General features: G+C 62.6%; 59 protein-coding genes (2 of these 59 only partly in view). 21 read left to right on the plus strand and 38 right to left on the minus strand.

From position 1 onward, the window contains the following. On the minus strand, window positions 1–331 hold the 5' portion of the coding sequence (locus tag AB7D48_RS01610) for a diacylglycerol/lipid kinase family protein (protein ID WP_427975490.1). Its footprint begins 542 nt before the window's first position; the window shows 331 of its 873 coding nt (coding positions 1–331); the start codon lies at window positions 329–331; its stop codon lies off the left edge, out of view. A 169-nt stretch (window positions 332–500) separates the two neighbouring features. Here AB7D48_RS01610 and AB7D48_RS01615 point away from each other — a divergent pair, with 169 nt between their 5' ends. Together AB7D48_RS01615 and AB7D48_RS01620 are read left to right on the plus strand one after the other, a co-directional pair. Beyond that, the gene (locus AB7D48_RS01615) at window positions 501–1,403 is read left to right on the plus strand and encodes a UDP-2,3-diacylglucosamine diphosphatase (RefSeq protein WP_427975492.1); all 903 of its coding nucleotides are present in this window, start codon (window positions 501–503) and stop codon (window positions 1,401–1,403) included. Further along, window positions 1,381–2,445, plus strand: a complete 1,065-nt coding sequence (locus AB7D48_RS01620) for a glycosyltransferase family 4 protein (protein WP_427975493.1) — start codon at window positions 1,381–1,383, stop codon at window positions 2,443–2,445. The genes AB7D48_RS01615 and AB7D48_RS01620 overlap by 23 nt, the downstream gene beginning before the upstream one ends. An 8-nt stretch (window positions 2,446–2,453) precedes the next feature. Here AB7D48_RS01620 and AB7D48_RS01625 read toward each other — a convergent pair whose 3' ends face one another. The 6 genes from AB7D48_RS01625 to zapE form a co-directional block, all read right to left on the minus strand. Continuing rightward, complete coding sequence (locus AB7D48_RS01625; RefSeq protein ID WP_427975494.1) at window positions 2,454–2,612, minus strand: hypothetical protein; 159 nt, start codon at window positions 2,610–2,612, stop codon at window positions 2,454–2,456. Between the two features lie 2 nt (window positions 2,613–2,614). Further along, complete coding sequence (odhB, locus tag AB7D48_RS01630) at window positions 2,615–3,829, minus strand: 2-oxoglutarate dehydrogenase complex dihydrolipoyllysine-residue succinyltransferase (protein WP_427975495.1); 1,215 nt, start codon at window positions 3,827–3,829, stop codon at window positions 2,615–2,617. 32 nt (window positions 3,830–3,861) lie between these two features. Then, window positions 3,862–6,723 (minus strand): 2-oxoglutarate dehydrogenase E1 component, encoded by a 2,862-nt coding sequence (locus tag AB7D48_RS01635; protein WP_427975497.1) that lies wholly within the window; start codon window positions 6,721–6,723, stop codon window positions 3,862–3,864. Window positions 6,724–6,957: 234 nt separating this feature from the next. After that, entirely contained in the window at window positions 6,958–7,833 is an 876-nt protein-coding gene (sucD, locus tag AB7D48_RS01640; RefSeq protein ID WP_427975499.1) for a succinate--CoA ligase subunit alpha, read from the minus strand. Further along, on the minus strand, window positions 7,833–9,029 hold the full coding sequence (sucC, locus tag AB7D48_RS01645; RefSeq protein ID WP_427975500.1) for an ADP-forming succinate--CoA ligase subunit beta: 1,197 nt from the start codon (window positions 9,027–9,029) through the stop codon (window positions 7,833–7,835). The genes sucD and sucC overlap by 1 nt, the downstream gene beginning before the upstream one ends. 205 nt (window positions 9,030–9,234) lie before the next feature. Continuing rightward, a complete protein-coding gene (gene zapE / locus AB7D48_RS01650) occupies window positions 9,235–10,350 on the minus strand; it encodes a cell division protein ZapE (protein ID WP_427975501.1) in 1,116 nt (371 codons plus the stop codon). Between the two features lie 162 nt (window positions 10,351–10,512). Here zapE and AB7D48_RS01655 point away from each other — a divergent pair, with 162 nt between their 5' ends. Next, window positions 10,513–11,148 (plus strand): 2OG-Fe(II) oxygenase, encoded by a 636-nt coding sequence (locus tag AB7D48_RS01655; RefSeq protein WP_427975503.1) that lies wholly within the window; start codon window positions 10,513–10,515, stop codon window positions 11,146–11,148. Between the two features lie 33 nt (window positions 11,149–11,181). Here AB7D48_RS01655 and AB7D48_RS01660 read toward each other — a convergent pair whose 3' ends face one another. Genes AB7D48_RS01660 through AB7D48_RS01705 form a run of 10 tightly spaced genes read right to left on the minus strand, consistent with a single transcriptional unit; the run spans window position 11,182 to window position 17,470 of the window. Further along, the gene (locus tag AB7D48_RS01660) at window positions 11,182–11,781 is read right to left on the minus strand and encodes a CvpA family protein (RefSeq protein WP_427975504.1); all 600 of its coding nucleotides are present in this window, start codon (window positions 11,779–11,781) and stop codon (window positions 11,182–11,184) included. Further along, a complete protein-coding gene (gene radA, locus AB7D48_RS01665) occupies window positions 11,778–13,196 on the minus strand; it encodes a DNA repair protein RadA (RefSeq protein WP_427975506.1) in 1,419 nt (472 codons plus the stop codon). The genes AB7D48_RS01660 and radA overlap by 4 nt, the downstream gene beginning before the upstream one ends. Before the next feature lie 2 nt (window positions 13,197–13,198). Continuing rightward, window positions 13,199–14,236, minus strand: a complete 1,038-nt coding sequence (locus AB7D48_RS01670; protein WP_427975507.1) for a hypothetical protein — start codon at window positions 14,234–14,236, stop codon at window positions 13,199–13,201. Window positions 14,237–14,294: 58 nt separating this feature from the next. After that, window positions 14,295–14,810, minus strand: coding sequence for an adenine phosphoribosyltransferase (locus AB7D48_RS01675; protein WP_427975509.1), 516 nt, complete (start codon window positions 14,808–14,810; stop codon window positions 14,295–14,297). A 10-nt stretch (window positions 14,811–14,820) separates the two neighbouring features. Beyond that, the gene (locus tag AB7D48_RS01680; protein WP_427975511.1) at window positions 14,821–15,306 is read right to left on the minus strand and encodes a molybdenum cofactor biosynthesis protein MoaE; all 486 of its coding nucleotides are present in this window, start codon (window positions 15,304–15,306) and stop codon (window positions 14,821–14,823) included. A 5-nt stretch (window positions 15,307–15,311) separates the two neighbouring features. Continuing rightward, complete coding sequence (moaD, locus tag AB7D48_RS01685) at window positions 15,312–15,563, minus strand: molybdopterin converting factor subunit 1 (RefSeq protein ID WP_427975512.1); 252 nt, start codon at window positions 15,561–15,563, stop codon at window positions 15,312–15,314. 8 nt (window positions 15,564–15,571) lie between these two features. After that, entirely contained in the window at window positions 15,572–15,982 is a 411-nt protein-coding gene (locus AB7D48_RS01690; RefSeq protein ID WP_427975514.1) for a hypothetical protein, read from the minus strand. Between the two features lie 13 nt (window positions 15,983–15,995). Next, complete coding sequence (gene mobB / locus AB7D48_RS01695) at window positions 15,996–16,493, minus strand: molybdopterin-guanine dinucleotide biosynthesis protein B (protein ID WP_427975515.1); 498 nt, start codon at window positions 16,491–16,493, stop codon at window positions 15,996–15,998. Window positions 16,494–16,499: 6 nt separating this feature from the next. Further along, window positions 16,500–17,084 carry a CDP-diacylglycerol--glycerol-3-phosphate 3-phosphatidyltransferase gene (gene pgsA / locus AB7D48_RS01700; RefSeq protein WP_427975661.1) on the minus strand — a complete coding sequence of 195 codons (585 nt, stop codon included), beginning with the start codon at window positions 17,082–17,084 and terminating at the stop codon, window positions 16,500–16,502. 11 nt (window positions 17,085–17,095) lie between these two features. Then, the gene (locus AB7D48_RS01705) at window positions 17,096–17,470 is read right to left on the minus strand and encodes a winged helix-turn-helix domain-containing protein (RefSeq protein ID WP_427975517.1); all 375 of its coding nucleotides are present in this window, start codon (window positions 17,468–17,470) and stop codon (window positions 17,096–17,098) included. Between the two features lie 79 nt (window positions 17,471–17,549). On the opposite strand from AB7D48_RS01705, the gene AB7D48_RS01710 reads away from it, so the two are divergent. From AB7D48_RS01710 to AB7D48_RS01720, 3 genes are read left to right on the plus strand one after another with little or no spacing between them, the layout of a single operon-like run. Further along, window positions 17,550–18,458, plus strand: coding sequence for an extracellular solute-binding protein (locus tag AB7D48_RS01710; RefSeq protein ID WP_427975518.1), 909 nt, complete (start codon window positions 17,550–17,552; stop codon window positions 18,456–18,458). 2 nt (window positions 18,459–18,460) lie between these two features. After that, the gene (locus tag AB7D48_RS01715) at window positions 18,461–19,198 is read left to right on the plus strand and encodes a molybdate ABC transporter permease subunit (RefSeq protein ID WP_427975519.1); all 738 of its coding nucleotides are present in this window, start codon (window positions 18,461–18,463) and stop codon (window positions 19,196–19,198) included. Beyond that, entirely contained in the window at window positions 19,168–20,097 is a 930-nt protein-coding gene (locus tag AB7D48_RS01720) for an ABC transporter ATP-binding protein (RefSeq protein ID WP_427975520.1), read from the plus strand. Before AB7D48_RS01715 ends, AB7D48_RS01720 begins: the two co-directional genes overlap by 31 nt. Window positions 20,098–20,133: 36 nt before the next feature. Here the strand turns inward: AB7D48_RS01720 and AB7D48_RS01725 are convergent, their stop codons facing one another. Together AB7D48_RS01725 and AB7D48_RS01730 are read right to left on the minus strand one after the other, a co-directional pair. Then, window positions 20,134–20,736 carry a ribonuclease HII gene (locus tag AB7D48_RS01725; RefSeq protein ID WP_427975522.1) on the minus strand — a complete coding sequence of 201 codons (603 nt, stop codon included), beginning with the start codon at window positions 20,734–20,736 and terminating at the stop codon, window positions 20,134–20,136. Further along, entirely contained in the window at window positions 20,729–21,226 is a 498-nt protein-coding gene (locus tag AB7D48_RS01730) for a nucleoside deaminase (RefSeq protein ID WP_427975523.1), read from the minus strand. Before AB7D48_RS01730 ends, AB7D48_RS01725 begins: the two co-directional genes overlap by 8 nt. Here AB7D48_RS01730 and AB7D48_RS01735 point away from each other — a divergent pair. The 3 genes from AB7D48_RS01735 to rsmD are packed head-to-tail and all read left to right on the plus strand — an operon-like array spanning window position 21,225 to window position 23,207. Beyond that, complete coding sequence (locus AB7D48_RS01735) at window positions 21,225–21,935, plus strand: gamma-glutamyl-gamma-aminobutyrate hydrolase family protein (RefSeq protein WP_427975525.1); 711 nt, start codon at window positions 21,225–21,227, stop codon at window positions 21,933–21,935. The two genes, AB7D48_RS01730 and AB7D48_RS01735, sit on opposite strands and share 2 nt — an antisense overlap. Next, a complete protein-coding gene (locus AB7D48_RS01740; RefSeq protein ID WP_427975527.1) occupies window positions 21,928–22,668 on the plus strand; it encodes a pseudouridine synthase in 741 nt (246 codons plus the stop codon). The genes AB7D48_RS01735 and AB7D48_RS01740 overlap by 8 nt, the downstream gene beginning before the upstream one ends. Further along, window positions 22,665–23,207, plus strand: a complete 543-nt coding sequence (gene rsmD, locus AB7D48_RS01745; RefSeq protein WP_427975528.1) for a 16S rRNA (guanine(966)-N(2))-methyltransferase RsmD — start codon at window positions 22,665–22,667, stop codon at window positions 23,205–23,207. The genes AB7D48_RS01740 and rsmD overlap by 4 nt, the downstream gene beginning before the upstream one ends. A 131-nt stretch (window positions 23,208–23,338) precedes the next feature. Here the strand turns inward: rsmD and AB7D48_RS01750 are convergent, their stop codons facing one another. Then, entirely contained in the window at window positions 23,339–24,046 is a 708-nt protein-coding gene (locus AB7D48_RS01750; RefSeq protein WP_427975530.1) for a Crp/Fnr family transcriptional regulator, read from the minus strand. Between the two features lie 138 nt (window positions 24,047–24,184). Between AB7D48_RS01750 and AB7D48_RS01755 the strand changes: the two genes are divergently transcribed. After that, window positions 24,185–24,352 (plus strand): hypothetical protein, encoded by a 168-nt coding sequence (locus AB7D48_RS01755; RefSeq protein WP_427975532.1) that lies wholly within the window; start codon window positions 24,185–24,187, stop codon window positions 24,350–24,352. On the opposite strand, the gene AB7D48_RS01760 is transcribed toward AB7D48_RS01755, so the two are convergent. From AB7D48_RS01760 to AB7D48_RS01775, 4 genes are all read right to left on the minus strand, one after another. Beyond that, window positions 24,346–25,692 (minus strand): glutamine synthetase family protein, encoded by a 1,347-nt coding sequence (locus AB7D48_RS01760; RefSeq protein ID WP_427975534.1) that lies wholly within the window; start codon window positions 25,690–25,692, stop codon window positions 24,346–24,348. The genes AB7D48_RS01755 and AB7D48_RS01760 overlap by 7 nt on opposite strands. 57 nt (window positions 25,693–25,749) lie before the next feature. Further along, window positions 25,750–26,325, minus strand: coding sequence for a hypothetical protein (locus AB7D48_RS01765; RefSeq protein ID WP_427975536.1), 576 nt, complete (start codon window positions 26,323–26,325; stop codon window positions 25,750–25,752). Next, window positions 26,325–27,041: a type 1 glutamine amidotransferase gene (locus AB7D48_RS01770; RefSeq protein WP_427975538.1), complete on the minus strand. Its 717-nt coding sequence runs from the start codon at window positions 27,039–27,041 to the stop codon at window positions 26,325–26,327. The genes AB7D48_RS01765 and AB7D48_RS01770 overlap by 1 nt, the downstream gene beginning before the upstream one ends. 120 nt (window positions 27,042–27,161) lie before the next feature. Then, window positions 27,162–28,763 (minus strand): APC family permease, encoded by a 1,602-nt coding sequence (locus AB7D48_RS01775; protein ID WP_427975540.1) that lies wholly within the window; start codon window positions 28,761–28,763, stop codon window positions 27,162–27,164. 185 nt (window positions 28,764–28,948) lie between these two features. Between AB7D48_RS01775 and mutL the strand changes: the two genes are divergently transcribed. After that, a complete protein-coding gene (gene mutL, locus AB7D48_RS01780) occupies window positions 28,949–30,712 on the plus strand; it encodes a DNA mismatch repair endonuclease MutL (protein ID WP_427975542.1) in 1,764 nt (587 codons plus the stop codon). On the opposite strand, the gene AB7D48_RS01785 is transcribed toward mutL, so the two are convergent. Then, window positions 30,709–31,350, minus strand: a complete 642-nt coding sequence (locus AB7D48_RS01785; RefSeq protein WP_427975544.1) for a pyridoxamine 5'-phosphate oxidase family protein — start codon at window positions 31,348–31,350, stop codon at window positions 30,709–30,711. The genes mutL and AB7D48_RS01785 overlap by 4 nt on opposite strands. Window positions 31,351–31,493: 143 nt before the next feature. Between AB7D48_RS01785 and AB7D48_RS01790 the strand changes: the two genes are divergently transcribed. Next, a complete protein-coding gene (locus tag AB7D48_RS01790; RefSeq protein WP_427975546.1) occupies window positions 31,494–31,925 on the plus strand; it encodes a ketosteroid isomerase-related protein in 432 nt (143 codons plus the stop codon). Between the two features lie 95 nt (window positions 31,926–32,020). Here AB7D48_RS01790 and AB7D48_RS01795 read toward each other — a convergent pair whose 3' ends face one another. The 3 genes from AB7D48_RS01795 to AB7D48_RS01805 form a co-directional block, all read right to left on the minus strand. Continuing rightward, on the minus strand, window positions 32,021–33,187 hold the full coding sequence (locus AB7D48_RS01795; RefSeq protein WP_427975547.1) for an outer membrane beta-barrel protein: 1,167 nt from the start codon (window positions 33,185–33,187) through the stop codon (window positions 32,021–32,023). Window positions 33,188–33,484: 297 nt separating this feature from the next. Beyond that, the gene (gene purF, locus AB7D48_RS01800; RefSeq protein ID WP_427975549.1) at window positions 33,485–34,936 is read right to left on the minus strand and encodes an amidophosphoribosyltransferase; all 1,452 of its coding nucleotides are present in this window, start codon (window positions 34,934–34,936) and stop codon (window positions 33,485–33,487) included. 96 nt (window positions 34,937–35,032) lie between these two features. Beyond that, on the minus strand, window positions 35,033–36,352 hold the full coding sequence (locus AB7D48_RS01805; protein WP_427975551.1) for an aspartate aminotransferase family protein: 1,320 nt from the start codon (window positions 36,350–36,352) through the stop codon (window positions 35,033–35,035). A gap of 252 nt (window positions 36,353–36,604) precedes the next feature. Between AB7D48_RS01805 and lptF the strand changes: the two genes are divergently transcribed. From lptF to AB7D48_RS01835, 6 genes are all read left to right on the plus strand, one after another. Further along, complete coding sequence (gene lptF, locus AB7D48_RS01810; protein WP_427975552.1) at window positions 36,605–37,711, plus strand: LPS export ABC transporter permease LptF; 1,107 nt, start codon at window positions 36,605–36,607, stop codon at window positions 37,709–37,711. Then, window positions 37,708–38,820, plus strand: coding sequence for an LPS export ABC transporter permease LptG (lptG, locus tag AB7D48_RS01815; protein ID WP_427975554.1), 1,113 nt, complete (start codon window positions 37,708–37,710; stop codon window positions 38,818–38,820). The genes lptF and lptG overlap by 4 nt, the downstream gene beginning before the upstream one ends. A 3-nt stretch (window positions 38,821–38,823) precedes the next feature. Next, the gene (locus AB7D48_RS01820; RefSeq protein WP_427975556.1) at window positions 38,824–41,043 is read left to right on the plus strand and encodes an LPS-assembly protein LptD; all 2,220 of its coding nucleotides are present in this window, start codon (window positions 38,824–38,826) and stop codon (window positions 41,041–41,043) included. Further along, a complete protein-coding gene (locus AB7D48_RS01825; RefSeq protein ID WP_427975558.1) occupies window positions 41,040–42,338 on the plus strand; it encodes a peptidylprolyl isomerase in 1,299 nt (432 codons plus the stop codon). Before AB7D48_RS01820 ends, AB7D48_RS01825 begins: the two co-directional genes overlap by 4 nt. 7 nt (window positions 42,339–42,345) lie before the next feature. After that, entirely contained in the window at window positions 42,346–42,924 is a 579-nt protein-coding gene (locus AB7D48_RS01830) for a YqaA family protein (RefSeq protein WP_427975560.1), read from the plus strand. A 136-nt stretch (window positions 42,925–43,060) separates the two neighbouring features. Further along, on the plus strand, window positions 43,061–43,822 hold the full coding sequence (locus tag AB7D48_RS01835; RefSeq protein ID WP_427975562.1) for a DeoR/GlpR family DNA-binding transcription regulator: 762 nt from the start codon (window positions 43,061–43,063) through the stop codon (window positions 43,820–43,822). Here the strand turns inward: AB7D48_RS01835 and AB7D48_RS01840 are convergent, their stop codons facing one another. Next, the gene (locus tag AB7D48_RS01840; RefSeq protein ID WP_427975564.1) at window positions 43,823–45,691 is read right to left on the minus strand and encodes an ABC-F family ATP-binding cassette domain-containing protein; all 1,869 of its coding nucleotides are present in this window, start codon (window positions 45,689–45,691) and stop codon (window positions 43,823–43,825) included. 89 nt (window positions 45,692–45,780) lie between these two features. Between AB7D48_RS01840 and ndk the strand changes: the two genes are divergently transcribed. Beyond that, entirely contained in the window at window positions 45,781–46,203 is a 423-nt protein-coding gene (ndk, locus tag AB7D48_RS01845; RefSeq protein WP_427975566.1) for a nucleoside-diphosphate kinase, read from the plus strand. Between the two features lie 67 nt (window positions 46,204–46,270). On the opposite strand, the gene AB7D48_RS01850 is transcribed toward ndk, so the two are convergent. The 5 genes from AB7D48_RS01850 to AB7D48_RS01870 all read right to left on the minus strand — a co-directional run bounded on the left by AB7D48_RS01850 (window position 46,271) and on the right by AB7D48_RS01870 (window position 51,449). After that, window positions 46,271–47,038, minus strand: coding sequence for an SDR family NAD(P)-dependent oxidoreductase (locus AB7D48_RS01850; protein ID WP_427975568.1), 768 nt, complete (start codon window positions 47,036–47,038; stop codon window positions 46,271–46,273). Window positions 47,039–47,102: 64 nt separating this feature from the next. Continuing rightward, complete coding sequence (locus AB7D48_RS01855) at window positions 47,103–47,447, minus strand: hypothetical protein (RefSeq protein ID WP_427975570.1); 345 nt, start codon at window positions 47,445–47,447, stop codon at window positions 47,103–47,105. 9 nt (window positions 47,448–47,456) lie between these two features. Next, window positions 47,457–48,845 carry an FGGY family carbohydrate kinase gene (locus tag AB7D48_RS01860; protein WP_427975572.1) on the minus strand — a complete coding sequence of 463 codons (1,389 nt, stop codon included), beginning with the start codon at window positions 48,843–48,845 and terminating at the stop codon, window positions 47,457–47,459. Further along, window positions 48,842–50,053, minus strand: coding sequence for an NAD(P)/FAD-dependent oxidoreductase (locus AB7D48_RS01865; protein WP_427975574.1), 1,212 nt, complete (start codon window positions 50,051–50,053; stop codon window positions 48,842–48,844). Before AB7D48_RS01865 ends, AB7D48_RS01860 begins: the two co-directional genes overlap by 4 nt. Next, window positions 50,046–51,449 carry an NAD(P)/FAD-dependent oxidoreductase gene (locus AB7D48_RS01870; RefSeq protein WP_427975576.1) on the minus strand — a complete coding sequence of 468 codons (1,404 nt, stop codon included), beginning with the start codon at window positions 51,447–51,449 and terminating at the stop codon, window positions 50,046–50,048. Before AB7D48_RS01870 ends, AB7D48_RS01865 begins: the two co-directional genes overlap by 8 nt. A gap of 125 nt (window positions 51,450–51,574) precedes the next feature. Between AB7D48_RS01870 and AB7D48_RS01875 the strand changes: the two genes are divergently transcribed. After that, entirely contained in the window at window positions 51,575–52,066 is a 492-nt protein-coding gene (locus AB7D48_RS01875; RefSeq protein WP_427975578.1) for an Lrp/AsnC family transcriptional regulator, read from the plus strand. After that, window positions 52,059–52,976, plus strand: a complete 918-nt coding sequence (locus tag AB7D48_RS01880) for a cytochrome c oxidase assembly protein (protein ID WP_427975580.1) — start codon at window positions 52,059–52,061, stop codon at window positions 52,974–52,976. The genes AB7D48_RS01875 and AB7D48_RS01880 overlap by 8 nt, the downstream gene beginning before the upstream one ends. A gap of 4 nt (window positions 52,977–52,980) precedes the next feature. Here AB7D48_RS01880 and AB7D48_RS01885 read toward each other — a convergent pair whose 3' ends face one another. The 4 genes in view from AB7D48_RS01885 to AB7D48_RS01900 are tightly spaced (each overlapping or abutting the next) and all read right to left on the minus strand, a layout consistent with a single transcriptional unit that may run on beyond the window. Further along, entirely contained in the window at window positions 52,981–53,595 is a 615-nt protein-coding gene (locus tag AB7D48_RS01885; protein WP_427975582.1) for an ABC-type transport auxiliary lipoprotein family protein, read from the minus strand. Next, on the minus strand, window positions 53,596–54,594 hold the full coding sequence (locus AB7D48_RS01890; RefSeq protein WP_427975584.1) for an MlaD family protein: 999 nt from the start codon (window positions 54,592–54,594) through the stop codon (window positions 53,596–53,598). Then, window positions 54,594–55,328 (minus strand): ABC transporter ATP-binding protein, encoded by a 735-nt coding sequence (locus AB7D48_RS01895; RefSeq protein ID WP_427975586.1) that lies wholly within the window; start codon window positions 55,326–55,328, stop codon window positions 54,594–54,596. Before AB7D48_RS01895 ends, AB7D48_RS01890 begins: the two co-directional genes overlap by 1 nt. After that, window positions 55,325–55,388: the 3' portion of an ABC transporter permease gene (locus AB7D48_RS01900; protein ID WP_427975588.1), read on the minus strand. It continues 1,019 nt past the right edge of the window; 64 of the gene's 1,083 nt are visible here — the last part of the coding sequence; the start codon falls outside the window, past its right edge; the stop codon is at window positions 55,325–55,327. Before AB7D48_RS01900 ends, AB7D48_RS01895 begins: the two co-directional genes overlap by 4 nt.

The raw sequence follows: 55,388 nt of genomic DNA on the forward strand, positions 1-55,388 counted from the left end.
TATAGGCCAGCGTGTTGGCAATGGCGCGGGGCGCGGTGGAGAGCCGGTATTCCTTGGCCAAGACATTCGCCGTGCCAAGCGGAATAATGCCCAACGCCGTCTGCGAACCGATCAGCCCGTTCGCGGCCTCGGCGATCGTGCCATCCCCGCCAGCGGCGACGATCATGAACGCCCCTTCCCGCGCCGCCTGGCGTGCCAATTCGGTGGCATGGCCGGCATGCTGGGTCTCCGCCACCTCGACCTTCACGCCGTTCTCGATCAGCAGATCGAGCACCCGCCATAGCGCCACCGCCCGCCGGCGACCAGCTACCGGATTGAAAATAATCAGCATTCACGCATACTCCGGCAAATGGCGGTAAATTTCGAGCATAAATCATCAAGATGACAGCATCATGTCATCGCAATGACATCGAAATGACAACAGGATTTTAAAAATCCATTGATTCCGTCACTGAACATTCACTTTCAGCGGCGCCTCGCGACGGCTTATTGCAACCTCCATGAACGCATTCAGCCAGCCTCTTCCGGCGCAGACGGCTTACCGCAGCGTCTTCATCTCCGACGTGCATCTGGGCACACGCGGCTGCAGGGCGGAGTTCCTCGCGGATTTCCTCCGGCATAATCATTGCGAAAACCTGTTCCTGGTCGGGGACATCATCGATGGCTGGCGCCTCAAGCGGTCCTGGTTCTGGGACAGGCATCACGACGAGGTTCTGCGACTCGTGCTCAAGATCGCGCGCTCAGGCGGCAATGTTGTCTACGTGCCCGGCAATCACGACGAGATGCTGCGCAAATATATCAGTCTCGGCATCGAGATCTGCGGCGTGAAACTGCAGATGGAGGCCGAGCACACCACCGCGGATGGCAAGCGCCTGCTCATCACCCACGGCGATAGTTTCGACAGCGTGGTGCGCCATGCGCGGATCCTGGCCTTGCTGGGCGACTGGGCCTACACCGCCGCGCTCGGGCTGAACCGCTATTTCAACATCGCGCGCGCCAAGCTGGGCTACCCGTACTGGTCACTGTCCGCCTGGTTGAAATTGCAGGTGAAGGAAGCGGTGAAGGCGATCGACCGGTTTGAAACCGCGCTGGCCGAGGATGCGAAATCCCGTGGGTTCGACGGCGTTGTCTGCGGTCATATCCACCATGCCGAAATGCGCCCGGTCAACGGCGTGATGTATCTGAACGACGGCGACTGGGTGGAAAGCTGCACCGCCCTCGTCGAACATTTCGACGGCAGGCTGGAACTCGTGGATTGGGCCGCGAGACGGCAGCTTTCCATGCTCGCCCGCCCGGCGGCAAAGCTGAATCCGGCGCAATCCACCGTCCTGCAGACCATGGCCGGCGACTTCACCAACGCGGCGCACAACAACACCGACCATGCTGTATCGGCGGGAGTCTGATCCTCTGACTGCCTTTGCCGGCTTGTCACGCATCCTGATCGTTTCCGACGCCTGGGAGCCGCAAGTGAATGGCGTGGTGCGGACCTTGCGCACCGTCACCGACGAGATGCGCGCCATGGGCAAGACCGTCGAGGTGGTGGGACCAGACCGGTTCAGCACCATCCCCATGCCATCCTACCCGGAAATCCGCCTGGCGCTTTTCCCCCGGCGCAAGCTAACGAAACTCATCGAGGAGTTTCAGCCAGACGCCTTGCATGTGGCCACGGAAGGGCCGCTGGGCATGGCGGCCCGCGCTTATGCGAAGACACAAGGGCTGCATTTCACCACCGCTTTTCATACGCGGTTCGCGGAATATCTGGAAGCACGCACATTTATTCCCGCCCGTCTCACCTATGCCTGGCTGCGGCGTTTCCATGGCGCGAGCGCGGGGATAATGGTGGCCACGCAATCATTGCGAGATGAGCTGGCGGGGCGCGGGTTCAAACATCTCCGCCCCTGGTCACGCGGCGTGGATCTGGAGGCGTTCAACCCCGAACCGCGTGAGGATTGGGCCTTGCCGCGCCCGATTTTCGCTTATGTCGGCCGGGTGGCGGTCGAAAAAAATTTGCGGGCGTTTCTGGCTCTCGACTTACCCGGTTCCAAATTGGTTGTTGGCGACGGTCCACAGCGCAAGACGCTCGAAAGAGAGTTTCCCGGCGTGCAATTCGCCGGGGCGCGGCACGGCGCGGCCCTGGCCGCCGCCTATGCCGGAGCGGATGTGTTCGTTTTTCCCTCCAAAACCGATACGTTCGGGCTGGTGGTGCTGGAAGCGCTAGCCTCTGGCCTACCGGTCGCGGCCTATCCCGTGACGGGGCCGAAAGATATTCTGGGTGAAGCGCCCGTGCCCGTCGGTGCGTTGGATGAGGATTTACGCACAGCCTGCCTGAAGGCGCTGGAAGTCAACAGCGTGAACTGCCGCCCCTATGCGGAACAATATTCCTGGCGTGCCTGCGCCGAACGTTTCATGGATAATCTGGTGCCAATGCGCGAAACCGCGCGATAGCGCTTCATTCAAATGCCGAAGCCTTGATATTGCCACAAAGCAACAACAAAACCCTCAAGCCATTTCATGCGGGGTTGGGGCGGATCGTCAGAGCCTCTTTTCACAATCACCGGTTCAGAAAAACGGTTTCTTCCATTAAAAAAGGCCCCTTGCGGGGCCTTTTCCATGATCAAATCGCCAGCAGCAGGCGGCGGGGATCCTCGATGCTTTCCTTCACGCGAACCAGGAAGGAAACCGCCTCGCGGCCATCGACAATACGGTGATCGTAGGACAGCGCCAGATACATCATCGGACGGATTTCGATCTTGCCATCCACCACCACCGGGCGGTCCTGGATCTTGTGCATGCCAAGAATACCCGATTGCGGCGGATTGATGATCGGCGTGCTCATCAGCGAGCCATACACACCGCCATTGGTGATGGAGAAGGACCCGCCGGACAGTTCATCCAGCTTCAGCGTGCCTTCCTTGGCGCGCTTGGCGAAACCGGCGATCTCGGCTTCGATCTCGGCGATCGACTTGGTTTCCGCATCGCGGATCACCGGCACCACCAGACCATTCGCGCCGCCGACGGCGATGCCCATGTTCACGAAGTTCTTGTAGACAATCTCGTCACCGTCGATCTCGGCATTCACCGCCGGGAACTCGGCCAGCGCCGCGCACACCGCCTTCACGAAGAAGCCGTTGAAGCCCAGGCGGATGCCCTTGTGCTTCTTCTCGAAAGTGTCGCGATAAGACGCGCGCAAGCCCATCACCGCGCTCATATCCACCTCGTTGAAGGTGGTGAGCATGGCGGCGGTGTTCTGCGCTTCCTTCAGCCGGTTGGCGATGGTCTTACGCAGGCGGGTCATCTTCACCCGCTCCTCGCGCACATCGGCGGCGCGCGGAGCCTTCGCGGCCGGAGCGGCGGGGGCGGCGGCCGGCTTGTTCACGAAGGCCAGCACGTCGCCCTTGGAGATGCGGCCATCCTTGGCGGTGCCGGTCACTTCGGCGGGGTTCACGTTCTTCTCGGCCATCATCTTGGCGGCGGCGGGCAGGGCGCCCACGCCAGGACGGGCCACCGGGCCGGGTGCTTCCTGCTGCGCGTTCACGCCGGTCTTCGGTGCGTCCACCTCGGCGGCTTCCTTCTTCGGCGTCACGGCGGCGCCGTTCGCGTCCACGCGGCCCAGCAGATCGCCCGGCTGCACCTCGGCTCCCTCTTCGGCGGCGATCTCGGCGATCACGCCAGCTTCCGGCGCGTTCACCTCAACGGTGACCTTGTCCGTCTCCAGCTCGACGATGGGCTCGTCCGCGGCAACGGCCTCGCCTACCTTTTTGATCCAGCGGGCGATGGTGGCGGAGGCAACACTCTCGCCAAGCGTGGGAACCTTGATATCGGCCGACATGGAAACTCCTGCTTTTCTCGTGATGGGAGGGGTTAAACGGTAAGCGCTTCGTTGACCAGAGCCGCCTGCTCGGCGGCAAACGTCTTGGCCAGACCGCTGGCAGGCGAAGCCGCCGCCTTACGCCCGACATAACGGGGACGCTTGGCTTCATTGCCCAGGCAACCGAGCGCTGTTTCGATCCGGCGGTCCACGAAATTCCAACCGCCGTTATTCTCCGGCTCCTCCTGGCACCACACGATCTCGGCGTTCTTATAGCCTTCGATGGCCGCCTTCAGCGCCTTGGCCGGGAAAGGATAGAACTGCTCCAACCGCACGATGGCGACATCCTTGATGCCCCGCTCGCGACGCTCGGCCAGCAAATCGTAATAGACCTTGCCAGAGCAGATCACCACGCGCTTCACCTTGCCGGGCGCCACCAGCTCGTCGGTCTCGGGAATGACGAACTTGAAGCTAGTGCCCTCGGCGAAATCGGCCAGCGGCGAGACGCACAATTTGTGACGCAGCAGGGATTTCGGCGTCATCAGGATCAGCGGTTTGCGGTAATTGCGCTTCATCTGGCGACGCAGCGCATGGTAGTAGTTCGCCGGTGTCGAAATATTGCCGACGATGATATTGTTCTCGGCGCAAAGCTGTAGATAGCGTTCCAGACGGGCGGAGGAATGCTCCGGCCCCTGCCCTTCCTGGCCATGGGGCAACAGCATCACCAGCCCGGACATGCGCAGCCATTTCGTCTCGCCGGCGGCAATGAACTGATCGATGATCACCTGCGCGCCATTGGCGAAATCGCCGAACTGCGCTTCCCACAACACCAGGGTCGAGGGGTCGGCCACGGTATACCCATACTCAAACCCCAGCACGCCGGCCTCGGAGAGCAGGGAGTTGAAGATCTCGATGCGCGCCTGAGTATCGGCGATGTTGTTCAGCGGCAGATATTCGTTCTGATTGGTCTGGTCGACCAGCACGGCATGGCGCTGGGAGAAGGTGCCGCGTTGCACATCCTCGCCGGAGAGGCGCACACGATGGCCATCGAGCTGCAACGTCCCGAAGGCCAGCGCCTCGCCAGTCGCCCAGTCCAGCCCCTCGCCAGACTCGAACATCTGCTTCTTGGCGTCGAGCTGGCGCGCGATCTTGGGGTTGAGGTCGAAATTCTGCGGCGGGGTGTAGAGCGCCTTGCCGACCTCTCGCAGCTGCGCCAACGGGGCGGCGGTCACGCCATCCTGCTGTTCGGCATCGGCGCCGGCCTGCTTCAAGCCGGCCCAATGGCCTTCCAGCCAGTCCGCCTTGTTGACCTTATAATCCTTGGCGCCTTCATAGGCGGCTTCCAGCTCCTTGCCATATTCATCGGTCAGGGCCTTTGCTTCCGCCGCCGAGACAGAGCCTTCCTTTGCCAACTTGTCGGCATATAGAGCGCGGGTGGTCTTCAGCGCCTTGATCGCCTTATACATGATCGGCTGGGTGAAGGCCGGCTCGTCATTCTCGTTATGACCATGGCGGCGGTAACAGACGAGATCGATCACCACATCGGTCGAGAATTCGCAACGGAACTCGGCGGCAAGCTGCGCGGCGAACACCACGGCCTCTGGATTGTCGCCGTTCACATGCAGAATCGGCGCCTGCACGGATTTGGCGACATCGGTGCAATACATACCCGAGAAGGCATGGGCCGGCACGGTGGTGAAACCGATCTGGTTGTTGACGACCAGATGGATCGACCCGCCGGTGCGGTACCCAATGAGCTGGCTCATCGCCAGCGTCTCATACACCAGCCCCTGACCGGCGAAGGCGGCATCGCCATGCATCTGAATGGCCATGGCGGACTTGCGGGTGGTATCGCCCACCATGTCCAAGCGGGCGCGGATCTTGCCGACCACCACCGGGTCCACCGCTTCCAGATGGGAGGGGTTGGGCTGCAAGGAGAGATGGAGCTGGTTGCCGTTGATCACCAGATCGGTCGAGGTGCCGAGATGGTATTTCACGTCGCCGGAGCCCTGCACGTCGTCCGGCTTGAAGGAGCCGCCGCCGAACTCGGAGAACAAAGCCACCAGCGGTTTCTTGACGATATTGACCAGGGTGTTGAGGCGGCCACGATGGGGCATGCCGATCGCGATCTCGCGCACGCCCTTGCCAGCGGCGACTTCAATGATGGCATGCAAGGCGGGAATGGTGCTCTCTCCGCCCTCAAGCCCGAAACGCTTGGTGCCGACAAAGCGCTTCTGGCAGAAGGTCTCGAAGGAATCGGCCTCGGTCAACTGCTTGAGGATCCGGGTCTTGCCCTTCTTGTCATAGGCGGTGAGCCAGGGCGCGCCTTCGACACGGCGTTGAATCCAGCTTTTCTGCGCCGGATCCTGGATGTGCATGAACTCGACGCCGATCTCGCCGCAATAGCTCTTGCGCAAGGCCGCCATCACGTCTTTCAGCGTGGCGGTCTCGAAACCCAACACACCGTCCAGGAAGATGGGGCGGTCCATGTCAGCAGGCTCGGTGAACCCATAGCTGGCGGGATCCAGCTCGGAATGATAGGCCCTGCCCTTCAGCCCCAGCGGGTCGAGCTGCGCGTCCAGATGGCCGCGAACACGGTAAGCGCGGATCATCATCAGGGCGCGGATGGAATCCAGCGTGGCGGCACGGGTCTCGGCGGGGGCCGCCACGGCGGCCTTGGCCTGTTTGGGCGCGGCCTCGGCGCTGACCGTCTCGAACACCGAGGGGCGCGGCGCCCAGGAGGCGCCCGTGGCATCGGTGAAAATGGCGCGGGTGTCGTCGTCCAACGCCGCGAACAGGGCCGCGAAGTCAGGGTCGACAGAACCAGGCGCTTCCACCCATTTCGCATAAAGCTGCGCGATAAACTGGGCGTTCGCCCCATTCATCGCCGTCGCAATCACGTCCACACCGGCCATAACCAATCCTCTCCTAAACGGGACACCCGCCCAGCGCACGGCGACGCAAAAGCTTCCGGAACATGCGCCGTGCAGTACCTTCCTTGCGGGGCATATAAGCCACCACCGTTATTGTACCGTTACCCGCAACACCAGGGCAGGGTTGCTGAACGCGCATGGTTCATGCGGTTCTGCCTTTCCCTGGGCCATGGGCCAAAAAAATCCCCATGGCGTGACCGCCATGGGGCAAAAGAATCAGGCGTTCAGCGCCTTCAGCATTGTGCTGCCCAGCGAGGCTGGGCTGTCCGCCACGAAGATACCCGCTTCCTTCATGGCAGCGATCTTCGCCTGGGCGGTGTCCTTGCCGCCGGAGATCACGGCGCCGGCATGGCCCATGCGGCGGCCCGGAGGGGCCGTGGCACCGGCGATGAAGCCCACGACCGGCTTCTTGATCTTGTGCCTGGCCAGGAATTCCGCGCCGTCGATCTCGGAGGGGCCGCCGATCTCGCCGATCATGATGATCGCCTGGGTCTCATCGTCATGCAGGAACATATCCAGCACCTCAATGAAATCGGTGCCCTTCACCGGGTCGCCGCCAATACCGACACAGGTGGATTGGCCAAGCCCGGCGGCGGTGGTCTGCGCCACGGCCTCGTATGTGAGGGTACCGGAACGCGAGACGATCCCAATGGAACCGCGCTTGTGAATATGGCCCGGCATGATGCCGATCTTGCACTCATCCGGGGTGATCACGCCGGGGCAGTTCGGGCCCACCAGACGGGACTTGGAACCGGACAGCGCGCGCTTGACCTTCACCATGTCCAGCACCGGAATGCCCTCGGTGATGCAGACGATCAGCTCAACGCCCGCATCGATGGCTTCCAGAATGGAATCCGCCGCGAACGGCGGCGGCACATAAATGGCGGAGGCATTGGCGCCGGTCTTGACCACCGCTTCCTCAACCGTGTTGAACACGGGCAGGTCCAGATGGGTCTGTCCCCCCTTGCCCGGCGTCACGCCGCCGACGACCTTGGTCCCGTAGGCCAGCGCCTGCTCGGAATGGAAAGTGCCCTGGGCGCCGGTGAAACCCTGGGTGATAACCTTGGTTTCCTTATTGACGAGAACGGCCATTACGCAGCTTCCTTCACGGCTTTGACGATCTTTTCGGCCGCATCGGCCAGGTTGTCGGCGGGGATGATGGCGAGACCGGATTTGGAAAGAATATCCTTGCCGAGCTGCACGTTGGTGCCTTCGAGGCGCACCACCAGCGGGACGGAGAGCGACACTTCGCGCGCCGCCGCGATCACGCCCTCGGCGATGACGTCGCAGCGCATGATGCCGCCAAAGATATTGACCAGAATACCCTCGACATTCGGGTCGGAGAGGATGATCTTGAACGCCGCCGTCACGCGCTCCTTGGTGGCGCCACCGCCGACATCCAGGAAGTTCGCCGGCTCGGCGCCATAGAGCTTGATGATGTCCATGGTCGCCATGGCCAGGCCAGCGCCGTTCACCATGCAGCCGATATTGCCATCGAGCGCGACATAGGAGAGCGAGTATTTGTTGGCTTCCAGCTCTTTCGGGTCTTCCTCGCCCTCGTCGCGGAGCTTCTCGATTTCGGGATGCCGGTACAGGGCGTTGTCATCGAAGGAGACCTTGGCATCCAGGGCATAAATCTCGCCCGAACCGGTCACGACCAGCGGATTGATCTCGATGATCGCCGCGTCCAGCGCCGTGTAGGCATTATACATGGCGGTCAGGAATTTGGTGAAGGTGCCGACCTGCTTGCCCTCAAGGCCGAGGCCGAAGGCCAGCTTGCGGGCATGGAAGCCGGAAATGCCGGAGGCCGGATCAACCGGAGCGCGCAGGATCTTCTCCGGGTTATGCTCGGCGACTTCCTCGATCTCCATGCCGCCCTCGGTGGAGGCCATGATCACGATCTCGGAAACGGAACGGTCGATCAACAAGGAGAGATAGAGTTCGCGCTTGATGTCGCAGCCCGCTTCCACATAGACGCGGCGGACCAGACGACCGGCGGCGCCGGTTTGCTTGGTGATCAGCGTGTGGCCGATCATCGCCGCGGCGGCATCGCGCACTTCGTCCAGGCTCTTGGCCAGACGCACGCCACCCTTGCCATTCGGGTCGTCCTTGAATTTGCCCGCCCCGCGGCCACCCGCATGGATCTGGGATTTCACGACATAGACGGGCCCGGGAAGCTTCTTGGCGGCATCCACCGCTTCCTCGGGCGTCCAGGCCACATAGCCGTCCAGAACCGCGACGCCATAGGCCTTCAGCAGTTCCTTGCCCTGATATTCATGTATGTTCATGTGGAGTTAGCCTACCTGTCTTTAAAGGTTACAAAGGGGCGTCCGCCGGGGTGCTAGCCTATATCCCCCTCCCCGGCAAGCAAGATTGTGCATCACAAAAGACCCCAAGGGGCCCAAAACATCCTTTCATTGCATGTCGACGCCAGCACCGCCGGCATCGCCCCGAAATGCCACGCGCCCTCCCACTTGCGCGCGGCATCGGGCGTCAGGTCAGATGCGGCAGAGCGAGATAGGCCTCGCTCTGCATCTCTTCGAGCCGGGAGGCCGTCCGCTCGAAAATCGAGGCCCCTTCGCCCGACCGGTAGAGATCGTCCGGATAGGCGGCGGCGGAAGCGTAAAGCTTGCATCGGTGCTCATAAAGCGCATCGATCAGGGTGACGAAGCGCCGCGCCTCGTCGAAATTATCCGGTGAAAGGCGCGGAATCGCATCGATCAGCACCGTGTGGTAATGTGTGGCGACGGCCAGATAATCGCCCGGCCCGAGCGGCACCTTGCACAACGCATCGAAATCGAACCGCGCCACGCCATTGGCGGCCAGGGGCACGGTCAGGCTGCGCCCCTGGATCAGCAATGTTTCGGAGTGGGGCTCGTGCCCGTCCGTCAAATGCGCGAACACACGGTCGATGGCGGCATCGGCCCGGCTATCGGCCGGCACCACCCAGGCCTTCAGCCCATGTTCGCGCCCGCGCCGGTAATCCTGAGCCGCATCCAACACCAGCACGTCCAGATGCTTCTTCAGAAGGTCAATGAAGGGCAGAAAGGCATCCCGCCCAGGTTTACCCTTGTAAAGATTGTCCGGCAGCGTGTTCGACGTGGCCACCACCACCACCTGCCGGGCGAACAAAGCCTCGAACAGCCGGCCCAGGATCATCGCGTCCACGATGTCATGCACCTGGAATTCATCGAAACAAAGCAGCGCCGCCTCGTTCGCGATCATGTCCGCCAGCGGCGGAATGGGATCGGCGATGTCGGGATGCTCACGCTTGATCTTGTGGAAGCGCTTATGCGCCTGCTGCATGAAGTCATGAAAATGAATGCGCCGCTTGCGGGGTACATCCGCCGCCTCGAAAAACAGATCCATCAGCATGGATTTGCCCCGCCCAACCTCGCCGACGATATAAAGCCCGTTCGGATGGTCCTGCACCTCGTCCACCGGCTTGCGACGCAGCATGCGGGCGAACCAGCCATTGGGTGGCTGCCTGGGGTTGGGATTATAGCCTCGCAGCTTGGCCCAGAGATCCTGCAAATGCTCCGCCGCCACGGCCTGGGCTGGGTCATGGCGCAACAGCCCCGCCGCGATGCGCGCGCGGTAAGCGGGCATGACACCCGGTTCTGATTTTATCGACTTGGACATGCGCGGCGGATACTGCCCGCCCTGGTGCGCCGCAGCAAGCCACCCCAGCGCATGGCGGGTTGCATGGCCCCGGCGAAGCGCCTACCTCTTGGGCACAACACCAGATTTTACCCAGCAGGGATACAACCCATGGATGTCGCGGATTTCAGCGCGCTCGACGCGGCCCCGGTTTCTGCCGAGCCCTTTCCCCATATCCTGCTGGAGCGCTTCATCAAACCCGAAGCGCTGCAATCCGTGGTTGCGGACCTGCCGCCCATGAAGGGGCGCGGTAGTTTTCCCATCGAGGCGCTGAAATTGGGCCCGGCGGCAAAAGCCGCCATCGCGGCCCTGGAAGGCGCGCAATTCCGCGCCATCGTGGCGGCGAAATTCGGGCTGGATCTGACGAACGCGCCATTGATGACGACGATACGCGGCAATTCCGGTGAACAGGACGGGCGGATCCATACCGATTCCTCGGCCAAGCGCGTCACCATCCTGCTCTATCTCAACCCCGGCACGGGCGAGGCCTGGGCCCGGCACGCAGGTTGTTTACGGCTGCTGCGGGATGGGGAAAATCTGGAAAATTTCGCCCGGGAAGTGCCGCCGGTGGATGGCACCCTGCTTATTTTTCCCAACGGCCCCACCACCTGGCATGGCCATAAGCAATTCATCGGCCAGCGTTATGTGGTGCAGATGAACTACATGACCACCAGTGCCAAGGCAAAGGCTGAAATGCGTCGCCACCACCTCTCCGCCTTCATCAAGCGCCTGACCAAGGCCGCTTAAGGCACGTCGTACCGGCGCATGGAGAATGTCGGCCTAAAGCTGTTTGTCGCTGCCGGCTGACGGGCTTTGCAGCGCGCTGCCAGCCACGGGCTGTTGCATCAACTTGCCCGCCGAGGGGGGTTGCGGGCTGGGCAGCGACTGAATCTTTGGCTGATACGGCTTGGGCAGCAGGCCGGCGATCCAGTTGGCACCTTGAAAGGCGATGGGCAAAAGCCGGGCATTGACGACCGGTGTGGGCCAGACGCTGGCGGGTTCGGCCAGGCCCAGCGCGATATAGGCGAGAAAGACGATAACCGCGCCACGGGCCACGCCGAACACGATCCCCAGCGAATGATCCAGACCCGACAGGGCGGAATCGCGCACCAGCCCGCCGATCAAGGCGCTGACCAGGCTCAACACGATCAGCACGACCAGGAACACCGCCGCCATCGCGCCATAAATGGCGAAATGCGCCAGCCCCTTGGGCAACAATGACAGGATATAGGGCTCCACTGGACCGTAAAACCGCATGGCCGCCAGAAACGCGCCGATCCAGGCGCCCACGCCCAGCACTTCGCGTACAAAACCACGCACCATCGAAAACAGGGCGGACAGCGCCACGACCCCCAGCACCACCGCGTCAACCCAAGTCATTCGGCCCCCTTTTTCTTGATGCCGGGTTTCTGCCCCGTCGCGATGATCCCCACTAGGTCCGTTAGATGCCCAATTTCAATCAGCGAAAGCGATTTCGGCACATTGAGCTTGGCCGCCCCCCCGGCCACGCGCTTCGGCCCGGCGGCCCGGGAGAAACCGAGCTTCGCCCCTTCCTTGAGCCGTAATTCGGTTTGCGCCACCTGCCTGACCTCGCCGGACAAGCCGATTTCACCGAAAAACACCATTTCCGGGTCTGTCGGCACATCGGACGCGGCGGAAATCAGGGCGGCGGCCACGGCCAGATCGGCGGCTGGCTCGTTGACCCGCAATCCCCCCGCGACGTTGAGATAAACATCGTTCATGGCAAGCTTCAGCCCGCAGCGTGTTTCCAGCACCGCCAGCAACATGGATAACCGCCCGGAATCCCAACCGATGACCGAGCGCCGGGGCGAACCGCCTGGATTGGGAGACAGCAGGCACTGGATTTCCACCAGCACCGGGCGAGTGCCCTCCAACCCCGCCAGCACGGCACTGCCCGCCACATTGCCACGCCGTTCCGCCAGAAACAGAGCCGAGGGATTGGCCACCTGAGAAAGGCCACCGCCGGTCATCTCGAACACACCGATTTCATCGGTGGCGCCAAAGCGGTTTTTCATGCCGCGCAGGATACGGAACTGGTGGCCGCGGTCGCCTTCGAAATGCAGCACCACATCCACCATATGCTCCAGCACGCGCGGGCCCGCCAGCGCGCCTTCCTTGGTCACATGCCCCACCAGCAGCAAGGCGAAACCCTGGGTCTTGGCGGCGCGGATCAACTCGAAGGCGCTCGCTCGGACCTGGGTGACGGAGCCGGGAGCGGAATCCACGCTGTCCGTCCACATGGTTTGGATGGAATCGATGACCACCAGACTGGCCATGGGAAATTGCGGCAAAGAGGCGAGAATATCCCCAAGCTGGGTGGCCGCGGCGAGATGAAGGGGCGCGTTGGAGAGGCCAAGCCGCAAGGCGCGCATGCGGATCTGGTCGATGGATTCTTCGCCGGAGATATAGATCACCTCCTGCCCGGCGCGGCCCAAGGCGGCGCTGGCCTGTAGCAGCAAGGTGGATTTGCCGATGCCAGGGTCACCGCCCACCAGCACGACGGAGGCGGGTACCAGCCCGCCGCCCAGAACCCGGTCGAACTCGGCGATGGTGGTGGGCACGCGCGGCGGGGGCGGGCTGATGCCCTCCAGCCCGACAAATTCGATCTTGGCGCCCGCCCGCAGACCGGCATTCTTGATTCCGCCGGGCAGGGCTTTTGGCGCCACCTGTTCTTCCAGCGTGTTCCATTCCCCACAAGCCTCGCACCGCCCGGCCCATTTCGGGAACACGGCGCCGCAAGCGGCACAGGCATAGGTTTTGACGGGTTTTGCCAAGATCAGTCCGGCTGCCAGCCGTAATTCTTCGCCAGGAAAGCCAGCAGGCCGCTTTGCTCCGTGGGAACGATGGACAGCGCCGTCAGGGCATTCGCCAACACCGACGCGGGTTGCAGGGAGATGGAACTGGCTTCGGCGGCGGCATGGATGGCCGGCGCCTTCGCCGCGCTTTGCGCGGCGGTGCGCCAGATGGCGATGGCGGCAGGGTCGGTCAGACGTGGCAAGACCAGCATGAAATCCAGCCGCGCGGCGGCGGCGGCGGCCTCATAAGCGGAATCCAGCAAGGGACTGACCGCCGGGCCAAGCGCGGATGCCAGGGGCAGGTTGGGAAAAAACGGGTCCGCTCCCGCCGTGCCACCCGTGCCTGGCATGCCGATGCAGAAAGCGGGCACCGCGCCCGAGGCAATGAGGGGGGTGAGATCTTCCGGCACGCCTTCCCCGCAGATAAACACGGCATCCACCGTTCCGGCAATGAAGGCGCGGGTTTTTTCCTCACTGCTATACAGGCCGAAAACCGGCGCCGTGGGAACACCGAGTCGGGCGAGGGCCAGCAAGGCCGCGAGGTCGGCGCTTTGCGGCTGTGCGGCGCCGATGCGCAGGGGCGCCATTTTCCGCAATGTCTCCAGCGTGGGCGTGGTGCCTTTCGGCGCACGCAGCATCAACACCCCGGAATTGCAACCCGCCAAAATCGGTGTCCAGTGCGTGGGATCGTAATGCACGCGTGAATCGCCGGTCAGATAAGCGATCAACGCCACGCCCGGCAGAATGGCGGCGGTGCGCCCGTCCGGCACCACCAGAGCATCCAGCCGGTTGGCGCCGGTGACGCCGTCCAACCCGCCAATCGGTTCTGGCACGATCCGCGGCGTGCCTGGATAAAACGCCGAGATCGCCAGCGCGAAGGCGCGGCCCCAACGGCTGGTCAGGCCGCCATTCGGCCCCGCCACGAGCAGGTTCAGCGGCCCTGGGGCAGCCATGGCCCGCGCCGTGTTTGGCAACAGCGCCGAGGCCGCCAGCGCGCCGAGAATGTAGCGGCGTTTCATCTTGGTCGGGCTCCGCATTTCCTCGAAGCCAGGGAGATTAGCCAGGGTCAAGATTTCGTCAATGATCGTATTGAATCAAAGCTTCGAGCGGCACGTTCAGCTTATCGCGCCCATGCAGGAACGTCAGCTCGATCATCGCGGCGGCGGCCACGACCTCGGCACCGACATTCTGCAGCAGCTTGATGCCCGCCGCCATGGTGCCGCCGGTGGCCAGCAGGTCGTCCACCACCACCACGCGGGCACCGGGTTCAACCGCGTCGGCCTGGATCTCGATCCGGTCCGAGCCATATTCCAGGGCATAATCCAGTCCAACCGTGGCGCCGGGCAGCTTGCCCGGCTTGCGCAGCATCACGAAGCCGCAGCCGAGCTTCAGCGCCAATGGCGCCGCCAGCAGAAAGCCTCGGCTTTCCACGCCGGCCAGCACGGTGGGGTTATAGAGGCGCACGCGGTTGGCGAGCCGCCCCATCGCCACTTGCCAGGCATCCGCATGCCGCAACAGAGTCGAGATGTCGTAAAAAAGAATCCCCGGCTTGGGAAAGTCCGGGATGCCACGAATATGATCTTTGAGGTCCATGATGAGGTTCCTATAAACGACCCGTGCCTCGCGGCAAATTTTGCGCCGGGCTGGCCCATGAGGCGGCGGCGGCGCCGTCGGACAGGCGGGCTTCAACCCAGCACGTGCCACCCGTGACGCTCTCTTCCGCTTTCCAGAAGGGGGCGCGGGTTTTCAGCTGATCGATCAGATAGGCGGTGGCGGCGAGCGCCTCGGCACGATGGGCGCTGGCGGTGGCAACGAAGACGATGTTGTCCCCCGGCGCCAGCCGGCCAACACGGTGAACGAGACCACAGCCCGTCAGACGCCACCGCGCCATCGCCTCATCCACCAGCATGTTCAGCGCTTTTTCCGTCATACCGGGATAATGTTCCAATCGCAGCGCCTTGAGCGTGCCCTCCGGCGTCTGCCGGACGGTGCCGATAAAGCTGGCGATGCCTCCGGCTCCTGTGCGGCCCAGCCTGGCGAGCAGCGCGCCCGCATCAAAATCCTGTTCTTGCACCGCGATGAACCGCATCTTCTTCATCCACCGGTGACGGGAGGGAAAAAGGCGATTTCGCGCGCCTCTGCGAACGGAGCATCGAGGGCGTGGAACTCCTGATCCACGGCGCAGCGTATGAGCTTTTCGTCGGCGAAGGCCGCCGCGTAGCCCGGGCCAAGCCCCCGCAGATGCGCGATCAGCTCGCGTGGCGTGCCGATATTAGCCGGCAATGTCAGTTCCTCGCTGTTTTTGCCCGTGCGCTCACGCAGCCAGGCAAAGTAAAGAATATGCATGATCCGACCTATCTTGCATCGCCGGGGACGGCGGGGACGGCGACCGGTTCGCCGTCTTGTGTGGGATAGAGCGCCCCGCCCGCGGTGACGCTTTCGGCGCCGTTGATCTGCGGACCATGGCCAGGCGGGTAAGGCGAGGGCAAGGAGGGGGTATAACCCTGCCCGAGCGGAAGATTCGCGTTCTTTTCGATCTCACTCAATGTTGGCATGGGCTGCACCGGGCCGGGCCAGACATCGCCAGCCTGAGTTTCCAGCGGCTTGACGGCGGGGGTGTCGCCAAGCGTGCGCTGTGCGGTCTCGCTCACCACCGGGGGAGCGTTCGGGTTGCCGAACGGCCAGAGCGCATGGTCCGCGAAAGTCCCGCCGCCCGCGCAACCGGTAAGACAAAGCGCCGTCAAAGAGGCGAGAAGAATGCGCAAGAGCCGTGCTCCTTCAGCGGTGGCTTTCACCGTTTAACCCAAGCACGCGGATCAGGAAATCCGCGATGCGCGGCGGCGCGCCCAAGGGCAGGACCGGTACGGGGCAATCCGGCAACGGCGCGTCTGACGCCACGGCCAACAAATGCGGGTCCGGCCAGGGAGCGGGCTTGCCCAGACTGGGACGATAAACAGCCAGACGCGGCATGGGGGCCGACTTGAAACCTTCCACCAGCACGAGATCCACGGGCGAAAGCCGGCTCACCAAAAGCGGTAACGGCGTTTCAGCATGGGAGAACAAGGCAAAACCGCCATCGGTGGCGAGAATCACCTCGCGCGCGCCGGCTTCGGCATGGATGAAGCTATCCTTGCCCGGCTTGTCCAACGTGACGCCATGATGGGCGTGCTTGATGCTGGAGACGCCAATCCCCCGGGCCTTGAACAGCGGGATGAGGGAGGCGATGAGCGTGGTCTTGCCAGCGCCAGACCAGCCGGAAATGGCGAGAATCGCCAAGGCGCTTCAGGACTGGGAGGTTTGAGCGCCGGCATGGCGCAGCCCGGCCGTGAGGTAATCCCAGCCGGTGATCAATGTCAGCACGGCGGCCAGCCAGAGCAGCCCGAAGCCGATCCCCCCGGCGGGCAGCCAACTCAAGCCGAGGAAATGCGCCCCGGTATCGCCCAGCAGCAACAGCCCGAGCGAGACCATCTGCACACCGGTTTTCCATTTCGCGAGCCGGGTGACGGGCAGGCCGATACGAATGCCCGCCAGATATTCCCGGAGCCCGGAAACCAGGATTTCCCTCAGCATGATGACGATGGCGGGATAGATGCCGTAATTCGGCATATGGCCAAACCCGACCAGGCACATCAGCGTCGCGCCGATCAGCAGCTTGTCCGCGATCGGGTCCAGCATACGGCCGAAATCGGAAAGCTGGGCACGTTCACGCGCCAATTTGCCATCCAGATAATCGGTGATGCCGGCAAGGGTGAAAAGCAGGGCCGCGCCGAAATCCGCCCAGGGCGCGCCGATGGCTTCCAGCAATACCAGCAACGGAATCGCGGCAATGCGTGAAAGGGTCAGGATATTGGGCAGGTCAGTCAGCATTGGCATACACCCTAGCCGGGTTTTGCACCGGGCGGAACAGCCAGAGAGGTTTCAAAACGCGTGAGAAAGACGCTACCGGCGGTACGCGTGACGGTTTCCAGCTCCCGGTAGGCTGCCAACAGCTCTTCCCCCAAGGCCGTGAGACGCGCGCCGCCATGCCCGGCGCCCCCCTTGGCGGTTTCCACCAATGGCGCGGTAAAGGACGTGTTGAGGGAGTCGACCAGGCTCCAGGCCCGCTTATAGCTCATGTCCATGCGCCGCCCCGCCGCGGCGATGGACCCCGTTTCCGCGATCAGCGCCAGCAGGTCCGCGCGGCCCGGGCCCATCACGATGCCTTGGGTGCCGTTGAGCCGCAAACGCAGCCTGAGTTTGCATTGATCCTCCATGGCGCCATTAACCATGCCAGGGGTTTGACCGTCACCCCTCTTATTCGATATATCCAAACAAACATATCGGAGCCTAGCCATGCCTGTATCGCGCCGCTTGCTGCTCGCAGCCCCTCTTGTCCTGGGCACTGTCCCACGGGCCCTTGCCGGTGAGGCGATAACCGTCGCCTATGCCGGATCCATGGGAAAATTGATGGATCAGGGATTGAACCCCTCCTTCACCGCCGAAACGGGCGTTTCCGTGCATGGCATCGGCCATGGCGCGGTGGCGCTGGCACATTTGATCGTTGGCGGCGCGATGAAGCCGGATGTGTTCGTGCCCGTTTCCGCCGGTCCGGCGAAGCTGGTGCGCGCGGCGGGTCTGGCCGACAAGGCCGTTCCAGTGGCCAGCACCTCCATGGTTCTGGCCTATTCGCCCACTTCTAAATTCGCCGTGCAATTCGCCGCCGCCAAGGGGGCCGACTGGACGAAGATTTTCATGAGCCCGGGTTTCCGACTGGGCCGCACGGACCCGGCGGTGGACCCGCAGGGGCAATATGTGCTGTTCGCCCTGCAACTGGCCGAACGTTATTATAAACTTCCCGGCTTCGCGGCGAAAATCTCCGGTGGTGAGCAGAATCCGGCGCAGATTTTCGCCGAACCCTCGCTGCTGGCGCGGCTGGAAGCCGGACAGATCGACGCCACGCTAGGTTATAAGAGCGCCGTTGTCTCCCAGAAGCTGCCTTATCTTGAATTGCCGGATGCGATCAACATGTCCAATCCAGCCATGGCCAAGAGCATCTATGACAAAGCCAGCCTGACATTGACCGGCAAGGACGGAAAAGCCCAGACCATCCATCCCAGCCCGCTGGTCTTCTACGCCATGGCGCTAAAGGCCGCCGCCAACCCCAAGGCCGCAGCGGATTATGTGTCCTTCCTGGCTGGGCCTGACGGGCGGTCCATCTTCAAGCGTTATGGCTACGGGGCGGGCATGGGACCCGCCATCTAAGGGTGCTGCGCGCCGGTTTCCTGCTGTTCGTCCTGGCGTTTCTGGCGGCCCCCCTGTCCGGGTTGGCCTCTGGCGGCGGGGGCTGGATGGCGCTTAGCCGGCAGGATTGGGATTCCATCGCCACCTCCTTGCTGGGCGGGGCGGCGGCGATGGCGGTGATTATTTTGGTGGGCACGCCCTTGGCTTTCTATTTGGCGCGCGCGCGCGGACGGCTGGCGGTGCTGGCCGAGGCGGTGGTGCTGATGCCAATGCTGATGCCCACCCTTGCCCTGGGTATTTTACTGGCCGTGGTCTATGGCCCCGCGGCGCCCCTGGGGCGAGCGTTCAGCGCGCTGGGCGTGACGCTGACCAACACGCCGGCGGCATTTTTGTTGGCCACCATCTACGCCGCTTTGCCGACCTATGTGATCGCGGCGCGCGGCGCACTGGCCCAGGTGCCCGTCGAATACGAGGAATTGGCCCGCACATTGGGCGACACCCCAAGGGCCGCGCGGCTGCGCGTCACCTTGCCGCTGGCGCGGCGGGGGCTTTCCGCGGCCCTGTCCCTGGCCTGGGTGCGGGCGTTGGGAGAGTTTGGCATCATCCTGATCGTCGCCTATTATCCCGCAGGAATGCCCGTGCAGCTTTGGACCGACGTACAGGATCTGGGATTGCAGGCCGTGTTTCCGCTGGTGGCGGTATTTTTGCTGGTCACGCTGCCAGTGCCTTTATGGTTGGGGTTGCGGGCGCGCATGGCGTGAAGCGGATCGAGATCGATTATGTGCTCACCGTCCCGGTAGCGCTGCGGGCTTGTTTCACGGTCCAGGGATTCACGGCGCTGCTCGGACGGTCCGGGGCGGGGAAAACCACATTGCTGCGGGCATTGGCCGGGCTGGCACCCGCGCGGGGGGAACCCTGGCAAGGGCTGGCGCCCGAGCGGCGGCCCATCGGCTATCTGCCGCAGCAAACCCTGCTATTTCCGCATTTGAATGTGCTGGAGAATACCGCTTATGCCCTGAAGGGGCGGAGGCGGCTGGAACAGGCGGGCACCTTGCTCGCGGAGCTGGGGCTGGCGGCGCTGGCGTCACGCCGCGCGGACCAGCTCTCCGGCGGACAAGCCAAACGCATCGCCTTGGCGCGGGCCTTGGCGCATGGGGCGGAACTGCTGCTGCTGGACGAACCATCCGTGGGGCTGGACAGCGTCACACGCGACGCCACGCTGGACTGGCTGGTGGAAACCGCCACGGCGCGCGGCATCCCGATGCTCGCGGCCACGCACGATCATGAGGTGGCAACCCGAGCGGAGCGGCTGGCCCTGCTGGCGGATGGGCGGATCATCCAGCACGGGCCGGCGCGGGAGGTGTTTTCCGCCCCCATGGGCCACGCGGCGGCGACGCTGCTGGGGTATGAGAATATTTTCGAGCGTGGGGACGAGGTTTGGGCCATTCGGGCCCGTGATATCCGGCTCGACCCCGCGGGAGAGAGATTCAGCGTGCTGAGGGTCCGGGAGCTGGGCACGTCGCTGCGGCTGGTTTGCGGACCAGCCCCCCGCCTGACAGTGGAATTGCCCCATGGGCGCGCCCATGACTATCCCCCGGGCCGCGAGATCCGGTTGTGCCTCGCGGCGGCGGCACGGGTCGAACCCGCCTCGGGCACCTGAACGGGGCTGCTGATCGGCATCGGCGCCCTTGCCGCCTCAGAGATGGTCCTTCAGCAACGGGCCAAAACCACGCCGATGATGCGGGCTTGGCCCATGCTCCAGAATCGCCGCGCGGTGAATCGCCGCCGCATAACCCGCATTCCTCGCCCATCCATAATGCGGGTAACGGACGGCAAGCTGACGCATCAGCCGGTCTCGGGTTTCCTTGGCGACGATGGAGGCGGCGGCTATGGAGAGACTCAACCCATCCCCGCCCACCAAGGCCGTGCACGGGATGGCGATGCCCGGCGTCTTGTTGCCATCCACCAGCACATGGTCAGGCGGCGCCGGCAGCGCCACGATGGCGCGGCGCATGGCCAAAAATGAAGCTTGCAGGATATTGAGTTTATAAATCTCCGCCACGGATGCCGCGCCAATGCCAATTTGCGCGCCGGAACTCAGCAGCGCCGCCAGCGCCGCCGCGCGTTTTTTGGGTGTCAATTTTTTGGAATCGTCCAGCAGCGCCTCCAGACCATCCGGCAGGATGACGGGCAGCACAACGGCGGCGGCCAGCACCGGCCCCGCCAGAGGGCCGCGCCCGACCTCATCCACCCCGGCCACGCGTCCACCGAGCGCCCTCTCACGGGACATGTCAGGCATCGCGTTTCGCCTCGAAAAACGCCTTGAGCAAGGCGGCGCTCTCCTGCTCCCGCACCCCGCCAATCACCTCCGGCCGGTGATGCGTGGTGGGCTGGCTGAAAAGACGAGGCCCATGTTCGACGGCACCGGTCTTGGGGTCGTATGCGCCGAACACCAATCTGCCGACCCGCAAGGCCGCGATCGCCGCCGCGCAGAAGGCGCAGGGTTCGAGTGTCACCGTCAGCGTGCAATCGGCCAGATATTTCCGCCCCCGCGCGGCCCTGGCCGCGCTCAAGGCGAGGAATTCGGCATGCAGGAACGGATTCTGTTCAGCTTCCACTTGGTTGGCGGCCACGGCCAGAACCGCGCCCTGGGCGTCCGTCACCACCGCGCCCACCGGCACCTCGCCAAGGGCGGCGGCACGGCACGCTTCATCCAGGGCGATTTGCATGGGGGACGTCATGAGCGAAGCAATTGCCTCAACCAGCATGGCGGGTCTAGTTGAAGCCATGAAAAAACGCCCCTTGATCGGCCTGACCCTGGATGCGGAACCAGCCGGAGGCTGGTCCAAATATCCCTGGTACGCGCTACGCCAGAATTACACCGAGACAGTGGCCGCTTATGGCGGGCTGGCCGTGGCGCTACCTCATGATCCGGGCTTGGCGGAGGATTATCTGGACCGGCTGGACGGGTTGATCGTCACGGGCGGCGCCTTCGATGTCGACCCCGCGCTGTATGGTGATACCGAAACCCATGCGACCGTGGAGCTGAAAGCCGACCGCACCACCGCCGAGCTTGCCTTTTTGCGCGGGGCGATGGCACGCGACATGCCGGTACTGGGGATTTGCGGGGGGCAGCAACTTCTCGCCGTAGCGCTGGGCGGCACCCTGCACCAGCATATTCCCGATGCGATCCCCGGCGCGTTGGAGCATGAGCAAAAGACCAGCCATTACGAGCCTGGTCACAAGGTCGAGATTCTGGCCGGCACCAAATTATTCAGCATCGCGGGCCCGGCGATGAATGTGAACACTTCCCATCATCAAGCCGTGAAGTCCGCTGGACGCGGCGTGGTGAACGCCATCGCCCCCGACAGCGTGATCGAAGGCATCGAGGATCCCACGTTGAAATTCTGCATCGGCGTACAATGGCACCCGGAATATCTGGTGGATGAGGGTGACAAGGCCCTCTACCGCGCCTTCCTGGCCGCCTGCCATGACTGAGGACACCGCGGAACGTGGCGAGCGCATCGCCAAATTCCTGTCCCGGGCCGGTGTGGCGTCCCGCCGAGACGCGGAAGCCATGATCGAAGCCGGACGCGTGCGGATGAATAACGAGGCGGTGACGCATCCGGCGGTATTCGTGAAACCGGGCGACATGGTGGTGGTTGACGGCAAGCCCGTGAACGAGCCGGAGCGTACCCGACTGTTCCGCTACCATAAGCCGGAAGGGCTGGTGACCACCCATAAGGACCCCGAAGGCCGGCCAACCGTGTTCGAGCATCTGCCACCCGGCCTGCCGCGCCTCATTTCCATCGGGCGGCTGGACCTGACCTCCGAGGGGCTGCTGCTCCTCACCAATGACGGCGCGCTCTCTCGCCAGCTCGAACTCCCCACGACCGGCTGGCTGCGCCGCTACCGCGTGCGCGTGCATGGCGGCGTCAGCCAGGACAAGCTGAAGCGTCTGGCGGAGGGCATGGTGGTCGACCGGGTGAAATACGGCCCGATCGAAGCCTCCATCGATTCCGTTCAGCGTTCCAACACTTGGCTGTCCATGTCCCTGCGCGAAGGCAAGAACCGAGAGATCCGCCGCGTGATGCAGGCGCTGGAGCTACCGGTCACCCGCCTCATCCGCGTTGCCTATGGTCCGTTCCAGCTTGGCACCCTGCCACGCGGCGCGGCGGAAGAGGTGAACGGCAAAATCCTGCGTGAACAGGTGCCAGGCCTCGCCAAATGACCGCCCCGAAGATTATCGCCGGGCGCTGGAAAGGCCGCAAGCTCATGACCCCGACAGGGCGCGACACCCGCCCCACCAATATCCGCGCCCGCCAGGCTGTGTTCGATATTCTGACTCACGCTCCCTGGTGCGAGTTGCAGGGCGCCCACGTGCTCGACGTATTCGCGGGCACCGGCGCCTATGGGCTGGAAGCACTCTCGCGCGGTGCGGCCTCAGCCAGCTTCATCGAGCAATCCCACGAGGCCGGGGCAACGCTTCGCGCCAATATCGCGGCGCTGAAGGTGGAAAACGCCCGGCTCCACATCGCCGATGCGCTGCACCCGCCCGCCGGCGGCCCGCATGACCTGATCTTTCTCGACCCGCCTTATGGCGCGGCGCTGATTGCCCCGGCGCTAAGGGCTCTCTCGGCGAAAGGCTGGGTCGCCCCGGGGGCGATCATCGTCGTGGAGCTGGGACCAGGCGAAACGCTGGACCTGCCGGAGGTGCTGGCCGAACGGACACATGGCAAGGCGCGATTGAAAATCTGGCGGGCTTCGTAGCCCGAATCGGATTCGAGGCAAAAACGGACGCTATCCACCATTTAGCGGCCTGAATCACCCTGAAATAATGCTAGAAACGGTTGCGCCACCCGGTTGATCCGCCTCGCGGGCCAGCCGGATGCCGCCGCTCTCTAATCCAAATTCGCCAGCCGCCGCAGCCCTGACAGATCGAGAACCAGCTCACGCGGGGTCACGCGCTGGATCAACCCATCCGCCTCCAGCTTCGAAAAGGCGCGCGTCACGGATTCCGCCGCCGTGCCGAGATAATCCGCGATGTCGTAACGCGTCATCGGCAAATCGAGTGTCTTGGAGGCGGTCTTGAAATATTGTTCATGTGTCGCGCAATCGAGCAGAAACGCCGCGAGGGCCCGGCGCGTGCTCAGCCGCCCCACCATGATGACCTGCCGTTGCGCCGCGCGCAGCTTATGCACCGCCTGCACCAGTACATTCTGCTGCACCTGTGGATTGGCCAGCAAGAACTCTTCCAGCCGGCGAATCTGGAATTGATAGACCGTGCAGGGTGTCACCGATTCGGCGGTGTTGACATAGCGCCCCTTCTCCTCCAGCCCGAACAGATCGCACGGCCAGTGAAACGCCACGATATGGCGCGACCCGTCGGGCAGCATCCGGCTGACTTGAGCGATGCCATCCACCAGAAGATATAAAAACCCAGCCTTTTCACCTTGTTCGAAAATCTGTGTCTTGGCGCTCTTGAACTCGATCCGCTTCGCCAGATGCGCCAACTCGGCCTTCTCCACGGCTGAAAGCCGCAGCCAGGACGGTTCTGGCTCCGCCGTGCGGATGCGCAAATGCGCCATGGAAATCTCCGGTCCGGTCATAACCCCTTCTTCACACAAGATAACGCGGCGCGATACTGATTTTTATCAGTGCGTGAGCCGGACCGGCACAGCATCTCTGACGCCGGAAACCGGGGCCGCCTTAACAGAACGCAAACCGGACAGCGCAAAGGGATATGCATGCGAAAAAAACAGATGGAGCGATTCATCGCCGAAGCAAACATCGAGAATTTCCGCCGCCGCCTGCATGAAACCACGGACGATAAAGCCCGCGCGCTGCTGACTGAATTGCTGCACGCGGAGGAAAGCAAGCTGGCGGCGCTCATGACACCGCCCGAGGATCAGTAGAGATCGAAATATTCCGCTGTTTCCGCCGCCGGCACTTCATCGCGCAAGCGGTTGATCTCGGCGGTTTTCACCAGCGTGTAGACCTTCACAAACTCTTCTCCCAGCATCGCGCGAAAAGCCTCGTCCGCCTTCAGCGCCGCCAATGCCTCGTGAATTTCCGTCGGCAATTTCTGGAAGGAGCCATCCGCCTCTTTCAGCCCCTTGCGTTCCGGCGCCAGCACGGCCTTGCGCTCCACCCCCAGCAGCCCCGCCGCGATGGTGGAAGCCGCCGTGAGATATGGATTCGACAAGGCCGACGGCACCCGCACCTCCAGATGCTGCCGCTTATCTTTCGAAGCCTTGATCCGCACGGAAGCGGAGCGGTCCTCCACCCCCCAGGAGACGTTGGACGGCGCGAACGTGCCAGGCCGGATGCGCCGGTAGCAATTTGGCGTCGGATTCCAGATTGCCTGTGCCGCCGGGGCATGATCCAGAATGCCCTGCGTGAAACTCTTCATCAGCATGCTCATCCCATCCGGGTCCGCTTCATCCAGAAACAGGTTCTTACCGGTCTCCAGCTCGTACAAGGATAAATGGAAATGAGAGCAACTGCCGGAAAGATGCGCATAAGGCTTGGTCATGAAGGTGGCCAACAGCCCTTCCGTGCGCAAATATTCCTTAACCGTGTTCTTGAACACAAAAGCCCGGTCCACCGCCGCGATGCCATCCAGCGCCGCGAAATTCAGCTCCCATTGCCCAGGGCCAAACTCACCATTGGCGGTGATCATGTCGACACCGCTATCCTTCAGCACACGCATCAATTTATCGAGGGCGGGATGACGGTGCGTGATCGCCGTCACGAAAATCGGCGCGCCCGAGTAAAGCGGGCGACGCGTTTCGAGATCGACCACATAAAACTCGAACTCATGCCCCATCTTCACGCCAAATCCCATTTCAGCGGCTCTGGCCAGCATCGCTTTCAGGACGGTGCGTGGGGCGGCCATCTGCGGCGTGCCGTCATACCATTTTGTATCGCAAATCACCCGCGCCGTATTGGCGATCCAGGGCACCTTGCTCACGGTGTCCGGATCCGGGACCATCAGACAATCGGCGAAATTGATGTCTTCGTTATAACCCGTGCCCGGAATGGGATTGGAGGAACTATCCAGCGTGACGGTTCCACCGTAAAGATTCAGCCCCTGCTGCGCATAGGATGCCACATGATCGATTGGCACGGTCTTGCCGCGCGAGAGCCCCGCCAAGTCCGGCAGCTCGAACCGCACATATTCAACGCTATTCTCGCGTAAATTGCCGGCGAGAGCGACGGCGCTTTCCTTCGTATGGGCAAAATACAGGGACATTCCGGCTCCTGGTCTCAAGGGTTGCAACAAAGACAAAGCAAGAACCGCAGCGCCTTTTCAGGGTCGCACGGCGTGGGTGAAAAATTTCAGCCAGGGTGGAGGGGGCATGTGCTCACCCGCGCGCCAATGCGCCAAGGACAACCCCGAGGCCGTGGCCAGCAGCCAGTAGCGCGCCGTGCCATCGGGCGCGCGCGCCTGCACGGCGATCTCGCGCCCACCGGCCAGGAACTGCCAACTCTCGATGACACCGCCATGCGCCGTAAACCGCACGGTCGGGCGACCAGCGTGCCAGACCACCAATGCCAGGGGACAGGGCTTATCCTGCGCGCAGGCATCATACTCCGCCAGCCAACCGATGCTGTGCCGGTTCGGCGCGATATGGATCTGCGCGAAATAAACCTGTTTACCTTCTTCATCCATATCGGGCGCAACGCGCACGATGCGACCGTTTTTATAGGTGATCACGAGTGGACCCGACCCCCCGCCCCTGGCGAAAGGCCCTTCCGGCGGCATCGCATAAGGGTCGTCAGGCCCGGCCACGGCACTGGCGCTGGCCACCACGGGCATGCTCGCCCATGCGGCGGGCATCCCGCCCAGGCCAAGCATCCCAACCAGCAACAGCCGCCCCCACATCAGGCCGGGGCCAGGGCGATCTCGGCAACGTCCAGAAAATTGCCGAAGACGATCTGCGCGGCATCGTACATACCGGAAAATTGCGCATTCACTTCCGCCACGACCTCATCCAATCCTCCAGGGCCGCGCACCCGCTCCAGGGCCGCCTTATATTCCGGCAGGGCCGCCCATTCGGTGGTGGTGGTTCGGGTCAGTTCCATATGAAATTGCAGCCCATAGGCAAAGCGCCCCCAGCGCTGGGCCTGGATGACGCAACCCGGCGAAGAGGCAAGCCGCACCGCCCCCTCCGGCAACCGCTTCACCTCCGCCCCATGCCATTGCATGCAGGGCCACGAGACGGGCAAACGGTGAAAGATCGGATCCGCCTCCACCGTTACCTGGCTCATGCCCACCTCGGGCTTGTCCATCAACCCCACTTGCCCGCCCAGGCATTGCGCCAACAGCTGATGCCCCAGGCACATGCCCAGATAGGGCCGGCCGGCACGCACCCAGCGCTGGATCGCCGCCATCTCGTCCGAAAGCCATGGGAATTCATCGACCTGCCACACATCCTGTGGCCCTCCCATCACCAGCAGCACATCGAACCCGTCCAGATCCGGGATCGGCTCGCCCTCATCCAACTCCACGGCATGCATCGAACAGCCACGCGCCTTCATCACATCCCGGAAATTGCCGGGATGCTCCGAAACGGCATGTTGGAAGACAAGGATTTTCACGGACGCACGCTCCTATGCCATGACAGGGCGCCACTATTGCAAGGAATGTTTTTTTCGTGAAGCGCCTTGTGGTGGTAAATCGGCGCATCCTCCCCGCTTTCCATGGGCAGGCTGGCGATCTTACATGGTTTTTTCCATCTGGATCATCATCCGCGCCGTCTCCTCGGCGGGTAGCGCCGCGCGCAGGGACAACCAGATGATGATCAGGCTCCAAATCGCGACGAGACCCACGCCCGGCCAGAAACTCAGCACGCCATAGCCGCCACCGACATTGCCCAGCGCCGAGAGCACCCACATGCCACCAAACCAGGGCACGAGCCAGCTTATATAATGCCAGCCAAACTCCGAAGCCGGCCGGCCGGCGATGAAATGGAAATAACCCGCATAAGCGAGGAACCCGATCAACAGCAGGCCGAACAAAAAGCTGTCGGTCTCAAACCCCGTCCAATAGATGATCCAGTTGCTGCAGATAAACGCGAGCGGCGCGATGATTCCCGCCCCCTTGAGGGTAAAGGGACGCTTCAGGTCAGGCTGATTACGGCGCAACACCATCAGCACGAGAGGCCCAAGCCCATATGTGAGCACGGTGATCGAGGTGATGTATCCGACCATGAGCTGCCAAGCCGGAAATGGGAGCAGGAACAACACGCCCACCACCCACATCACGGCCACGGCCGCCCACGGCACCTGCGCGGTGTTCAGCCGTGTCAGCCAATGCGGCCCGGCCTTGGTTTCCCCCACCGCGAAGAGAATGCGCGCGCCACCCGTCACATAGATCAGACCGCAGCCGCCGGGAGAAATATAAGCGTCGATGTAAAGCAGGGTCGCCATCCAGCCAATGCCTAACGTCGCCGCCAGACCCGCGAAGGGACCGGCCGCGCCCGTGAAGCTCAAATGCCCCCAACCGCCGGCCAAATCCTCCGGGCGCAACGCCATCAGGAAAGCCACTTGCAGCAGAATATAGACAATCGCCGAAAGCAGCACGGACCCGATCACCGCCAAGGGAATATTGCGGCCTGGATTAGCGCTCTCACCCCCGAGATCAATGGCGGCGCGAAATCCAAGATAGGAAAACACGATACCCGCCGTCGGCAAGGCGGTGAAAATCCCGTCCACTTGATAACCGCTGGGATCGGCCTGCCATACACCCCAATGGGTACTGGCGGCGATCAGCACCACCACGGTCAGCAACGGTACCGCGATCTTCCACCACGTCACGGTGGAGTTGACCGCCAGCAACGTCTTCACCGCGAACAAATTCAACAATGCGAGAATGCCAAGCAGGATCGCGCATACAATAAATCCGGTCAGCGTCAGCAGACCGGAACTATGAGGTTGGATGAAGTAAGGCAGATAATTATTGGCGTAGGTGACGATCGCCTCCGCCTCCACCGCGGGTACCGGCACGTAAGAGAGGAACAGCATCCAACCCCAAATGCGCCCCAGCCCCTCGCCATGGCTGGCGTGACTCATATGCACCAGCGCGCCGCTGCGCGGAAACAAAGCGGCCAGTTCGGCAAAACACAAGGCAATCAACATGATGATCACCGCGCCGACGACCCAGCTCCAAACGCTCAACGGCCCGGCGATGCGAGAGGCATGGTACGCGCCGAACAGCCATCCGGAACCGATCATGCTGGTGGTGCTGGCAAACAACAACCCAATGATACGGGCATCGCGCCGCAGGGTCCCAGACGCATGCATCGTGTCTGATCCAGACATCAGCCTCTCCTTCTTTAGATGAAAACCGGCCGATTTCCTGGGTGGATCCTGCCAGCGCCAGATATAATTAGGGTTGTACGCCTGCCATAAGCACAACAGCAAGGCGTATCTTAACAAAATGTGACCTTGTTAGAACGCCTGTCCCGCCGCTTCGGCGGGACTCGGCGCCTATGTTATAAGACATCATGCCGATCCGCCGCCTCGCCGAAACCACCATCAACCGCATCGCCGCTGGCGAGGTGATCGAGCGCCCCGCCGCCGCCGTGAAGGAGCTGACGGAGAACGCGCTGGATGCCGGCGCACGACGCATCGAGGTCATCCTCGCTGGGGGCGGCATCGAACGGATCGAGATCATCGACGATGGCGGCGGCATTCCGGCGGATGAGTTGCCCTTGGCCATTGAGCGCCATGCCACTTCCAAATTGCAGGATGAGACGCTGGTGCGGATCGCCTCCCTGGGGTTCCGGGGCGAGGCGCTGCCCTCCATCGGCGCCGCCGCCCGGCTCACCCTCATCAGCCGCCCGGACGGGCAGGATTCCGCATGGCGGATCGACGTCGCGGGAGGCGCTGTCACCCCGCCACGCCCCGTGCCCGGCATAAAGGGCACAAGGGCCATCGCCGAGGATCTGTTCTACGCGACCCCGGCCCGGCGTAAATTCCTGCGCTCGCCCCGCGCCGAGGCGGAAGCCGCTGAACGCACCGTCTGGCGTCTTGCCCTGTCCGCCCCGCATGTCGCTTTCCGGCTGGTCTCGGATGAGCGCGTGGTCTTCGACCTGCCCGCCCAGGATGACACCGCGCGCGTCGCCGCCTTGTTCGGGCGTGAGGCCGCCAACAGCATGATCCCCCTGGATGCGCAACGCGACGATATACGCCTTTCCGGCCTCATAGGCCCGGCAAGCCTCAACCGCTCAACCTCCCAACTGCAAAGTTTCGCGGTGAATGGTCGCCCGGTGCAGGATTCCCTGCTGAAGCTCTCATTACGCCTTGCCTATCGGGACGTCATTCCCGCCGGACGCTTCCCCCTGGCCGCATTGCGTCTCGATCTGCCGAACGAAGCGCTGGACGTGAATGTCCATCCCGCCAAATCCGAACTGCGTTTCGCCGACCAGAACGGGGTGCGCAGCCTCGTCATCGGCGCCATCAACCGCGCCTTGGCACAGCCGGTCAGCCTTGGCACCGCGCCGGTGGCCAGCCTGCCCATCCTTGCGCCGCGTCAACCCTCCGGCGCATCTTACGCGCCGCCCCCAAGCCGCATCGCGCGTGGGTTCGCGGAAACAGAACTGGCCCTGGTCGCTCCCCCCGCGGCACGGCCCGTTTTTGCCGCGCCCCCGTCCACCGCCACGGCGGAGCCGGACATGCCCGACCATCCGCTCGGCGCGCCTTTAGCCCAGATTCTAGATACTTATGTACTGGCCTTGGCGGCGGACGGGTCGCTCGTCATCGTCGACCAGCATGCCGCGCATGAACGCCTGACCGAAGAGCGCCTGCGCGCCCAGTTTGCCGAGGGACACGTCGCCACCCAACCCTTGCTGGTGCCCGTGGTGGTGGACCTCCCCCCCATGGAGACCGCGAGATTGCTGGCGGAATCAGAAAACCTGGCCAAACTCGGCCTGGAGATCGAGGCGTTCGGCCCCGGCGCCGTGCTGGTGCGCGGCGTACCCGCCGCACTGAAAGAACCGGACGCGGCGGGGCTGCTGCGCGATCTGGCCGCGGAATTCGCCGAATCCAGCACGCCCCTGGCGCTGGAAGCGAAGCTAGACTCCGCCCTGGCGCGCCTGGCCTGCCATCGATCCATTCGCGCCGGGCGTCGCCTACAGCGTGAGGAGATCGACACGCTCCTGCGTGAAATGGAGGCGACACCGCGCGCCGCCACCTGCTCGCACGGGCGGCCGACCTTCCTGAAACTCACCCGCGCGGACCTGGAAAAACTCTTTGGCCGGCGCGCTTAGCCGATCTTGAACAAGGCGGTGTCCGCCGGCAGTTCCACGCCCAGCGGATTCTTCGGATTCGCCTCCGGCCTGCCGATTTCGTAACGGACCGGAATGATGCCGGCCCAGACGGGGAAATCCGCGTCATCGTCATCGTCCGGTTGACCAAAGCGGACCTTGGCGCTGGCCTCGGTGATCTTCATGCCCAATACCGTCGTCGCCTTCAGCTCCTGCGGCTTGACCGGACGCAGCCTTTCCCACTGACCGGGGATGGTCTTGTTGACCATGTTACGAAGCTGCACCAGCTTTTCCTCGTCGCTGAGCTTTGCCGGCTTGCCAAAGATCATCACCGACCGATGATTGATATTATAATTATAAGCGGAGCGCGCCATCACCAACCCGTCATAGAGGCTGACAGTCACGCAGACCTCCTGACATTCAGCGCTCTCCAGCATGCGACTGGCGGCGGAACCGTGCCAAAAGATCATGTCCCCGTCGCGCCATTGCAAGGTTGGCGTCACAAATGGCGAACCGTTGAAAACATAACCGACATGGCAAAGCGGCATTGCATCCAGAATCGCGTGGATGGTCTGCGGGTCGTAATCGGCGATCTGGTTATAACGCTTGACACGGGCACGCTCGCTGGGCGGGGCGGACATGGTGGCTCCTGAAGTATTTTGCCGCTTTAACTGACCAGCCCAAAATCTTCTCGTCAAGAAAATTTGTTTATTTTTGCTGGTTGCCGCGCGCTTGCTTCCTCCCATGCCGGCTTGCATCCTGACCGCAAACTCAGGAGTCCATGATGCGAGACGAAACCGAAGCGCTAATCGAACGCTATTACGCAGCCTTCAACAACGCCGATTGGGAAGGCATGCTCTCTTTGTTGAGCGAGGACGTGCGCCACGATATCAACCAATCCACCAGCCAAACCGGCAAGGAGGCCTTTCGCGCCTTCATGGGCGAGATGGACCGTTGCTACAAGGAACGCCTGGACAATATCGTGATCCTGTCCGATGCAACCGGTACGCGTGCCGCCGCTGAATATGTGGTGCATGGTGAGTATCTCACCGCCGCCGAGGATTTACCGCCCGCTCATGGACAAAAATATATCCTGCCAGGCGGTGCTTTCTTCAGCATCACCAACGGCAAGATCACCCGCGTCAGCAATTATTATAATCTGCAGGACTGGCTTGATCAGGTTGCCAAAACCCAGAGAGATGCGCGCGCGGGTTGAGCTTACCGTAGGCATGTCGCTTCAACGGCAGCAGCCTTCAAACAAAAAGGCCGGAGCAATGCTCCGGCCTTCCCGTTTGAAGTGAAAAGTTCCGATTAGAACAGCAGGCCGGCTTCCAGCGTGCCCACGAACTGGAACTTATCGGTGCCGCTATTGCCGTAGCCATAGGTCACACCGTCATTCGCCTTGTTGTTCAGCAGGTACAGACCACCGGCGTTCACGCGAGCGAACAGATCCTTATACTGCCAGGTCGGCGAAACGGCGAAGCCAACGGCTTCGGATTCCGGACCGACGAACCAGGTGTAGTTACCGATGGACTTTTCATACTCAACCCAGCCGCCCAGGGAGTACGGCGTGTTGGCGAAGCTGTAATCACCGAACACGGCGGCGCCAAAGTTGGAGGTGTACTTATCGATGCCGAGCTGATGATCCGGCTTGGCGTACACATACTGCACTTCCGGCACCACGTTCAGGTTGCCATGGGTCCAGCTATAGAACGCGCCGAACATCTGAGAGTTCATGTACCACGGGCCGTAATCGGCGACAGTGGTATCCGAGCCCCAGCCATAGGTGCGAGCGCTCAGGCCAGTACGGCCGAGATTGCCAGCATAATAGACATAGAGGGAGTTATTGTCGTCGAAGCTGTAATTGACGGCGGCCTGCAGGAAGTTGAACACATGCGTGTCCCAACCGTCGCCGAACAGAACGGTGGCGGTCAGCGGGCCCTTGGTGTAGGTGCCTTCAACGCCGGTGTTCTGGCTGTTCTGGACATACCAAATATCCGTGACCAGCTGGGACGGGTTGTTCCAGTCGATGCTGGATTCATACCCTTCCAGGGAGCCGACGCGGCCGGCGGAAATGGTGAAGGGCATATCCTTCGGAGCGATGGTCACATAACCGGCATAGAGCGGGCCGGTGCTGTAATTATCGATGGTGGTCTGACCCGGGGCACCGGAAGCGCCCACGGGGATCGCACCTCCAACGGAGCCAACTTCGATATTGAACTGTAGTTCACCGTCGGTCTTCTGCAACTGGATCAGGGCGCTGCCAACATTGGTGCCGACATTCTTGGAACCATCCGGCTGGTTGGAGACAAAATAGCCATAGCCGTCAACGCCGCCGCTGAGTTCCAGGTCGCCAAGCGGGCCGCCATCGATCTTGATCGAAGTCGGGCCGTTCAACGCATGGGCCGCGTTCATGGCCAGAAGAGAGGACGCAGCCACAAAGCCCAGTCCCAGAAGTTGCCGACGCATCGTAATCATTATGCCTCCTCAGTGCGCAGTTGCTTGCGCGTGATGCCTAAATCGTAGTCTCACGACGCAAGCGACAAGAAAAATGCCTGAACATGCGCCATCGACGGTAACGAATTCGCAATCTACATGCCAATCACCGAAAAACGCCAGATCAAACACAAAATGTTTGCGCTTTGCGGAAAGCGTGTGGCTGAAATGACACATTCCGCCAGCTAGCCCATTGAGTTTACGGCTTTATCGTCAAAGTTCCCGGTGGCGCGTCAAAATCCCCACATCGCGCGGGGATGGCCAGCTTCCCGTGAAGGTTCAGCTCAACTCGGCAAGCAGGCTAGGCCGTATCTCGCGGGTTTCCGCATTGTCCGTCAGCGCGATCGGATAATCGCCGGTAAAGCAGGCATCGCAGAAGGCGGGCGCCTCGGCATCACGGCCGTCTTTGCCAAGAGCCTTGTAAAGGCCATCGATGGAAATGAACGCAAGCGAATCGACACCGATCAATTTCGCCATCTCCTGCACGGAATTGCGTGCCGCCAGGAGTTTGCCGCGCTCGGGCGTATCGATGCCATAAAAACAGGAATGGGTGGTCGGCGGTCCGGCGATGCGCATATGCACCTCCTTCGCGCCAGCCTGGCGCACCATGGCGACAATTTTCTGACTGGTGGTGCCCCTCACGATGGAATCATCCACCAGCACGACACGCTTGCCTTCGATCATGGCACGGTTTGCTGAATGTTTGAGCCGAACGCCAAGATGGCGGATCTGATCCGTCGGCTCGATAAAAGTGCGCCCCACATAATGATTACGGATGATGCCCAGCTCGAAATTAATGCCGGAAGCCTCCGAAAACCCCATGGCGGCGGGCACGCCGGAATCGGGCACGGGCACCACCACATCCGCCTCCACCGGCGTCTCCAGCGCAAGCTGCGCGCCGATCTTCTTGCGTGCCGTATAAACGGAGTTACCCTCCATGGTGGAATCAGGCCGGGCAAAATAAATATATTCGAACACACAGAAGCGCGGTTTCTGCGGTGCAAAGGGCTTGATGCTCGTGACACCGCCATCATTGATCAACACGATCTCGCCGGGCTCGACATCCCTCACGAACTCCGCCCCGACAATATCCAGCCCGCAGCTCTCGGAAGAGAGCACCCAGCCGGCCTTGCCGTCCGCGCCGCTCAACTTGCCCAGCACCAACGGCCGCACACCCAACGGGTCGCGCACACCGATCAGATGCTCATTGGTCAGCGCCACCAGGGAATATGCGCCGATCACTTGCTTCAGCGCGTCGATCAACCGGTCGACCACATTCGCATAAAGGGAAATGGCGATCAGATGCACGAACACTTCCGAGTCCATGGTGGACTGGAACAGGCAGCCACGGCGCGTCAGCGCGCGGCGGAGCGTGTGCGCGTTGGTGAGATTGCCATTATGACCGACGGCGAAACCGCCAAACTCGAATTCGGCGAAAAGCGGCTGCACATTGCGCAACACCGTGTCGCCCGTGGTCGCATACCGGTTATGGCCAATGGCGCGCGCACCAGGCAACCCGGCCATTACCTTGGCATCCCCATAATTATCGCCGACCAGCCCCAGCCCCTTGTGGGAATGAAAGCGCACCCCGTCATGGGTGACGATGCCGGTGGCTTCCTGGCCACGATGTTGCAGCGCATGCAGGCCAAGCGCCGTAATCGCCGCCGCATCGGCCACATTCCAGGCGCCGAATACGCCGCACTCCTCATGTGGTTTATCGTCGTCGATCATGCCGGCCCCGCCTTGCTCATCCGCGCTTCCCACTAGCGATGTGACAACCAGATGTCGAGGCACGAGCACGCATAAGTGCGCCCCGGCGCGCGCGACTCACCCCTGGCTGACCAGTACCGCCCTGAAAATCTCCAGAAAATGCGTGACATGCCCGGCATCGAAGCAAAGCGGCGGGCGGATTCTGAGGGTATGGCCGAGCGGGCCGGCCATGCCCGCCAGAACAAAATTCTGCCGCAGGGCATTGACCACACGCCGCGCACCGGCCGGGTCGGGGGCACCGGTCTCCGGGTCCACCAGATCCACGCCGGCAAGCAACCCCACCCCCCGCACAGCACCAATGCGGGGAAAGGATTTGGCCAGCGCCTTCAGCCCCTTGCGCAGCACCCCTCCGGTGCGGGCGGCATTGCGGATCAAGCCTTCTCCCTCGATCACGTCCAGCACCGCCAACCCCGCCGCCGCCACGGAACTGCCGCCAAAACTGCTTAGATACGGCGTCCGCACCTGAAAATCCAAAAGATATTCGGGGCGGGTCACCACGCCGCCAGCGGGATAGCCATTCCCCATCGGTTTGCCGAGCGTGACGATATCAGGCACCACACCATGCCGCATGAACCCCCACATGCCGCTTCCCAAGCGGCCAAACCCAGCCTGTCCCTCGTTGGCGACAAACAACCCGCCCGCCGCGCGGACCACTGCCACCGCCTCACCCAAAAACCCCGGCGGATCGGTGAACACGCCATCGGAGGAAAAAACGCTGTCTAACACAAGGGCGGCCGTGCCAACCCCATTCCGCGCCAGGGCCACCACGGCTTCGCGGATCCTCGCCCCATACCAAGCCCCCAGCGGCACGCTTCCCGCCAAAGCACTATCGGGCGCGGGGACAGTCACCACATAAGACGGCAAATCCGCCGAGGGCAGCAATCCGGGGGAAATTTCGGACGAGGCCGCCGTGCTGCCATGAAAGGCCGCGCCCGTTACAATGATCCCCTTGCGTCCGGTTACCGCCCGGGCGATACGAAGTGCTAGGTCATTAGCCTCACTGCCCGTGCTGGTCATGACCAAATTACCCAGCCCCGCCGGAAATCGCGCCAGCAGGCGGGCCGCGTAATCATCGGTCACCTTATTTAGGTAACGGGCATGGATATTCAGCGTCGCGGCCTGGGCGGCAATGGCGGACACCACCTCGGGATGACCATGCCCCACCAGGGAGATGTCATTCGTCATGTCCAGATAACGGTGCCCAGCGGTGTCGAACAGATACACACCCTCTCCGCGCGCCACCTCGACCGGCCGGTCATAATGCAGAGGCACGGCCTGACCCGACCATTTTCGGCGCGCCAGCAGCAAGGCCGCCAGAGCAGGCTCCAGAATAGGGGCTTCCTCGCTTCCTGGCGCCGGCGTCAACAATGCCCTCATTCCAATCATGCAGCCTCGTGCGCGGATGCGCCTCCTGCCTTAACCGGCACTTTGCCGCCCCCCCGGCCAACAGGGCGCGTGCCTTCGCGCATCATGATCCCAGCACCTCACTTAACTGTGGCAGATACAACATTTTTCTGTGGTTCCCGCAACGCATAATTTTGCCGTTTCCTGACTGTTTGGTCACGGCGTGTTTCAACCCGCGCACCGGGCTTGCCATCCCGTCCGCGCCCAGCCACAGATGCACACGAAATGCCTGCCTTGCCGTTCTTCCATCGTCTGGACCGTTATGTGCTGGGTCAGCTTGTCCTGGCCCTGGCCCTGGTCACCACAGGGCTGGTGGCTCTCATCTGGCTGACCCAATCGCTACGCTTCATTCAGATCATCGTCAGCCACGGGCTTTCGCCCTTCGTGTTCGTGAAGCTCACCGCCTTGCTGGTGCCCAGCTTCCTGGCCACCATCCTTCCGATCACATGCTTCATCGTGATACTGTTCATCTACGTGCGTTTGGCTGGCGACCGGGAACTGACCATCATGCGTGGCCTGGGTCTGTCGGACATCAAGCTGGCCCGCCCCGCGCTGGCGCTGGCGGTGGCGGTCACGCTGCTCGGTTATGCGCTCAGCCTTGGCGTCGTTCCCTGGACACTTTCGGTCTTCCGCTCCTATCAGTATGAGATCCGCAACCAGATCGCCGCTTTTTTGCTGGAACCAGGCGTGTTCACGCCGGTTTCCAGCAATATCATGGTCTATGTGCAGTCACGCGGCACCAATGGCAGCCTCAAGGGCATCATTATCGAGGATAACCGCGACCCCAACGACCCCGCGACCATCCTGGCGCGCACCGGCGAGCTGATGACCACCCCCAGGGGGCCGGTGGTGGTGCTGGAGAATGGCTCGCGCCAGCAGATCGACCCGAAAACCGGCCAACTCGATCTGTTGACCTTCGAGCGCAACACACTCTCCCTGGCACAAGCCGCCCGCTCCGGCATGCCAGACGATACCGACGCCGCCGAAATACCCCTGCATGATCTGTTCCACCCCCCCGCCACCCTGCCGTCCGGCGACAGCGCGAAATGGCTGGTCGAGGCGCAGCGCCGCCTCACCGCGCCACTTTCCACCCTCGGCTATGCGCTCATCGCCCTGGTGGCGGCGCTGGGCGGCGGGTTCAAACGGCATGGGGGGCTGGCGCGCATCATCGGCGCGGTGGTCATCGTCACCGCCTTGGTGGCGCTGGGGCTCGGGGTGAATAACCTGGCCGCGCGCAACACCGCGCTGCTGCCGCTCATCTGGGTCTGGACCCTGCTGCCCCCTTGTATCACGGGTTACTTGCTGTTGCGCCAGGGCGCCCCGCGCGCATGAAACTGCCGCTGACCATCTCCTGGTATTTCGGCAGGCAGTTCGCCGCCGCCGTGCTGGCCATGGCCGCCGGACTCGCCGGACTCGTCGCCTTGTTCGACTTCCTCGAATTGCTGCGCGAATCCGCCACGGCTCCCAACGCCACCTTCGGCATACTCGTCGAAATCGAGGCATTGCGCCTGCCCTGGAGCCTGATGCAGATCATTCCCTTCGCCGTGCTGCTGGGTGGCATCTATGCCTTCTGGCGGCTGGCGCGCTCCTCTGAACTGGTGGTGACGCGCGCCGCCGGCATCTCCGCCTGGCAGTTCCTGGCAACGCCGGTCCTCACCGCCTGCCTGCTGGGCGCGCTCTGCACCACCGCCATCAGCCCACTCTCGGCGGTGATGTATGGCCGGGCTGAACAGCTCGACAACACCTACCTCAAACCATCCGGCGGGCCGCTCTCGCTCAATGGCGGGTCGCTCTGGGTCCGGCAAGCGGATAACGGCCTCACCCCCCAGGGCTTCGCGGTGTTGCACGCCAGCAACGTGCATTTGCAGAATCACGCCCTGGAGGCGGACCAAGTCAGCATCCTGCGGCTCAATGCCAATACCGATCTGTTGGAACGGCTGGAGGCCCAGCACGCGACATTGCAGTCCGGCGACTGGAAGCTCCGACAGGTCTTCGTACTGCGGCCAGACGCCGCCCCCCAGCGTTTGCCGCAAATGGACTTCCCGACCGATCTGACCGTGAACCGCGTGCAGGAAAGCTTCGCCTCTCCCAATGCGCTGTCTTTCTGGGCCTTGCCCGGCTTCATCCATCTGCTCAAGCGATCCGGGTTTTCCGCCACCCAGCATGAGCTTGTATTCCAGACCCTGTTGGCATTGCCGTTGCTGTGCTCCACCATGGCACTGGTGGCTGCGGGATTTTCCATGCGGCCCTCACGCCGCGGCGGAGCGGGTACCATGCTGGTTTCTGGTGTCGGATTTGGCTTCGCCCTCTTCATGATTTCGGAGGTCGCCAACCAGTTCGGCACGTCGGGCGCCATTCCCGTGGGGCTGGCCGCCTGGGCCCCGGCACTGGCCGGATTGTTTTTGGCGCTTGCCTTGTTGCTCCATCTGGAAGATGGCTGAGCCATGACCCGTACCGGCCGCCTTCTCCTTCTGCTCGCCTCCTCCTGCCTGGGAGGACCGGTCCTGGCCCAATCCGTGGGGTCGCTCGTTTCCGGCCCTGCCCCCTCCGGCGGCAAGGATGCGCCGGTGAGCTTCACGTCGGACAGCCTGTCCTACGACAAAAACGGCAATATCATCACCGCTTCGGGCCATGTCACCGCCGTGCAGAACGGCCAGACCCTGCATGCGGACAAGGTCACCATCGACCGCAACACCAATATCGTCACCGCATCGGGCCATGTGGTGCTCGTGCAGCCGGGCGGCGAGACAGTCTATGCCGACCATGTCGTGCTCTCCGACAATATGAAAAACGCGGTGATGAAATTCGTCGCCGCGCGACTGGCGCAGAACGCCCGTATCATCGCCAATGGCGGGCGGCGTTATGACGGGAAGATCGACGAGCTGTCCAAGCCCGTCTATTCCGCCTGCACGCTCTGCAAGGACGACCCGCGCGCGCCTCCCACCTGGGCGATCCGTGCCACCAGCGCCACGCGCGACCTCGAACACAAGATGATCGAGTTCCGCAACGCCACGCTGCTGCTCAAGGGCGTGCCGGTATTCTGGCTGCCTTACATGACCGAACCAGACCCATCGGTGAAACGCCAGACCGGGCTGCTGATCCCTTCCGCCGGCGCAACCTCGCAGCTCGGCGCCTTCATCGCCATCCCCTACTATATCACGCTGGGCAAATCGGCCGACCTCACGCTGTCGCCCATATTCGCCACCAAGCAGGGGCCGGCGTTGAAGGCCGATTACCGGCAGGCCTTCAACCAAGGAACGCTGGATGTGCGGCTCTCTGGCGGACGCGACCGCGGCAGCTTCGGCAGCTCGATCTTCGCCAACGGCACGTTCGACATCAACGAGAATTGGCGGACTGGCTTTTCCTTCAACCATGCCTCCAACCCGCAATATCTGGATGATTTCAGCATCCTGCCCAACGCCTCCTACCTGGAGAGCAATGTCTATCTGGAAGGGTTCGGTGCTGGCTCCTACGCGCGGATCGACGCCCAAACCTTCCAGGGGTTGGTCGCCTCGGTCGATCAAAACAAACTGCCGATCGTCGCCCCCTACGGCCAGTACCATTTCGTCTCTCAGCCGGACCGGCTCGGCGGCACTTTTCACATCGACGTCAACGCCTTCAACGTGATGCGCGATGTTGGCACCAATACCAGGCGCTTAGCCGTCATCCCGGCCTATTCCGTGCCATTCACCCTGCCCGAGGGCATAGTGGGCACCGCGCGGCTACAGCTCGACGCCGCGTATTACAACGCCGACAAGCTGAACCAGCAGCCCAATTACAGCACCGTCCAGCAAAGCAGCATCGCCCGCGCCCAGCCTTATGGCGCGGTCATGCTGCGTTGGCCCTTCATCCGCCCGACCCAAAATTGGGGCAGCCAGCTGATCGAACCAATGGTGCAGCTCGTTGTCTCGCCGGTTACCGGCATCTCGGACAATGACAAAATCCCCAATGAGGACAGCCTCGATCTCGAATTTTCCGATGCCAACCTGTTCTCGCTCAACCGTTATCCCGGCATCGACCGGTTGGAGGGTGGCACGCGGGTGGATTACGCCATGCACGCCGCCTGGTACCTGCCCGGCGGCATGACCCTGGACGGGCTGCTCGGCCAGTCCTACCGTTTTCATAAGGATTTCGTGTACCTGCCCGCTTCCGGGCTTGAGGATAATGCCTCCGACATCGTTACACGCCTGGTGGTGGCTCCCACCCCCTGGTTCAATGTCGCTTATCGTGGCCGGCTCTCGCATAAGACGCTGGGCAACCGGATGACCGACCTGACCGCCAATTTCGGCGATAACCGGCTGAAACTCTCAACCGGCTATCTCTACACCAGTACAAACCCTTATGCCTTGTACGACGATGCGACCCAGAGTGAGGCGATCACCCTCGATCCACCTTCCTCTTATTTCACCTCGCGCAAGGAAATCACCGCCAACATCGCCACCCAGCTAGGCCCCTGGTCGCTTTCGGGCGGCCTGCAACGCAATCTTGAGACCGACCAGTTCGACGAGGTGAACGCCTCCGCCGGCTGGCAAAATGACTGCTTCGGTGTCAACGTGATCTTTTATAAGCGTTTCACCTCCTTCAACCTGGACAATGGCAGCACGCTGGTGCTTCTGCAGCTCACGTTCAAAACCCTCGGAACCGTCGGATTCAACGCCCTATGAAAATCCTGCTTCGCGCCGCCCTTCTCGCCACGGTCTGCGCTGCCCCGGCTTTCGCCCAAAGCGTGGCCCCCACCTCCGCCACCCAATCAGGGCCGGATTCATCGGGCATGACGGCGGTGGTGAACGGGCAAGTCATCACCACGCAGGATGTCGCGGCGCGTGCCCGGCTGCTCGCCCTTTCCATGGGCATGAACCCCACACCGCAAATCATCCAGCGCCTCGCGCCGCAGGTGACAAAACAGCTGATCGACCAGACCCTGCAGCAACAGGAAATCAACAAGCTGAACATCACCGTCTCCGACCAGGAGGTCGCGGACGCCATCTCTCATATCGAGCAGAGCAACAATATTCCCGCTGGCGGGCTGCAATCGCGCCTCACCGCGGCCGGCGTGCCGTACTCCACCCTCTTATCCCAAATCCGCACCGGCATCGGCTGGCAGAAAGTGCTGCATAAGGTTCTGGGACCAGGGCTACAGCCCACGCCGGGCGACCTCGAGGCGCAAAAAACGGCGCTGAAGGCCAGCCTTGGCGCCACCCAATACCATCTGGCGGAGATTTTCATCCCCGTTACCGACCCGAGCGATGAAACCCCCGCCGAGAATTTCGCCGAGACCGTCATCGGGCAGCTTCGCCAAGGCGCGCCCTTTCCCATTGTCGCGGCCCAATTCTCCCAGGCTCAGACCGCCCTGGCCGGCGGAAATCTCGGCTTCGTCCAGCTCAACCAACTCGATCCGCCGGTCGCGGCAACGGTGAAACAGATGCCGGTCGGCGCCATTTCCAACCCCATCCGCGTGCCCGGCGGCTATGAAATCGTCCAGCTTCTGGACAAACACGACGAAGGCAACCAGCTCCAAACCATCCTGGACATGCGCCAGGCCTATGGCCAATACCCCCAACCAGTCACGGGCGGGCAGCTTGGTCAGGTGCAAATCGACTTCATCACCAAGTTCATGGCCAAGGCCCAGAAGGCCAAAAGCTGCCAGGATGTCGAGGCGCTGAACGCGGCCTACGGCAATGTCCATCCCGCCAATCCAGGGCCTGTGAATCTCGCCACCGTCACGCCCACGGCTTTCCAAAAAATCCTGGCCAGCCTGCCGCTCAACACGCTGAGCCGCCCGTTGGTGGAAGCCGCCGGTGTCTCCGTGGTCATGATCTGCGGCCGTACCCAGGAAAAAGCCCAGCTTCCCTCCGACGATACAATCACCAACATGATCATCGACCGCCGGGTGCAACTCGAATCCGAACAGATGATGGACCAGCTGCGCCACCGCTCCGTCATTCTGCAGAATAACTGACCCACCGATGCTGCGCCGTCTCTATGACCGGGTGCTGAGCCTGAGCGCGAAACCCTCGGCACCTCTATGGCTGTTCCTGCTGGCGATGGCGGAAGCCAGCTTCTTTCCCCTGCCGCCGGACGTGCTGCTGATTCCCATGGCACTGGCGGCGCCACGGCGGGCATTCTTCTTTGCGCTGCTGGCGACGCTTGGCAGCGTGCTTGGTGGCGCCGTCGGGTATGGCATCGGCTATGCTTTGTTTGCAAAGCTGGCGCAGCCCATCATTCATTTTTATCATTACGATGCCGCCTTCGCGGCGTTTCGGCATAAATTCGCCGAATATGGAGCCGCCATCATCCTCATCAAGGGGTTGACGCCGATCCCTTATAAAATTGTCACCATCGCGGCGGGCGCCGCCGGTTTCAATTTCTGGGCCTTCATGGGGCTGAGCCTGATCACACGCGGCGGTCGATTCTTCCTGGAAGCGTTACTGTTACGGTTCTTTGGAGAGTCGGCACGGAATTTCATCGAAAACCGTCTCGGGCTGATCACCAGCCTCTTTGCCATTCTGCTCATCGCTGGATTTTTCATTCTGAAATACGCCTGAAAACCCACCCGGCGCGGCGAATTGTCTCTATTATGGAATCAATTCCGCGTTCCTTCTGAAAAATTGTTGCAAATAGGGTATTTGCATAATTTCGTCTCAGCAATCATACTCGCCTTCAATCTAGACGGGTACATGAATGAGGCAAGAGAAGCGGGAACGGCAGGCAAAAATCTTAGCGGCGCTCAGCACTGCCCCCAGCCTCAGGGTCGCCGAACTCGCAAATGAATTGCATGTATCGACTGAAACAATCCGGCGGGACTTCGATGAGCTGACCCGCGCTGGATTGCTCAACCGTACCTATGGCGGCGCGGTGCGGCCCTTGAATACCGAACCCAACGTGTCCGAACGGCAAGCGCTGCGCCTGCGCGAACGCCAGCGTATCGCGATGGCGGCTGTCGAACAGGTTGCCGATGCCCGGATCCTGCTGATCGGCAGCGGGTCGACGGCAACGCATGTCGCGCATCAGATCGCCGCCAAACTCAATGACATCATGGTTGTCACCCATTCATATGGCGTCGCGGCGGCACTCAGCAGCAATCATTCGATCAAGGTGATGATGATCCCCGGCCTCTACCATTCCGGCGAAGCCAGCACGACCGGTGGCCATGCCATTGTGTTTCTGCAAAGCCTGTACGCGGACTATGTGATCCTGGGCGCTAGCGGCCTGACCACGGACGGCGCCAGCGACGCGCTGCCCGAAATTGCCGCCGTGAACATCGCGATGCTTGGCCGCGCGGCGAAATGCGTCGTCACCGCCGACCACGGTAAATTCAATCTGCTCTTCGCCACGCGTTTCGCAAGCTGGCCTCAGGTGGATCTCTTGGTGACCGACGCACCGCCGCCCAACGAACTGCGCAGGGCCTTGGAACAAAATCGCGTGCAGCTTGTGGTGGCGTGATCAGTCCGCGGCTTCCAACGCCTCAGCCGCTTCCAGCCATGCCAGTTCGGCGGTTTCGATCTCGTTTTTCAACACGCCCAGCCGCAGCGTGATCTGGTTCAACGCCGCCGCCTTGGCCGGGGTGTAAATCCCCTCATCCGCCAGCTTCGCCTCCAGCATCTCCTTCTCTGCCGTCAGCTTGTTCAGCGCGGTCTCCGCCGCCCTGGCCGCTTTCTGCAACGGCGCCAGCTTGGCACGCGCCTCGGCCCGCGCGGCCTTGTCGTTCTTCTTTTCCTCAACCTTCCTGGCCTGGGCGGGGGCCGCGCGCTCGCTCATGGTCGCGGCATAGGCGGCCAGATCGCCCTCGAAGGGCGTGGCCTTCCCATTCGCCACCAGCACCAGCCTGTCGGCAGCCAGCTCCACCAGATACGGATCGTGCGAAATCAGCACCACCGCCCCCTCGAAATCCGTCAGCGCCTTGATCAGCGCATCGCGGGCATCAATGTCCAGATGGTTCGTCGGTTCGTCGAGAATCAACAGATGCGGCGCATCCCGCGTGGCCAAGGCCAGCAGCAGCCGCGCCTTCTCCCCACCGGACATCTGCCCCACCGGCGTGTTCACCCTGTCCGCATCCAGTCCAAACCGCGCCGCCTGGGCACGCACCTGGGCAGGCAGCGCCCGCGGCAAGGCCCGCGCCAGATGGTCATAGGGCGTATCCGTCAGCACCAGATCATCCTCCTGATGCTGGGCGAAATACCCCACGCGCAGCCCCTTTACCCGGAACTCCCGCCCCCGCATGGCCGCAAGCCTTCCTGCCAGCAGCTTCGCCAAGGTGGATTTGCCGTTGCCGTTCTGCCCCAGCAGGGCAATCCGGTCTTCCATATCAATCCGCAGGCTCACACCCGACAGCACCGCCTTGCCGTCATAGCCAATATCAACGCCCTCAAGCTGGAGCATCGGCGGCGGCAGTTCCTCCGGTGAGGGGAAGGAAAATTGCGTCGCCTGCGCTTCCACCACCGCATCGAACTGCGGCATCCGCTCAAGCGCCTTCAGCCGGCTCTGCGCCTGCCGAGCCTTGCTGGCCTTGGCGCGGAAACGATCCACGAAGGCCTGCATATGCGCCCGCTGTGCCGCCACACGCTCCGCCGCCCTGGCCTGCTGCAAGGCGCGCTCGGTCTTGATTCGCACAAACTCCGCGAACCCACCCGGCGTCATGCTCAGCTTGCCGCCATCCAGATGCACAATCGCCTCCACGGCCCTATCCAGAAGCTGGCGGTCATGACTCACCAGCAGAATGGCGCCGGGGAATTTCTGCAAATAGCCTTCCAGCCAAAGCGTTGCTTCCAGGTCCAGATGGTTCGTCGGTTCGTCCAACAGCAGCAGATCGGGCTCGGAAAACAGTACCGCCGCCAGCGCCACGCGCATCCGCCAGCCGCCGGAATAGCTGCTCATCGGCCTGGCCTGCCATGCCTCGTTGAACCCCAACCCCGCCAGAATGGAGGCCGCCCGCGCGGGCGCTGAATCCGCCCGGATCGCCAGCAGCCGCTCATGAATTTCCGCCAGACGCTCACCGGGCGTTTCCGGATGCTCCGCGGCCCGCAGCAGCGCCGCGCGCTCGGTATCGGCGGCCAGCACCACATCCAGCGGCGTAATATCGCCGCCCGGCGCCTCCTGCGCCACATAACCCAGCCGCACCCGGTTCCCGAGCAGGATCTTACCGCCATCCGGTCTGATCTCCCCGGCCACCAGTTTCAACAGCGTGGATTTCCCCGCCCCATTGCGCCCGATCAGGCCGACATGCCTGCCCTCGTCCAGCAGCAGCTCCGCATGCTCCAGCAGCGGACGGCCGGCAATGGAATAAGAAAGGTCTTCAAGGCGCAGGACACTCATGCGTCTTTCTGTATATAAGCCGCCAGGGCTTGCCCAGCCTGGGCTGCCCGGCTATTGCGCCCGCAACATCCACAGGAAAGCAATAGACCATGGCCATCGAACGCACCTTGTCCATCATCAAGCCGGACGCCACCCGCCGTAACCTCACCGGCAAGATCAACGCCAAGTTCGAAGAGAATGGCCTGATGATCGCGGCCACCAAGCGCCTGCACCTCACCAAGGCCCAGGCCGAGGCGTTCTATGCCGTGCACTCCGCCCGCCCCTTCTTCAACGACCTGGTGTCCTTCATGATCTCCGGCCCGGTCGTGGCGCAGGTTCTCTATGGTGAGAACGCCATCGCCAAGAACCGCGATATCATGGGCGCCACCAACCCGGCCAACGCCGCCGCCGGCACCATCCGCGCCGAGTTCGCGGAATCCATCGAAGCCAACTCCGTGCATGGCTCCGACAGCCCGGAAGCCGCCGCGAACGAGATTTCCTTCTTCTTCGCCGAAATCGAGATCGTCGCCTGATCCTCAGCAAAGGGCCGCGTTCCGCGCGGCCCTTTTCATACCCCCGCCTCTTTATACCCCAGCCTCTTTATACCCCAGCCTCTTGGGCCAGCCCGGCATCCCCAAACGCCGCCCAGCCGCCATCCACGCTCAACACGGCGCCTGTCACATAAGAGGCCGCCGGCAGGCACAGAAAAACAATCGTCTCCGCGATCTCCTCCGGCCGCGCCAGCCTTCCCATCGGAATCCTCCCCCGCAGCCGCTTGATGTCGATGGAGCCGTCCCGCTCCAGCTTTTGCACCAGGGATGTCGCGGTAAAACCCGGCGCCACCGCGTTCACCCGCACGCCCTTGCCCGCCCATTCGCAGGCCATGGAACGCGTCATGGAAATAACTCCCGCCTTCGCCGCGCCATAGGCATTGCGGCGTGGCAGCCCCGTGACCCCGGCGATGGAGCTGAGATTCACAATCGCGCCGCCGCCCTGCGCCAGCATCGCCCGCCCCGCCTCGCGAGACATCAAGAACGTACCGGAGAGATGTACCCGCAGCGCCTGCTCAAACCCTTCCAAACCCTGCTCCAAAGTCGGAATATGCGGCGTGCCGATCCCGGCATTGTTCACCAACGCATCGATCCGCCCGAACCGCGCCGCCACCGCCTCGATGGCCGCCAGCACATCGGCCTCGCACGCCACATCGCACCTCACCCCGAGATGCTCCACCCCCAATGCCGCCGCATGGGCCTCCACCGCTTCCGCCCGCACATCCAGCAGCGCGACGCGCCATCCCCGCGCGGCAAACAACCTGGCCGTGGCCAGCCCGATTCCATCCGCCGCGCCGGTGATAATGGCCGCTTCCATGCTGTCCTCCGTTTTGTTTATCGGAGATAAGCTGTAACCGCCCACCGCGCGCCGCAATGGATTTTCAGGGCTTTGTCTTGGATTTACGGCTTGTCCGCCACGCCTGCCAATGATCCCATTTTTTCTGAACCCACCCCAGCCCATGCAGGGTGGCGCGGCGGATGGGCGGAATGTCTTCCCCCACCAGAATGGCCCCCAGGGGCAACATCCAGATACCCAATACCGGCAGAAAGCTGAAAATACCGCCCAGCATCAAGGCCACCCCCACGGGGATGCGCACCCATTTAGCCTGCGGGCGGATCAGCCACTCATAAGAATGACGGACAGTGCTGGGCAACACCCTGAATAACCGCATAAGACGAGGATCATGCTCAGCATCCATGCCTTCACTATGAAGAGTCTCCGGCATGATGGCGAGTCACCGCCAGCCCTTGGCACGGGCCACGGCATCCTCGAAACGCCCTCGCCATTCCCGTGCCGGGCCCTCAGCCGGGGAGATGCTTCTGATGCCCCCAGGTCTTGCCATCTCCCGCCCCGCGGCCATGGATGCCACGCCAAAGGCCGTCAATTCATCGAAAGCCGGGCAAGCGATCTCACGCTCCAAAACATTCGCTAAAAATTCAAGGAAATACGGGCTGCGGGTCAGGCCGCCATCCACCGAGATGCGATCATGGATCGGCACCAGGGCGCTCATCGCCTCCACAACCTCGGCGGTGCGCAGGGCTATGCCCTCCAGCACGGCCTGAGCCATATCCTGCTTCGTGGTCCCGGTCCCCATGCCGATAAACAGCCCGGCGCCAGAACGATCCCAATGCGGGCAGGCAAGTCCGGACAAGGCGGGCACGAAGGCAATCCCCCGCGAAATCGCCGGCGCGGCCTCGAACACCGCCAACTCGGACAAATCGGTGAATAACCCGATCCGCTTCGCCCATTCCACGGCGGACCCGGCATCGTACACCCCACCATCCACGGCATAACTACGCGCTCCATTGGCCTCCCAGGCCAATGTGGGCAGCAAGCCCCGTTCCGGAGCGCGAATGATCTCCTCTCCCGTCACCGTCAAAGCGAACGCCCCCGTGCCGAAAGTGATCTTCGCATCTCCCCTGGCACGGCAGCCATGGCCATACAGCGCGGCTTGCTGGTCCACCATCGCGGCCCGCACGGATATACCGCCAATCTCGCCAAAATCGCCCTGGGACGGCCTGATTTCGGGCAGCGCCTCCATCGGCACGCCGAAAATGCGGCACAATGTTTCATCCCACCGCCCGGTTTCCAGATTCATCAGGCTAGTCCGCGAGGCCGTGGTGACATCCGTGGCGAACACCCCCGCCAAACGGTCTAGAAAAAACGCATCCGTGGTGCCCAGCCGCAACCGATTTTCCCGCAATGCCCGCCCAGCCTCGGGAATGTTACGCATGATCCAGCCTAATTTGCTGGCGGAGAAATATGCATCCAGCGGCAACCCGGCACGCGCCATCACGTCCGGGCCATGCTCCACGAGCGCCGCCACCTCTGCCGCCGTGCGGTTATCCTGCCAGACGATCACCGGGGAAATCGCCCTGCCCGTCAACGCGTCCCAGGCTAGGCAACTCTCTCCTTGATTGGCGAGGCCAATCGCCGTTACTCCTTCCGCAGCCGCCAGACAGACACGTAAATTCTCCAGCAACTCCTCCGGGTCATGTTCCACCCAGCCCGGGCGTGGATAGATCTGCCGGTGCCTCACGCTTTGAGCGATCCGCGCCGCGCCATCCTCCAGCAACAGAATACGCGTGCTGGTCGTGCCCTGATCGAGCCCGGCAATCCTCACTTGATGATTTCCACAACCAGCCGCGCATCGTCCGGCGGCGTCTTCACCCCATCCAGATTGATCAAGATCCGCCGCTCCGGCAGTGCGTCCACCCGGCGGCGGTACAGCACGGCCTCACCCGCCCGCACCCGCAACTGCCCTTGCACCGATGCCGCCACCCGCAATTGCAGCCGCCCCCTCAAGGGCGCCACATGCGCCAGACGCTGCGGCATCACGAATTTCACGTTCTCCCCCGCCGACACGTCCAGACTGCCTTCCAGGCTCGGCAGCCCACCGGAAAGATCATCGGCGATATAATCGCCGATCGTCACGCCTTCCCGGAAACTCCACCCCGCCGTCTCGACCGGCCGCAGCACATTCCCCGCCGCGAAATAGGCCGTGTCGGAGCAACGTCCATACTGGTCCACAACCGGACCGCGCGTACCGGGATCGAAGGATAAATGGCTGGATTGCACCAAGCTCGCCTCCGGCAAGAACCTGCCTGTGAACAGCACGCCGTCGCATGCGAGGCTTTGCCCCGTGGACAGCACCACCCGCTCCACCCTGGGCATTCCGTCAATCCGCTCGATTGTCGTATTCAGGTGCAAGGGCACACGCGCCAGCTTCGGATAAAGCGAAAGCGGCCAGCGCGCCGTGGGACGGGCATTTTCCTCCACCATCGCCACCGGACGGATGCCGTGATGCCGGCAGGTGGAAAGGGCGGAAAGCGCCACGAGCTCAGTGCCCACCACCACAGGGCGGCGGAACGGCACCAGTCCCTGCATATTCACATAAGCCTGCAAGGCGCCGGTATTCAACACGCCGATGGGCCGTGCTCCCCCCACCAGCCGCGCGGCACGCGACATCTCCCGTGCCCCGGTGGCCAGCAACACCCGCCGGGCCTGAATCTCCCGCCTCCCATCCGGCAGCGCAACCTCCAGCCTCCCATCCGGCTTCAGCGCCACCACGCCATGACGCGGCAAAATCTCCACCCCCGCCGCCCGCGCCGCTTCCGCCAAGCGCCGGGCATAGGCGGGGCCGGAAAGAACACGGCCAAATTCCCGCATCCCAAAAGGCGGATGCGCGCAATGGCGCGGCACACCGCCCAGAATCTCCTCGCGCTCCAGAATTGTTACACGTGGAACACCGCGCGCCTTCAACCGCAGCGCCGCCGCGATACCGGATGGCCCGCCGCCGACGATCGCCACATCCATCATCGCCTCAATCATGGGCCAGCGGCTCCTGCAACTTACCCGCGCTCAGCACCGCCAAGCTGGCATGGCAGTAAAACCCCTGGCATCGGCCCATCCCCGCGCGGGTGCGGCGGCGCAAACCCCCGAAATCCCCAGCGGGCAGCGGGCCTTGCAACGCCGCCTCAATCTCCTGGCGGGTCACCATCTCACAATGGCAGACGATCTCTCCGTGAGCCTCCGTTTGCCAGTCGCGCAACGCGCATTCGGCCAGGCGCGGCACACCGGAAATGGCCGGAGCGGCCTGCTCCTCCGCACCACCGCCATGCAGTTCCCAGGCATGCAAGGCCAAGCCCAGGGCGGCGGTCAGACCCGTGGAGCGGATACCGTTCAGCCCGATATAGTTCCGTTCCGGTTCGTGCCGCGCGCGGTAATGCTTCCGCTCCGTCGCCGGACGGATGCCGGCATAAATCGCATTCACCCCCATCTGCGCCAAATCGGGCAAAATCTCCTCGCCTCTGGCCTTCAGCATCTCCAGCGTGCCATGGTCCGTGCCCGCATCGGTGCGGCTCTCCTGTTCCTCCGCCGTGGGACCGACCAGCACATTGCCGAAAATGGTCGGCGTCACCACAATGCCCTTGGTATGCTCGCCCGGCACCGGCAGGATGATATGGCGCAGCAGCTTCACGGCTTGCTTGTCATATACCACGAACTGCCCCTTGCGTGGCTTGATGGTGAAGGAAGCTCCACCCAGCAACGCCTTTTCCAGCGCATCCCCGAACAGCCCGGCGCAATTGACGATGGTTGTGGCCTCAATCGCCCCCTCGCTGGTCCGCAACTCCCAGCGCCCGCCGGAGAATTCCCCACCCAGCACCTCGATATTCCGCCGTACCCGCGCCCCCGCCGCAATGGCTTGCAGCACATAGGCCAAAGGTGCGCTCCAGGGGTCGATGAGGAATTCCCGCGGCACCAGCACGCCCGCCTTCACCGCTGGAGACAGATGCGGTTCGCGCGCCAGAATCTCCACGCGCTCGACGGCCCGCACATCCTCCACCCCGTTGCCGTGCGCGGCCTCTACGATGCCGGGCAGCCGCGCCACCTGCTCATCGTCCCAAGCCAGCACCATTGCCCCGCTTTCCAGCAGCGGCAAGCCCAGACTGTCGCGGATGGTGAGATATTCCCGGTATCCGGACCGCATGCAGGCAAGCTCCAGACTGTCCGGCGGCGCGTCGAACCCCGTATGCAGGATGGCGCTGTTACCCTTGCTGGCGCCGGAGAGAATATCGGCCCCTTTTTCCAGCAGCACCGTTTTCGCCCCGCCCAGGGCGAAACGCCGCGCCACCGCGCAACCCACCACCCCGGCCCCCACAACCGCGACATCGAACATACCGTTGAGAGACAACACCGGGCAGGCCGGCGTCAACGGAAGAAGCACCGATTTTTTACCTTGAAAGCAGCATCTTGCGCACGATCCGGCGGTAAAGCGGCAATCTGCATGATATTGCCCATGGCCAAATGATTTTACGCAATTATATTGCGCCAAACGACCTTGGTGATTGTATGCAGACTGAGACCGAGCTGCTTGTGCTGGACGAGATCGACCGCAAGATCCTTTCGGAATTGCAGGAAGATGGGCGCATGACGAATGTGGAACTGGCCCGCCGGGCGGGAATCTCGCCCCCGCCCTGCCTGCGCCGTGTGCGACGGCTGGAAGAAGCCGGCTATATCAAGGGCTATCATGCCGAAACGGACGGGCATAAGCTTGGCTGGCAGATCGCGTTTTTCGTGATCGTGGGGCTGGAAAGCCAGAAGCTCGCGGTGCTGGAAGCTTTCGAGGCGCTGGTCGCCACTTGGCCTGAAGTGCGGGAATGCCACATGATTCGCGGCGGCGGGGATTTTCTGCTGAAACTGGTGGCGCGCGACGCGGCGCATGAAAATCAACTCACCCAACGCCTGACCAATGCCGCGCATGTGGCGCGGGTGCAGACATTGCAGACAATCCGCACCAGCCGCGCCCTGTCCGGTGTCCCCATGGACAGGCTGAATGGCTGAAATCCGCCTCCTTCTCCTCACGCTTGTGGTGGGGGGAGGATGCTATTTCATACCCGCGCGGTTGCCGTTTCTTCTGCCCTTTGTGTTCAATCCGCTGATATTCGCGGGATGCCTGCTGCTGTTATTCTGGTATTGGCGAGGCCTGCGCCGCCTTGCGGCGGATATGCGGCCGGGCAAGCCGAGGCAAGGCTTCTTCCTGGCCGGTGTACTCGGCGTTTGGTTCGTGCTGCAGACACATTTTGAGTATCTCGCCCAGCATATGTTCTTTCTGAACCGTGTGCAGGCGGTGACTCTAGGCATGATTGCGCCGTTCTGCGCGGGTATTTCCTGGCCGGGAGCGGTGCTGGCGGCGGGGGCGCCAGACTGGGTCAACCGGACCGCCCGGGCAATATGGCGATGGGTAAGACCTCTCTCTCATCCGTTGGCGGCGATGGCGGTGTTTCTCGTCACATCCGATATCTGGCTGCTACCGCCGGTGCATTTCGCGGCGATGATCGACCCCGCCTTATATGCGTTCATGAACCTGTCCTGCCTCGCGGGGGGTGTTCTGTTCTGGATGGTGGCGCTGGACCCTCGCCCCAAACCACCTTGCCGCTATTCCTATCTCGCCAGGGCAGGCACCGGATTTTTCGTGATGTTTCCACAAATCGCCATCGGCGCCTTTATCGCGCTAAGCCATACGGACTTGTTCTCGTTCTATGAGCTTTGTGGACGGCTCTTCCCGGCCATTTCCCCCGCCGACGATCAACTGCTCGGCGGGCTGATCCAATGGATCCCGCCGGGCATGATGAATGTTCTGGCCTTGATCATCTCACTGAACGCTCTGCGCTTGGCCGAAGCCCAGGCCGACAAGCGCTTTATCCCACCACCGGGCGCCAAGCTCTACAAAGCGGACTGGATAGGAGATTAGCCTTTCATCGTGACGCATAACCCGCCAGCCGCGCCATGGCCTGCGCCAACAGGCTGGCAACGGCCTGGGTCTGCGCCGCAGCCTGCGCCGCGGCACCCGTGCCGTGCACGGGCTGGGCGGCGGTCAGCTTCACCTGTCCCAAAGGCTGCGCGAAACCACCTAAATTGCCAGCGGGCTTGATCACCAAAAGGCTCATCGCCGCGCGGGCCTGACGGGCGGGTATGTCTGTCAGAAGCTCCGTTAACTCACCCTCGACGATGAGCCCCGGCGTCAACCGCGTGCCGGGCGTGACCACGGCGGAGAACAGCCCGCTAGCCTGCGCCCAGCTCACCAGCCCTTGTGTGACCGCATCCGCCGGAGGAACAGCCCACAGATTATAATAATCGATCTTCAGATCGCCCCCTGTCAGCAAGCTTTGCAATCCGCGCCGCTCCAACCCCGGCCCCGCGGTAATGCCACGCACCAGCAGCACCGGCCCCGTGCTCATGGTGGCACCATTTCCCGACGGAGGCGGCTGCAAGGGCCAGATGGTGCGGGGAACATATTTCTGCCGTGGCAGCAATGAGCTACAGGCCACAAGACCTAGCGGCGCGGCCAGGATAAAACGGCGATACGGCATTTATTTACTTCCTTCCTGGGCCGGAGGCGGGGGAGGCGCGCCCCAAATCACCTGACTTGGATTGGTGGAAAGCGTGGAAGAGAAGTCACGCAGATTATCCATGGTGGCTTTCATCGATTGCAGAATGGGCAGGAGCTGCCCCTGCACATCCGCCGTTGTCTCGCTTGCCTGATTCACCGCCGCCTGAGAGGCTGAAAGCAGAGCGGGAAGCTGGGAGCTGATCTTGGCTAGTTGCGCCGTCGTCTGGTTGAGCTGCGCCAGAATTTGCTCCGTCTGCTTGCCGCCCGCCAGATTGCGGATGCTGGCGGTGGTGGCGGGCAGGTTGCTCTGCTTCAGGGCCTGATTGAGGGTGCTCAACAGCTCATCGGCATTGGCCAGGGCCTTATGCGCGTCTCCGCTGCTGACCTCGTCATTCAATGTGGCGAGAAGCTGACTTAGATTATCGCTCATCTTCGCGATGTCGACCTGACCAAGGGAGCTGAATATTTTTTCCGCCACGTCCTGCACCTGGGTTAAAGTACTTGGGATCGCGGGAATGACCGGATCGTCGGGATGCCAGGGGACGGCTTCCGGCGGATAGGTTTTCGGATTCACGAAGCTGAGATCGATATAAGAGAGGCCGGTGATGCCTTGCGGCTTAATCTGCGCGCGCAGGCCCGCGCGAACGGCTTTTTCGATATCGACTTCTCCGACTTTTTTGAAATTCAACCTGAACCGGACCACGATCTGGCGATATTGGTGATCATTTTCGATCGACCGGATATCCGGCGCATAATCCATGGCGGCGAGACCAAGATAGGTGACGTTGCCGACAGGCACACCGCGATATTTTACCGCGGTCCCGACCGACAGACCCTGCACCGACTCGCTGAAATAACTCTCATAGAGGGTGCCGCCCTGAAACAGCCCGCCGGAGAGAAAGAGAAACAACGCCACCAGACAGGCAATACCCGCCAGCACGAAGGCGCCAACGCGAAAGCTCGCCGCATTCAGCTCCATCACAGTGTCTCCCGGTGAAAAAAAGCCCGAACCATCGGGTGGGTGGAATCCTTCATCAGCTCATGCGGACTGCCCAGCGCGATCAGTCCTTGCGCCTGGGCATCCAGCATGGCGCAGCGGTCGGCGATGGCCATGATCGAGGGCAGCTCATGCGTCACCACCACGCATGTGGTGCCCAGCGTATCACGCAGGCCAAGGATCAGCTTATCCAGACCGGCGGACGTAACGGGGTCCAGACCGGCGGAGGGTTCGTCCAGCATGAGAACCGGCGGGTCCAGCGCCAGGGCACGCGCAATGGCGGCGCGCTTGATCATGCCGCCGGAAATTTCCGAAGGCAGGCGCCGCACCGCATCCCCCAGCCCGACCAATCCTAGTTTCAGCCGCGCCACCTCCTGGCAGGCGGCGGCGGGTAGATCCGTGAACACGGATAGCGGCAAGGAGACATTCTCCAGCAAGGTCATCGAACCAAACAGCGCGCCAGACTGAAACATCACCCCGATCTGGCGCCGGACCGCCGCCGCTTGATGGGTCACGCTATGGCCAGCCACGGTAATGTCCCCCGCCGTGGGCGGCAGCAGGGCAATCATCTGTTTCAACAAGGTGGATTTGCCACAGCCGGAACCACCGAGAATGACGAAGACCTCCCCCTTCTGGATGTCAAAGCTGACATCGCGGAAAATGGTGCGGGACCCGAAGATTTGCGTGGCGCCCTGGACCTGGATCAGCCCGCTCACAGATGCAGCCTGTAGAGAATAATGGCAAACAGCCCATCCAGCACCACCGTGGCGACGATA

Origin of the sequence: Acidocella sp., assembly GCF_050253495.1 — a bacterium.
Taxonomy (GTDB): domain Bacteria; phylum Pseudomonadota; class Alphaproteobacteria; order Acetobacterales; family Acetobacteraceae; genus Acidocella.

Excerpts from the sequence above, each read along its gene's own strand:
- AB7D48_RS01680 (WP_427975511.1), bottom strand. The coding sequence starts at position 15,306 with ATGCGGTTCATCGCGGTGCAAGAACAGGATTTTGATGCGGGCGCGCTG.
- purF (WP_427975549.1), bottom strand. The coding sequence starts at position 34,936 with ATGATCGACGACGATAAACCACATGAGGAGTGCGGCGTATTCGGCGCC.
- pgsA (WP_427975661.1), bottom strand. The coding sequence starts at position 17,084 with ATGCTGACTGACCTGCCCAATATCCTGACCCTTTCACGCATTGCCGCG.
- AB7D48_RS01625 (WP_427975494.1), bottom strand. The coding sequence starts at position 2,612 with ATGGAAAAGGCCCCGCAAGGGGCCTTTTTTAATGGAAGAAACCGTTTT.
- AB7D48_RS01735 (WP_427975525.1), top strand. The coding sequence starts at position 21,225 with ATGAAAAAACGCCCCTTGATCGGCCTGACCCTGGATGCGGAACCAGCC.
- zapE (WP_427975501.1), bottom strand. The coding sequence starts at position 10,350 with ATGCCCGCTTACCGCGCGCGCATCGCGGCGGGGCTGTTGCGCCATGAC.
- AB7D48_RS01730 (WP_427975523.1), bottom strand. The coding sequence starts at position 21,226 with ATGGCTTCAACTAGACCCGCCATGCTGGTTGAGGCAATTGCTTCGCTC.
- AB7D48_RS01705 (WP_427975517.1), bottom strand. The coding sequence starts at position 17,470 with ATGGAGGATCAATGCAAACTCAGGCTGCGTTTGCGGCTCAACGGCACC.
- odhB (WP_427975495.1), bottom strand. The coding sequence starts at position 3,829 with ATGTCGGCCGATATCAAGGTTCCCACGCTTGGCGAGAGTGTTGCCTCC.
- lptG (WP_427975554.1), top strand. The coding sequence starts at position 37,708 with ATGAAACTGCCGCTGACCATCTCCTGGTATTTCGGCAGGCAGTTCGCC.
- AB7D48_RS01875 (WP_427975578.1), top strand. The coding sequence starts at position 51,575 with ATGCAGACTGAGACCGAGCTGCTTGTGCTGGACGAGATCGACCGCAAG.
- AB7D48_RS01820 (WP_427975556.1), top strand. The coding sequence starts at position 38,824 with ATGACCCGTACCGGCCGCCTTCTCCTTCTGCTCGCCTCCTCCTGCCTG.
- AB7D48_RS01750 (WP_427975530.1), bottom strand. The coding sequence starts at position 24,046 with ATGACCGGACCGGAGATTTCCATGGCGCATTTGCGCATCCGCACGGCG.
- AB7D48_RS01725 (WP_427975522.1), bottom strand. The coding sequence starts at position 20,736 with ATGCCTGACATGTCCCGTGAGAGGGCGCTCGGTGGACGCGTGGCCGGG.
- sucC (WP_427975500.1), bottom strand. The coding sequence starts at position 9,029 with ATGAACATACATGAATATCAGGGCAAGGAACTGCTGAAGGCCTATGGC.
- AB7D48_RS01885 (WP_427975582.1), bottom strand. The coding sequence starts at position 53,595 with ATGCCGTATCGCCGTTTTATCCTGGCCGCGCCGCTAGGTCTTGTGGCC.
- AB7D48_RS01670 (WP_427975507.1), bottom strand. The coding sequence starts at position 14,236 with ATGAAACGCCGCTACATTCTCGGCGCGCTGGCGGCCTCGGCGCTGTTG.
- AB7D48_RS01655 (WP_427975503.1), top strand. The coding sequence starts at position 10,513 with ATGGATGTCGCGGATTTCAGCGCGCTCGACGCGGCCCCGGTTTCTGCC.
- AB7D48_RS01790 (WP_427975546.1), top strand. The coding sequence starts at position 31,494 with ATGCGAGACGAAACCGAAGCGCTAATCGAACGCTATTACGCAGCCTTC.
- lptF (WP_427975552.1), top strand. The coding sequence starts at position 36,605 with ATGCCTGCCTTGCCGTTCTTCCATCGTCTGGACCGTTATGTGCTGGGT.
- AB7D48_RS01890 (WP_427975584.1), bottom strand. The coding sequence starts at position 54,594 with ATGGAGCTGAATGCGGCGAGCTTTCGCGTTGGCGCCTTCGTGCTGGCG.
- AB7D48_RS01785 (WP_427975544.1), bottom strand. The coding sequence starts at position 31,350 with ATGTCCGCCCCGCCCAGCGAGCGTGCCCGTGTCAAGCGTTATAACCAG.
- AB7D48_RS01620 (WP_427975493.1), top strand. The coding sequence starts at position 1,381 with ATGCTGTATCGGCGGGAGTCTGATCCTCTGACTGCCTTTGCCGGCTTG.
- AB7D48_RS01865 (WP_427975574.1), bottom strand. The coding sequence starts at position 50,053 with ATGATTGAGGCGATGATGGATGTGGCGATCGTCGGCGGCGGGCCATCC.
- AB7D48_RS01675 (WP_427975509.1), bottom strand. The coding sequence starts at position 14,810 with ATGGACCTCAAAGATCATATTCGTGGCATCCCGGACTTTCCCAAGCCG.
- AB7D48_RS01795 (WP_427975547.1), bottom strand. The coding sequence starts at position 33,187 with ATGATTACGATGCGTCGGCAACTTCTGGGACTGGGCTTTGTGGCTGCG.
- AB7D48_RS01740 (WP_427975527.1), top strand. The coding sequence starts at position 21,928 with ATGACTGAGGACACCGCGGAACGTGGCGAGCGCATCGCCAAATTCCTG.
- AB7D48_RS01880 (WP_427975580.1), top strand. The coding sequence starts at position 52,059 with ATGGCTGAAATCCGCCTCCTTCTCCTCACGCTTGTGGTGGGGGGAGGA.
- AB7D48_RS01760 (WP_427975534.1), bottom strand. The coding sequence starts at position 25,692 with ATGTCCCTGTATTTTGCCCATACGAAGGAAAGCGCCGTCGCTCTCGCC.
- AB7D48_RS01850 (WP_427975568.1), bottom strand. The coding sequence starts at position 47,038 with ATGGAAGCGGCCATTATCACCGGCGCGGCGGATGGAATCGGGCTGGCC.
- AB7D48_RS01710 (WP_427975518.1), top strand. The coding sequence starts at position 17,550 with ATGCCTGTATCGCGCCGCTTGCTGCTCGCAGCCCCTCTTGTCCTGGGC.
- AB7D48_RS01825 (WP_427975558.1), top strand. The coding sequence starts at position 41,040 with ATGAAAATCCTGCTTCGCGCCGCCCTTCTCGCCACGGTCTGCGCTGCC.
- mutL (WP_427975542.1), top strand. The coding sequence starts at position 28,949 with ATGCCGATCCGCCGCCTCGCCGAAACCACCATCAACCGCATCGCCGCT.
- rsmD (WP_427975528.1), top strand. The coding sequence starts at position 22,665 with ATGACCGCCCCGAAGATTATCGCCGGGCGCTGGAAAGGCCGCAAGCTC.
- AB7D48_RS01855 (WP_427975570.1), bottom strand. The coding sequence starts at position 47,447 with ATGCCGGAGACTCTTCATAGTGAAGGCATGGATGCTGAGCATGATCCT.
- AB7D48_RS01805 (WP_427975551.1), bottom strand. The coding sequence starts at position 36,352 with ATGAGGGCATTGTTGACGCCGGCGCCAGGAAGCGAGGAAGCCCCTATT.
- AB7D48_RS01635 (WP_427975497.1), bottom strand. The coding sequence starts at position 6,723 with ATGGCCGGTGTGGACGTGATTGCGACGGCGATGAATGGGGCGAACGCC.
- AB7D48_RS01660 (WP_427975504.1), bottom strand. The coding sequence starts at position 11,781 with ATGACTTGGGTTGACGCGGTGGTGCTGGGGGTCGTGGCGCTGTCCGCC.
- AB7D48_RS01720 (WP_427975520.1), top strand. The coding sequence starts at position 19,168 with ATGGTTGGGGTTGCGGGCGCGCATGGCGTGAAGCGGATCGAGATCGAT.
- AB7D48_RS01765 (WP_427975536.1), bottom strand. The coding sequence starts at position 26,325 with ATGTGGGGGCGGCTGTTGCTGGTTGGGATGCTTGGCCTGGGCGGGATG.
- AB7D48_RS01835 (WP_427975562.1), top strand. The coding sequence starts at position 43,061 with ATGAGGCAAGAGAAGCGGGAACGGCAGGCAAAAATCTTAGCGGCGCTC.
- ndk (WP_427975566.1), top strand. The coding sequence starts at position 45,781 with ATGGCCATCGAACGCACCTTGTCCATCATCAAGCCGGACGCCACCCGC.
- AB7D48_RS01755 (WP_427975532.1), top strand. The coding sequence starts at position 24,185 with ATGCGAAAAAAACAGATGGAGCGATTCATCGCCGAAGCAAACATCGAG.
- AB7D48_RS01830 (WP_427975560.1), top strand. The coding sequence starts at position 42,346 with ATGCTGCGCCGTCTCTATGACCGGGTGCTGAGCCTGAGCGCGAAACCC.
- moaD (WP_427975512.1), bottom strand. The coding sequence starts at position 15,563 with ATGCATATTCTTTACTTTGCCTGGCTGCGTGAGCGCACGGGCAAAAAC.
- AB7D48_RS01775 (WP_427975540.1), bottom strand. The coding sequence starts at position 28,763 with ATGTCTGGATCAGACACGATGCATGCGTCTGGGACCCTGCGGCGCGAT.
- sucD (WP_427975499.1), bottom strand. The coding sequence starts at position 7,833 with ATGGCCGTTCTCGTCAATAAGGAAACCAAGGTTATCACCCAGGGTTTC.
- AB7D48_RS01615 (WP_427975492.1), top strand. The coding sequence starts at position 501 with ATGAACGCATTCAGCCAGCCTCTTCCGGCGCAGACGGCTTACCGCAGC.
- AB7D48_RS01840 (WP_427975564.1), bottom strand. The coding sequence starts at position 45,691 with ATGAGTGTCCTGCGCCTTGAAGACCTTTCTTATTCCATTGCCGGCCGT.